Origin of the sequence: Streptosporangium sp. NPDC050855 (genome assembly GCF_044456585.1) — a bacterium.
In the GTDB taxonomy this organism is placed as follows: Bacteria; Actinomycetota; Actinomycetes; order Streptosporangiales; family Streptosporangiaceae; genus Streptosporangium; species Streptosporangium longisporum.
The window spans coordinates 1-56,025 of record NZ_JBITFY010000029.1 but is presented as its reverse complement, the minus strand read 5'-3'; the positions used below and the strand labels follow the sequence as shown (position 1 = coordinate 56,025).

Annotated in this window: 48 protein-coding genes; 16 read left to right on the top strand and 32 right to left on the bottom strand. The window is 73.6% G+C overall.

What is annotated here, in order from left to right; genetic code table 11:
- The first annotated feature begins 287 nt into the window (after positions 1–287).
- The 4 genes from ACIBCT_RS37190 to ACIBCT_RS37175 all read left to right on the top strand — a co-directional run bounded on the left by ACIBCT_RS37190 (position 288) and on the right by ACIBCT_RS37175 (position 3,777).
- A complete protein-coding gene (locus ACIBCT_RS37190) occupies positions 288–1,052 on the top strand; it encodes a thioesterase II family protein (protein WP_399196705.1) in 765 nt (254 codons plus the stop codon).
- Positions 1,053–1,322: 270 nt separating this feature from the next.
- Positions 1,323–1,925 carry an ECF RNA polymerase sigma factor SigK gene (gene sigK / locus ACIBCT_RS37185; protein WP_399196703.1) on the top strand — a complete coding sequence of 201 codons (603 nt, stop codon included), beginning with the start codon at positions 1,323–1,325 and terminating at the stop codon, positions 1,923–1,925.
- Entirely contained in the window at positions 1,922–2,755 is an 834-nt protein-coding gene (locus ACIBCT_RS37180; protein ID WP_399196702.1) for an anti-sigma factor domain-containing protein, read from the top strand. The genes sigK and ACIBCT_RS37180 overlap by 4 nt, the downstream gene beginning before the upstream one ends.
- Positions 2,756–3,144: 389 nt before the next feature.
- Positions 3,145–3,777 carry a fasciclin domain-containing protein gene (locus tag ACIBCT_RS37175; protein ID WP_399196701.1) on the top strand — a complete coding sequence of 211 codons (633 nt, stop codon included), beginning with the start codon at positions 3,145–3,147 and terminating at the stop codon, positions 3,775–3,777.
- A gap of 197 nt (positions 3,778–3,974) precedes the next feature.
- Here ACIBCT_RS37175 and ACIBCT_RS37170 read toward each other — a convergent pair whose 3' ends face one another.
- From ACIBCT_RS37170 to ACIBCT_RS37130, 9 genes are all read right to left on the bottom strand, one after another.
- Positions 3,975–4,280 (bottom strand): hypothetical protein, encoded by a 306-nt coding sequence (locus ACIBCT_RS37170; protein ID WP_399196699.1) that lies wholly within the window; start codon positions 4,278–4,280, stop codon positions 3,975–3,977.
- Between the two features lie 256 nt (positions 4,281–4,536).
- The gene (locus tag ACIBCT_RS37165; protein ID WP_399196698.1) at positions 4,537–10,023 is read right to left on the bottom strand and encodes a carboxyl transferase domain-containing protein; all 5,487 of its coding nucleotides are present in this window, start codon (positions 10,021–10,023) and stop codon (positions 4,537–4,539) included.
- Between the two features lie 269 nt (positions 10,024–10,292).
- Entirely contained in the window at positions 10,293–11,045 is a 753-nt protein-coding gene (locus ACIBCT_RS37160; RefSeq protein WP_399196697.1) for a DUF418 domain-containing protein, read from the bottom strand.
- A gap of 578 nt (positions 11,046–11,623) precedes the next feature.
- Complete coding sequence (locus ACIBCT_RS37155) at positions 11,624–12,514, bottom strand: hypothetical protein (protein WP_399196696.1); 891 nt, start codon at positions 12,512–12,514, stop codon at positions 11,624–11,626.
- A gap of 318 nt (positions 12,515–12,832) precedes the next feature.
- Entirely contained in the window at positions 12,833–15,082 is a 2,250-nt protein-coding gene (locus tag ACIBCT_RS37150) for a heavy metal translocating P-type ATPase (RefSeq protein WP_399196695.1), read from the bottom strand.
- A gap of 31 nt (positions 15,083–15,113) precedes the next feature.
- Positions 15,114–16,139 (bottom strand): hypothetical protein, encoded by a 1,026-nt coding sequence (locus ACIBCT_RS37145; RefSeq protein ID WP_399196694.1) that lies wholly within the window; start codon positions 16,137–16,139, stop codon positions 15,114–15,116.
- Complete coding sequence (locus ACIBCT_RS37140; protein WP_399196693.1) at positions 16,136–16,345, bottom strand: heavy-metal-associated domain-containing protein; 210 nt, start codon at positions 16,343–16,345, stop codon at positions 16,136–16,138. The genes ACIBCT_RS37145 and ACIBCT_RS37140 overlap by 4 nt, the downstream gene beginning before the upstream one ends.
- Before the next feature lie 33 nt (positions 16,346–16,378).
- The gene (locus tag ACIBCT_RS37135; RefSeq protein ID WP_399196692.1) at positions 16,379–16,660 is read right to left on the bottom strand and encodes a metal-sensitive transcriptional regulator; all 282 of its coding nucleotides are present in this window, start codon (positions 16,658–16,660) and stop codon (positions 16,379–16,381) included.
- A gap of 165 nt (positions 16,661–16,825) precedes the next feature.
- Entirely contained in the window at positions 16,826–17,107 is a 282-nt protein-coding gene (locus ACIBCT_RS37130; RefSeq protein ID WP_399196691.1) for a heavy-metal-associated domain-containing protein, read from the bottom strand.
- 339 nt (positions 17,108–17,446) lie between these two features.
- Here ACIBCT_RS37130 and ACIBCT_RS37125 point away from each other — a divergent pair, with 339 nt between their 5' ends.
- Positions 17,447–17,947, top strand: coding sequence for a hypothetical protein (locus ACIBCT_RS37125; protein ID WP_399196690.1), 501 nt, complete (start codon positions 17,447–17,449; stop codon positions 17,945–17,947).
- A 119-nt stretch (positions 17,948–18,066) separates the two neighbouring features.
- Here the strand turns inward: ACIBCT_RS37125 and ACIBCT_RS37120 are convergent, their stop codons facing one another.
- The 3 genes from ACIBCT_RS37120 to ACIBCT_RS37110 form a co-directional block, all read right to left on the bottom strand.
- Positions 18,067–18,411 (bottom strand): ArsR/SmtB family transcription factor, encoded by a 345-nt coding sequence (locus ACIBCT_RS37120; RefSeq protein WP_399196689.1) that lies wholly within the window; start codon positions 18,409–18,411, stop codon positions 18,067–18,069.
- 144 nt (positions 18,412–18,555) lie between these two features.
- On the bottom strand, positions 18,556–19,974 hold the full coding sequence (locus tag ACIBCT_RS37115; protein ID WP_399196688.1) for an FAD-dependent oxidoreductase: 1,419 nt from the start codon (positions 19,972–19,974) through the stop codon (positions 18,556–18,558).
- Positions 19,975–20,192: 218 nt separating this feature from the next.
- Entirely contained in the window at positions 20,193–20,528 is a 336-nt protein-coding gene (locus tag ACIBCT_RS37110; RefSeq protein ID WP_399196687.1) for an ArsR/SmtB family transcription factor, read from the bottom strand.
- A gap of 64 nt (positions 20,529–20,592) precedes the next feature.
- On the opposite strand from ACIBCT_RS37110, the gene ACIBCT_RS37105 reads away from it, so the two are divergent.
- Positions 20,593–21,720, top strand: a complete 1,128-nt coding sequence (locus ACIBCT_RS37105) for a flavin-containing monooxygenase (protein ID WP_399196686.1) — start codon at positions 20,593–20,595, stop codon at positions 21,718–21,720.
- A gap of 127 nt (positions 21,721–21,847) precedes the next feature.
- Here the strand turns inward: ACIBCT_RS37105 and ACIBCT_RS37100 are convergent, their stop codons facing one another.
- Entirely contained in the window at positions 21,848–22,879 is a 1,032-nt protein-coding gene (locus tag ACIBCT_RS37100; RefSeq protein ID WP_399196685.1) for a LacI family DNA-binding transcriptional regulator, read from the bottom strand.
- Between the two features lie 351 nt (positions 22,880–23,230).
- Here ACIBCT_RS37100 and ACIBCT_RS37095 point away from each other — a divergent pair, with 351 nt between their 5' ends.
- The gene (locus ACIBCT_RS37095; protein WP_399196684.1) at positions 23,231–24,811 is read left to right on the top strand and encodes a family 43 glycosylhydrolase; all 1,581 of its coding nucleotides are present in this window, start codon (positions 23,231–23,233) and stop codon (positions 24,809–24,811) included.
- A gap of 213 nt (positions 24,812–25,024) precedes the next feature.
- Here ACIBCT_RS37095 and ACIBCT_RS37090 read toward each other — a convergent pair whose 3' ends face one another.
- On the bottom strand, positions 25,025–26,476 hold the full coding sequence (locus ACIBCT_RS37090) for a family 43 glycosylhydrolase (protein WP_399196683.1): 1,452 nt from the start codon (positions 26,474–26,476) through the stop codon (positions 25,025–25,027).
- A 452-nt stretch (positions 26,477–26,928) separates the two neighbouring features.
- Here ACIBCT_RS37090 and ACIBCT_RS37085 point away from each other — a divergent pair, with 452 nt between their 5' ends.
- From ACIBCT_RS37085 to ACIBCT_RS37075, 3 genes are all read left to right on the top strand, one after another.
- Entirely contained in the window at positions 26,929–28,113 is a 1,185-nt protein-coding gene (locus tag ACIBCT_RS37085; RefSeq protein ID WP_399196682.1) for a serine hydrolase domain-containing protein, read from the top strand.
- Between the two features lie 20 nt (positions 28,114–28,133).
- Complete coding sequence (locus ACIBCT_RS37080) at positions 28,134–29,207, top strand: sigma-70 family RNA polymerase sigma factor (protein WP_399196681.1); 1,074 nt, start codon at positions 28,134–28,136, stop codon at positions 29,205–29,207.
- Between the two features lie 99 nt (positions 29,208–29,306).
- The gene (locus tag ACIBCT_RS37075) at positions 29,307–30,083 is read left to right on the top strand and encodes an alpha/beta fold hydrolase (RefSeq protein WP_399196680.1); all 777 of its coding nucleotides are present in this window, start codon (positions 29,307–29,309) and stop codon (positions 30,081–30,083) included.
- Positions 30,084–30,259: 176 nt separating this feature from the next.
- Here the strand turns inward: ACIBCT_RS37075 and ACIBCT_RS37070 are convergent, their stop codons facing one another.
- The gene (locus ACIBCT_RS37070) at positions 30,260–31,180 is read right to left on the bottom strand and encodes an NmrA family NAD(P)-binding protein (RefSeq protein ID WP_399196679.1); all 921 of its coding nucleotides are present in this window, start codon (positions 31,178–31,180) and stop codon (positions 30,260–30,262) included.
- 12 nt (positions 31,181–31,192) lie between these two features.
- Positions 31,193–32,437: an MFS transporter gene (locus tag ACIBCT_RS37065; RefSeq protein WP_399196678.1), complete on the bottom strand. Its 1,245-nt coding sequence runs from the start codon at positions 32,435–32,437 to the stop codon at positions 31,193–31,195.
- 79 nt (positions 32,438–32,516) lie between these two features.
- Between ACIBCT_RS37065 and ACIBCT_RS37060 the strand changes: the two genes are divergently transcribed.
- Together ACIBCT_RS37060 and ACIBCT_RS37055 are read left to right on the top strand one after the other, a co-directional pair.
- Positions 32,517–33,416 (top strand): LysR family transcriptional regulator, encoded by a 900-nt coding sequence (locus ACIBCT_RS37060; RefSeq protein ID WP_399196677.1) that lies wholly within the window; start codon positions 32,517–32,519, stop codon positions 33,414–33,416.
- Between the two features lie 44 nt (positions 33,417–33,460).
- Positions 33,461–34,171 carry a GAP family protein gene (locus ACIBCT_RS37055; RefSeq protein WP_399196676.1) on the top strand — a complete coding sequence of 237 codons (711 nt, stop codon included), beginning with the start codon at positions 33,461–33,463 and terminating at the stop codon, positions 34,169–34,171.
- A gap of 86 nt (positions 34,172–34,257) precedes the next feature.
- Here the strand turns inward: ACIBCT_RS37055 and ACIBCT_RS37050 are convergent, their stop codons facing one another.
- Positions 34,258–35,676, bottom strand: coding sequence for an MFS transporter (locus tag ACIBCT_RS37050; RefSeq protein WP_399196675.1), 1,419 nt, complete (start codon positions 35,674–35,676; stop codon positions 34,258–34,260).
- Positions 35,677–35,775: 99 nt separating this feature from the next.
- Here ACIBCT_RS37050 and ACIBCT_RS37045 point away from each other — a divergent pair, with 99 nt between their 5' ends.
- Entirely contained in the window at positions 35,776–36,282 is a 507-nt protein-coding gene (locus ACIBCT_RS37045; protein ID WP_399196674.1) for a MarR family winged helix-turn-helix transcriptional regulator, read from the top strand.
- A gap of 127 nt (positions 36,283–36,409) precedes the next feature.
- On the opposite strand, the gene ACIBCT_RS37040 is transcribed toward ACIBCT_RS37045, so the two are convergent.
- The 3 genes from ACIBCT_RS37040 to ACIBCT_RS37030 are packed head-to-tail and all read right to left on the bottom strand — an operon-like array spanning position 36,410 to position 40,882.
- Positions 36,410–38,122, bottom strand: coding sequence for an ABC transporter ATP-binding protein (locus ACIBCT_RS37040; RefSeq protein WP_399196673.1), 1,713 nt, complete (start codon positions 38,120–38,122; stop codon positions 36,410–36,412).
- Positions 38,119–39,957 (bottom strand): ABC transporter ATP-binding protein, encoded by a 1,839-nt coding sequence (locus ACIBCT_RS37035; RefSeq protein ID WP_399196672.1) that lies wholly within the window; start codon positions 39,955–39,957, stop codon positions 38,119–38,121. The genes ACIBCT_RS37040 and ACIBCT_RS37035 overlap by 4 nt, the downstream gene beginning before the upstream one ends.
- Before the next feature lie 28 nt (positions 39,958–39,985).
- Positions 39,986–40,882, bottom strand: a complete 897-nt coding sequence (locus tag ACIBCT_RS37030; RefSeq protein ID WP_399196670.1) for an alpha/beta hydrolase — start codon at positions 40,880–40,882, stop codon at positions 39,986–39,988.
- Between the two features lie 117 nt (positions 40,883–40,999).
- Here ACIBCT_RS37030 and ACIBCT_RS37025 point away from each other — a divergent pair, with 117 nt between their 5' ends.
- The gene (locus ACIBCT_RS37025) at positions 41,000–42,043 is read left to right on the top strand and encodes a PucR family transcriptional regulator (protein ID WP_399196669.1); all 1,044 of its coding nucleotides are present in this window, start codon (positions 41,000–41,002) and stop codon (positions 42,041–42,043) included.
- 120 nt (positions 42,044–42,163) lie between these two features.
- On the opposite strand, the gene ACIBCT_RS37020 is transcribed toward ACIBCT_RS37025, so the two are convergent.
- Positions 42,164–42,610, bottom strand: a complete 447-nt coding sequence (locus ACIBCT_RS37020) for a DUF6223 family protein (protein ID WP_399196668.1) — start codon at positions 42,608–42,610, stop codon at positions 42,164–42,166.
- A gap of 216 nt (positions 42,611–42,826) precedes the next feature.
- Between ACIBCT_RS37020 and ACIBCT_RS37015 the strand changes: the two genes are divergently transcribed.
- Together ACIBCT_RS37015 and ACIBCT_RS37010 are read left to right on the top strand one after the other, a co-directional pair.
- A complete protein-coding gene (locus ACIBCT_RS37015; RefSeq protein ID WP_399196667.1) occupies positions 42,827–43,954 on the top strand; it encodes a sensor histidine kinase in 1,128 nt (375 codons plus the stop codon).
- A complete protein-coding gene (locus tag ACIBCT_RS37010; RefSeq protein ID WP_399196666.1) occupies positions 43,951–44,613 on the top strand; it encodes a response regulator in 663 nt (220 codons plus the stop codon). The genes ACIBCT_RS37015 and ACIBCT_RS37010 overlap by 4 nt, the downstream gene beginning before the upstream one ends.
- A gap of 10 nt (positions 44,614–44,623) precedes the next feature.
- On the opposite strand, the gene ACIBCT_RS37005 is transcribed toward ACIBCT_RS37010, so the two are convergent.
- From ACIBCT_RS37005 to ACIBCT_RS36955, 11 genes are all read right to left on the bottom strand, one after another.
- Positions 44,624–46,003, bottom strand: a complete 1,380-nt coding sequence (locus ACIBCT_RS37005; RefSeq protein WP_399196665.1) for a sensor histidine kinase — start codon at positions 46,001–46,003, stop codon at positions 44,624–44,626.
- 91 nt (positions 46,004–46,094) lie between these two features.
- Positions 46,095–47,363, bottom strand: coding sequence for an NAD(P)/FAD-dependent oxidoreductase (locus ACIBCT_RS37000; protein WP_399196664.1), 1,269 nt, complete (start codon positions 47,361–47,363; stop codon positions 46,095–46,097).
- The gene (locus ACIBCT_RS36995; RefSeq protein WP_399196663.1) at positions 47,360–48,844 is read right to left on the bottom strand and encodes an NAD(P)/FAD-dependent oxidoreductase; all 1,485 of its coding nucleotides are present in this window, start codon (positions 48,842–48,844) and stop codon (positions 47,360–47,362) included. The genes ACIBCT_RS37000 and ACIBCT_RS36995 overlap by 4 nt, the downstream gene beginning before the upstream one ends.
- Positions 48,841–50,274, bottom strand: a complete 1,434-nt coding sequence (locus ACIBCT_RS36990) for an FGGY family carbohydrate kinase (RefSeq protein ID WP_399196662.1) — start codon at positions 50,272–50,274, stop codon at positions 48,841–48,843. Before ACIBCT_RS36990 ends, ACIBCT_RS36995 begins: the two co-directional genes overlap by 4 nt.
- Positions 50,271–51,860, bottom strand: coding sequence for an amino acid permease (locus ACIBCT_RS36985; RefSeq protein WP_399196661.1), 1,590 nt, complete (start codon positions 51,858–51,860; stop codon positions 50,271–50,273). The genes ACIBCT_RS36990 and ACIBCT_RS36985 overlap by 4 nt, the downstream gene beginning before the upstream one ends.
- Positions 51,861–51,986: 126 nt before the next feature.
- Entirely contained in the window at positions 51,987–52,808 is an 822-nt protein-coding gene (locus tag ACIBCT_RS36980) for a DeoR/GlpR family DNA-binding transcription regulator (protein ID WP_399196709.1), read from the bottom strand.
- Between the two features lie 115 nt (positions 52,809–52,923).
- Positions 52,924–53,481, bottom strand: coding sequence for a CGNR zinc finger domain-containing protein (locus tag ACIBCT_RS36975; protein ID WP_399196660.1), 558 nt, complete (start codon positions 53,479–53,481; stop codon positions 52,924–52,926).
- Positions 53,459–53,854: a nuclear transport factor 2 family protein gene (locus tag ACIBCT_RS36970; protein ID WP_399196659.1), complete on the bottom strand. Its 396-nt coding sequence runs from the start codon at positions 53,852–53,854 to the stop codon at positions 53,459–53,461. The genes ACIBCT_RS36975 and ACIBCT_RS36970 overlap by 23 nt, the downstream gene beginning before the upstream one ends.
- A 3-nt stretch (positions 53,855–53,857) precedes the next feature.
- Positions 53,858–54,319: a hypothetical protein gene (locus tag ACIBCT_RS36965; RefSeq protein ID WP_399196658.1), complete on the bottom strand. Its 462-nt coding sequence runs from the start codon at positions 54,317–54,319 to the stop codon at positions 53,858–53,860.
- 168 nt (positions 54,320–54,487) lie between these two features.
- A complete protein-coding gene (gene rpsR, locus ACIBCT_RS36960) occupies positions 54,488–54,715 on the bottom strand; it encodes a 30S ribosomal protein S18 (RefSeq protein WP_399196657.1) in 228 nt (75 codons plus the stop codon).
- Positions 54,712–55,863, bottom strand: coding sequence for a CobW family GTP-binding protein (locus tag ACIBCT_RS36955; RefSeq protein ID WP_399196656.1), 1,152 nt, complete (start codon positions 55,861–55,863; stop codon positions 54,712–54,714). The genes rpsR and ACIBCT_RS36955 overlap by 4 nt, the downstream gene beginning before the upstream one ends.
- Between the last annotated feature and the right edge of the window lie 162 nt (positions 55,864–56,025).

Here is a 56,025-nt window from a genome sequence, read left to right as displayed (position 1 = left end):
CCTCGAACCCCGGCCCCGGCCTCGAACCCCGGCCCCGGCCTCGAACCCCGGCCCCGGCCTCGAACCCCGGCCCCGGCCTCGAACCCCGGCCCCGGCCTCGAACCCCGGCCCCGGCTCGACCTCGGTCCCGGTCCCGGTCCCGGCCCCGGCCGAAGGCGGTCCCGGGAACGTCACGACCTCCCGCGAAGTTATGATTCCCCGGCGAGGCCGTGCCCCCTGCGGCCTCGTGACGCCTGCGACGTCGTGATCCCCGCGAAGGCGTGACCCCCGGCTAAGGAGAGACATCCGTGACGGCGACCGACCTGTGGCTCCGGCGTTATCACCCCTCACCGCGCGGTGCCGTGCAGGTGGTCTGCTTCCCGCACGCCGGAGGGTCGGCCAGCTACTACCACCCGCTCTCGGCGACCCTGGCCCCGTCCGCGGAGGTGCTCGCCGTGCAGTACCCGGGCAGGCAGGACCGGCGCGGCGAGCCGCTGTTCCGCGGCATCCACCCGCTCGCCGACCGCATCGCCGAGGTGCTGCTGCGGGAGGAGGAGCGGCCACGCGCCTTCTTCGGACACAGCATGGGGGCCATCATCGCCTTCGAGGTGGCCAGGCGCCTCGGTGACCGGGGACCCGGGCTGCTGTTCGCGTCCGGGCGGCGCGCCCCCTCCAGGGACCGCCTGGAGACCGTGCACCTGCTCGGCGAGAACGGCCTGATCGCCCACCTGCAGGAGGTGAACGGCGCGGAGGCGGCCTTCTTGGAGGACGAGGAGATCCGGGAACTGGTGCTCCCGGTGATCCGCAGCGACTACCGGGCCATCGAGACCTACCGGCCCGCGGACCTGACACCGCTGAGCTGCCCGATCGTCGCGCTCACCGGCGACGCCGACCCGCTGACGAGCGTCGACGACGCGCGGGCCTGGAGCGAGGTCACCACCGGTGACTTCGACCTCCGCGTCTTCTCCGGGGGCCACTTTTTCGTGGCCGACCACCGGCAGGCGGTGATCGAGACGATCCTCGACACCCTGGCGAAGGTCTTCGAGGGGACCGGGTCCGGAGACCGGCGGTAGCGGTCCCGCTCCCGTCCAGCCTCGCCCAGCCCCGGCCGGCCCCGTCCACCCTCGGCCCCACCGGTCACCGATCGGACTCTCGCCGACGCCCGCCGGGCACCGGCCGGACGCTCACCGGACGCTCACCGGACGCGGATCGAACGCCCACCGGACGTCCGCCGGTCACCGATCGGTCGCCGATCGGAAGAAAAGCGCCGCCGCCGACCCATCCGCCGGGCGTCCCGCTGCGAAGACCAGGGTGTGCGTGTCCGGGGCGAGCAGGAAGAGACCATGGGATCTGAACGCGTGCCCGGGCCGGGCCGGGACCATCGTGGTGATCACGACGATCAGGGAGGGCTGAAGGAGCTGCTCGGACGGGTCGCGCGCGGGGACCAGGCGGCGTTCGAGCGGGTCTACCACTTTGCGGCGGCCCCGGTGTACGGGCTGATCCTGCGGGTGCTGCGCGACCGGGCCCAGGCCGAGGAGGTCGCCCAGGAGGTGCTGGTGGAGGTGTGGCGCGGCGCGGCGCGCTTCGACCCGGCCCGGGGTACCGCGATGGCCTGGGTGATGACGATCGCCCATCGGCGCGCGATCGACCGGGTGCGCTCGGCCCAGGCCGGCACCGACCGCGAGGAACGCGCGGCCCGCCTTCAGGTGGACCGGCCCTACGACGAGGTGGCCGAGTCGGTGGAACGGAGCCTGGAGCAGGAACGGCTGCGCCGGTGCCTGGACGGGCTGACCGAGCTGCAACGCGAATCGGTGACATTCGCCTATTACGGCGGTTACTCCTATCGTGAGGTCGCCGAGTTCCTGAAGGTCCCGCTGGCGACGGTCAAGACACGCATGCGCGACGGGTTGATCCGGATGCGCGACTGCCTGGGGGTGGAGCGATGAACGACGCGCCCGGCGAGCACGACCCGCACACCCTGGCCGGGGCGTACGCGCTGAACGCCGTCGACGAGGGTGACCGGCTGCGGTTCGAGGAGCACCTGAGCCGATGCGCCGAATGCGCCGAGGAGGTACGCGGCCTGGCCGAGACGGCGGCCCGGATGGGGCGGGTGCTGGCGGCCGAGCCGCCCGAGGGCCTGCGCGCGCGGGTGATGGCCGAGATCGGCCAGGTCCGCCAGGTGCCCCCGCTCGTCCCCGCGGACACCGGCATCACCGGCATCGTCGGCAGGAAGGCCGGTGAGAGGCGCCGCCGTGCCGCGGAAGGGCCGCCGGGGACGCGCCCGGAGACACGTCCGGGGACACGTCCGGCGACGTGGTGGCCGCGGGCGGTCGCCGGGCTGGCGGCCGCGTGCCTGGTCGCCGCAGTGGCCCTGGGCGTCGTGAACGTCCGTACCCGGGACCTGCTGGAGCGGCAGGAGGCCGTCAACCGGCAGATCGCCACCGTGCTGGCAGCGCCGGACGCCCACTCGATCCGGGTCTCCGGCGGTCCGCAGGGCGCCGGCACCCTGGTGGTCGTCTCCCGGTCACAGGACCGGCTGGTGGTCGTCCCGTCCGGGCTGGCCGGCCTGCCCGAGGACAGGACGTACCAGATGTGGAGGATGGGGCCCGCGAGGACCACCTCCGCCGGGACCATGCGCCCTGGCGAGGGCGCGTCCGCGGTGGTCGTCGACGACATCGCGCAGACCGCTCAGGTGGGCGTCACGATCGAGCCCGCGGGCGGTTCCGCCCAGCCCACCTCCACGCCGCTGCTCGTGCTGAACCTCCCCCCGGCCTGACCGCGGCCTGATCCTGGTCCGGCCCCGGTCCGGTCCAGACCTGTCCGCGGTCCGGGCCCCGGCCTGACCGCGGTCCGATCCTGCCCGATCCTGGTCCGGGCCTCGGCTCGATCCCGGTCTGACCCCGGTTCGGGCCCCGCTCGCGACCGGCCGGGAAGTTTTCTCCGTCGCGACCCATCCACCTCGCCGTCGGCTCCGAAGCCCCGGTGTGAACATCACCACCGGGCGACCTCGTCACGACGCAGCGGCACCTTGCGGCCCACCGGCCGAAGCGGCCGCGCCGGGCCCGGACACCTGACATCGGTGCCACCCGGACCGGAACGCCGCTCCGGGTGACCACCACCCACACCTCCGTTCACCCGACGCACGACCATCGCGAAGGAATCCCCATGAAGACCCGATTCGCCGCAGCGTCCGTTCTCGCCGTCGCCCTGTCCCTGAGTGCCGCCTGCGGCGGCGACACCACCGCCGCCGGTGACCCCACCGCGGCGGCGACCGGCGCCGCCCCGGCCACCGAAACGCCGATGGAGTCGGCTCAGCCCACCATGGCCGCCGCGCCGTTCGGCGCCGCCTGCGCGACCCTGCCCACCTCCGGTGAGGGCAGCGTCACCGGTATGGCCGACGACGCCGTGGCCACCGCCGCCTCCAACAACCCCGCGCTGTCCACCCTGGTGGCCGCCGTCACGAAGGCCGACCTGGTCGACACGCTCAACTCCACCGACGACATCACCGTGTTCGCGCCCACCAACGACGCCTTCGCGAAGCTTCCCAAGAAGACGCTGGACAAGGTCCTGGCCGACAAGAAGATGTTGACCTCCATCCTCACCTACCACGTGGTGCCGGGCCGCAAGACCCCCGCCGACCTGGAGAAGGGCACCCTGACCACCCTGCAGGGCGGCACGCTCACCACCGGCGGCTCCGGCGAGGCCCTCACCGCGGGCGACGCCAAGGTCGTCTGCGGCAACGTGCCCACCCGCAACGCCACCGTCTACATCATCGACACCGTGCTGATGCCCGGCTGACCTCCGCGCCCGGCTCCACCGGGGTGAATCGTCACCCCGGGGGGGGGGGGGGGGGGGGGGGGGGGGGCGGGGGGGGGGGGGGGGGGGGGCGCGCGCCCGGGCCCCCCCCCCCCCCGCCCCCGCGCCCCCCCCCCCCCCCCCCCCCCCCCCCCCCCCCCCCCCCCCCCCCCCCCCCCCCCCCCCCCCCCCCCCCCCCGCTACCCCTCACACTGGATGCCCCGGAAGTTCCCGCCGGGCAGCTCCCACACCCTGCCGCAGCCGTAGGTGCCCGACGGGATGGTGATGGTCCCCGGATCGCCCGCGCCGGAGCCGGTACAGCCGGAGCCGCTGACCTCGTAGGGGCCGAGCACCGGGATGGGCGACGGGAACGCGTACCCGGCGGTGCAGGTGTACGAGGCGTCCGCGTGCGCCGCGGCCGGAGCGAGGAGCGGTGCGGCCAGGACGCCGAGGACGACGGCGGCGCGGGCGAGGGCGGTACGGGGGGAGACCATGGTGTTCCTCATCGGTTCCGGTGTTCCGTCATGGTTCGAAGGACGCCCACCGGTGTTTCCACGTCACCGCCCGGCAACCCCGCGTGTCCGGTAGTGGACACCTCACCCGGGCTCGCCCCACCTCACCCCGACCCGCCCCGTCTCACCCCGGCCCGGTCGGTTACGCCCCACCTCACCCCGCACCGGGCCGGTCCATCCCGGACCGGCCCTCGCGCGGCATCGACGCGGCCTCCTCGCGGCCACAGCGCGGCGCCGGCGCGTGTCCGGGTCAGTCCCGGCGGGCGAGGCCCTTCTCGACCGCCTCGATGATCCGCGGCCGCAGCTCGGCGCAGCTGATGATCGCGTCCACCGAGCCGACGTCGACCGCCCGCTGGATGCTGTGCACGCGGTCGAACTCCGTGGCCACCTCGGTGAGCTTCTCGGCCCGTACCGACGAGCGCAGCTCGGCCAGTTCGGCGGCCAGCGCGGTGCGCGCGGCGGCCGGCGCCTCGGCGACACGGGCGGCGAGCGCGAGCACGCGCGGGTCGTTCCCGGTCCGCTTGTCGACGTCGCGGGCGAAGACCACCGCGGCGGCCGGGGCGCCGCCGAGCACCGAGGCGAACGAGCCCTCGACCGCCAGCACGGTCATGTTCGGGTTGAGCGCCTTGGAGAACACCACGAACGCGCCACCGTGGTACCGCGAGATCACGCAGAACACGATGGGACCCCGGAAGTTCACCACCGCGCGGCCGATCTCCGCGCCGTACTCCAGCTGGAGCTTGCGCATCGACTCGGGCGAGCCGTCGAACCCCGACAGGTTGGCCAGCACGACCAGCGGCCGGTTCCCGCTCGCGGCGTTGATGGCCCGGGCGGCCTTCTTGGACGACTGCGGGAACAGGGTGCCCGCGGTGTAGGTGTCGGGGCCGTCGGTGGGGGGGAACCCGCGGCGCGGCACGGACCGCGACTCGATGCCCAGCAGGCACACGGGCAGGCCGCCGAGGTGCACGTCCTGGACCACGGCGGTGTCCGCGTCGGCCATGCCCGCCCACCGCTCCAGCACCGGGTGGTCCTGGTCGGACAGCGCGCGCATGACCGTGCGGATGTCGAAGGGCTTCTTGCGGTCCGGGTTGAACTCGGCGGAGAAGATCTGGCCCACCGTCGTGAAGTCGCTGCCCGCCACGGTGTGCGGGAACGTCGACACGTCGCGGTCGGCCGGGTCGCTGGTGACCGTCCTGCGCGGCCGGCTCTCTCCCGGGGCCACGTAGCTGTGGTCGTAGTGCGACATCAGGACCTCCCGCGCGGCGCGGATGTCCGGTGCCCAGTACTGCGCCTGGCCGTTGGGTCCCATGATCCGGTCGTACCCGCCGATGCCGTGGTTGTCCTCGGCCGACACGCCACCGGAGAAGTCGAGCGACTGCTTGCCCGTCAGCACCATCGCCGAGTCCGGCGTCATCACCAGGATGCCCTTGGTGTGCATGAGCATCGTGGCCTCGGCGTTCCAGTACGGCTGGGCGCCGACGTTGATGCCCGCGACCACGACGTTGATCTCACCGCCGTCCTGGGTGAAGGTCACGATCCGCTTCAGCGCCGCCGCCACCCAGTCCATGTTCTCGGTGCCGGACGACATCGAGATCCGGGCGCCCGCCGACAGCGCGAACCACTCCAGCGGCACCCGCATCCGCTCGGCCAGGTCGAGCGCGGCGATCACCCGCGCGCATTCGGGCTCGGACAGCGCGCCGAGCGCCTTGGTGGGGTCGCCCAGCAGCACGACGCGGGTCATGCCCTCCGGGTGGCGCGGCGTGGGCGTGCTGACGACACCCGCCACCAGCGCCGCGGTGTTGCGCCCCTTGGGACGGTTCACCGGCACCAGTGTGGAGTTCTCGTCCAGGTCGTACTCGGTGAACGAGCCGAGGGGACCGGCGAGCATACCGGTCAGCTCGTACGGGTGGTGCGTGCCGCGGCCGTGCGCGCGCAGCACCTCCTGGCGGTAGTCGTCCAGCGGCTCGATGGGCTCGGTCGGCGGCGGCACCACGGACACCCGCATGCCGGAGTTCACGTCGTAGCCCACCCGGACGGCGAAGTCGACGAGCTCACCGTTGGCGCCGTCGCGGCGCCTGCCGAGGAACAGCACCTCCTCCAGGCCCGCGCCCGCCGTCGTCGGCAGCACGCGCTTGGCCACGGTGTTCAGGTCGGTCGGCGACAGGTCGGTGGGCGGCCACACGTAGATGACGATGCGGTTCGTGGCCGACGCCTTGGCACCGGGCTTCTTGGCCCGGCGGATCGCGTCCAGGCAGGTGGCCACCGTGTCCTCGGCCGCGGGCAGCGCGACGAGCCTGCCCTCGTCGTCGCGCAGCGGGGTCAGGTCGCGGACCTGGCCCAGGGCGACCAGGCGCTCGTCGGACGGGTTCTGCCGTGCCACGGCCCGGAAGAGGTAGACCTCCTCGTCGGGCGAGGGCAGCCGGGTGAGGTCGAAGTCGCGCAGCCGCTCCAGCTGCATGCGCTCGGCGATGCGCGGGTGCAGGCCGCGCAGCAGCCGCTCCTCCACGAAGCCGCTCGCGGACGGCCGGAAGGTGAAGTGGTGGTGCATCGCGGCACCGCTGTGGCCCGCGACGGTCGTGGTGATACGGCCGACCCGGTTGGACGGCTGCTGGGCGGCCAGGACCTCGCGCAGCCGCGCGGCCATCTCGTCGGGGTCGGCCGGGCCGTCCGGCCAGGTCAGGTAGACGTCGGCCACCAGCTCGCCGTCACCGACGAACTCGCCGACCGCCTTGACCGCCTGGGCCAGCGCGGAGAAGTCGATCGCGGTGGTCACGACGCGGCCGTCGCCGTTCGCGGTGCGGTGGTCGGCGACGACGAACGTGCAGCCCGCCACCGTGCTCACCCGGATGTCGCCGAGCGCGCGGTTGCCGTAGTAGCGGCGGCTCAGCACCTCCAGCAGCGGTACGGGGTCCGCGCCCTCGCGGCCGATCCGCTGGCCGATCAGCCGGACGAGCGGCTGGGCGCTGGCGACCATCGCGGAGATCCGCTCGGCGCGGTCGGGCGCGTCCGGGTGCTGGTCGAGGTGGCGCAGGTGCCTGCGCACGGCCGTGTAGACCTTGGCGCGGGTACGGCGCAGCAGCGGCTGGGCGAACCAGGTGAACACGACGCCGCGCGCCAGGTCCGCGACGGCCGGGAACCGCACCTGGGTGGCGGCCACCAGGTGCTCCAGCGCCAGGCCGACGGTGACGCGGTCGGCCTGGGCGGGCGGGGCGTCCTTCATCCACAGGCGCAGTAGCGTCGTCACCACGGCGACGTCGGTGGACGCGCGCTGCTGGGCCAGGAAGATCCGGAAGACCGCGTCCTCCAGCTCGGGCGTGCGGTCCAGGCCCTCGACGCCGTAGCGGGACAGCACGTGCGTGAGCCGCTGCCGGAAGCCCTCCGACAGCCCGGCCCGGTCTGGGTCGAGGTAGCGCAGGTAGGTGTGGAAGTACTCGCGGGGGCTGTGCACCGCCGAGGCGGACTTGGTCTCCTCGCCGACGGGCCGGTTGCGGCTCAGCTCGCTCAGGTCGGCGAACAGGCGCAGCAGCTCGATCTCGCCGGACGGGTCGAGCTCGCCGCTCTCGACGAGCTCGGCGCGCGCGGCCAGGTAGCCGGCCAGCAGGCGCTTCTCGTCCTGCGAGTCGACGTCGAAGCCCAGCAGCAGGCCGCGCAGGTCCTGCAGGCCGCGCGCGGCCCGCTCGGCGGCGGGCACGTCCACCGGCTCGGAGGGCAGGTCCAGCTCGACGTCCGCCGTCGCGGCGGGAGCGGCCGTCTCCTCGCCCTCGCCCAGCGGCTCCAGGCTGAGCAGGCGCGCGCCCGCCTCCACCTGGCTGCCGATCGACACCGCGAGCTCCCGTACGCGGCCGCGGAACGGCGCGCGCAGCACGGTCTCCATCTTCATGCTCTCGACCACGAGCAGCGGGGCACCGGCCTCGACCTCGTCGCCCGGCTGCAGCGGCGTGGCCACCACGAGCGCGGGCACGGGAGAGCGCACGATGCCGCCCTCGTCGCGGCTGATCCGGTGCGCGACGCCGTCGACCTCGACCAGGTGGGTCGGGCCGTGGGTGCTCGCGACGACCTTGAAGCGGACGCCGTTCACGATGATCTGGCCGCTGTGCTCGTCGAAGCGCTCGATGTCGACGTCGGCCGCGTGCTCGGGCCCGCCCGCCGAGATGCCGATGCGGAACCGGTGGCCGCCGGTGCGGGCGATGCGGACGCGGTAGCCGACGTCGCGGAGCTTCAGCTCCAGCGCGCGGCCGCTCTCGTGCTGGGACTGCGGGCGGCCGCCGTGGGCGGTGGACAGGAAGCGCTGCCGCGTCACGGCCTCCTCGTCCTCGTAGGCCTCGATGGCGGCGACGATCAGCGCGATCGCCGAGTGCCGGTGCGACACCAGGGCGCCCTGGGCGCGTACGCGGTCGATCCAGCCGGTGTCGGCGGACCCGTCGATCACCGCGGGCTCGTCGAGCAGCGTGCGGACGAAGCCCTTGTTCGTCACGCCGCCCTCGATGATGACGGTCGTCTGCGTCATCGCGCGGCGCAGGCGGGCCAGCGCCTCGGCGCGGTCCCGGCCGTGCGCGATGATCTTCGCGATCATCGAGTCGAAGTCGGCGGGGATCGTGTCGCCCTCGCTGAAGCCGGTGTCCACCCGGACCCCCGGGCCGCTGGGCAGCGCCAGCCGCGCGATCCGGCCGGGGGAGGGGGCGAAGTCGCGGTCGGGGTCCTCGGCGTTGAGGCGGGCCTCGACGGCGTGACCCCACTCCGCGGGCACGTCCCCCTCGAGCCTGCCGCCCGCCGCGACGTGCAGCTGGGCCTTCACCAGGTCGACGCCGGTGGTGATCTCGGTGATCGGGTGCTCGACCTGCAGGCGCGTGTTGACCTCCAGGAACGCGAACAGCCGCTCGCCGGGGTGGTAGAGGAACTCGACGGTGCCCGCGCCCCGGTAGTCCACCGCGAGCACGAGCCGCTCGGCCGCCGCCTTCAGCTCGGCGACCTGCCCGGCGTCCAGGACCGGGGAGGCGGACTCCTCGATGATCTTCTGGTTGCGCCGCTGCACGGAGCAGTCGCGCACGCCCAGCGCCCAGGCGGTGCCCTGCCCGTCCGCGATGACCTGCACCTCGACGTGCCGGGCGCCGGTCACCAGGCGCTCCAGGAACACGACGCCGCTGCCGAACGCCCGCGCGGCCTCCTGGCGCGTCAGCTCGTAGGCCCGGGTCAGCTCGTCGGCGTTGGAGATCATCCGGATGCCGCGGCCACCGCCGCCCGCGGTCGCCTTCAGCATCAGCGGGTAGCCGATCCGCGCGGCCGCCGCCTTCGCCTCCTCCAGCGTCTCCACCGGGCCGCGGCTCCACGGCGCGACGGGCACGCCGACCTCCTCGGCGATCAGCTTCGAGCCGATCTTGTCACCCAGCCTGCGCATCGCCTCGGCGCCCGGGCCGACGAACGTCACGCCGATCTCGGCGCACAGCTCGGCGAACGCCGGATCCTCCGCCACGAAGCCCCAGCCGACCCAGGCGGCGTCCGCGCCGGTCTCGACCAGGGCCCTTCTCAGGACCGCGTGGTCGAGGTAGGGACGGTCGGCCGCGAGCCCCAGGTCGTAGGCGATGTCGGCCTCGCGGACGAACGTGGCCGTCCGGTCGGAGTCCGTGTAGAGGGCGACGGTCTCGATCCGTGTCCCTGTCTCTGCGGCTAGGTCCCGAACGGCGTGGATGAGCCGCATGGCGGCTTCGCCGCGGTTGACGATGGCGACACGACTGAACAACTGAAACGGCCTTTCATTCGAAGGCGATGAACACGGCGGTCGTCCCCGCCCTGACGGGGATACATTCTCCCGGTTGTCCCCCGCGGACCGGAATGGCGGGGACGAAGCGTGTTTCGCGGCCGGAGATGTTGAGATCGCACAAACGCGCCCGTCGACATGGCGCGATGTGCGACCGCGGTGATCCCGGTCGCGCAGCGGTTCGCGGACCCGCTGGGGATCCGGTGTCGAGACTACCGCCGCAGGTGCCTCACCGCCTTCACCGGCGACGGTCACCGGTAGGTGACGCGCCGTACCAGCACCTCGAACGGTCCCAGGTGCCCCGCCCGCCGCATCCGGTCGGCGAGCACCACGGTGATCAGCCACGTGGTGGCGGCCAGGAGCGCGGTGGCGGCGACCGTCAGGGTGCCGGAGAGATCGAGCAGGAACGGGGTGAAGACGAGGGCCCAGACGATCGACTGGGCCAGGTAGCAGGTCATCGACCGCTGACCGGCGGCGGTGATCGCCAGGAGCACCGGCCCGGGGACGCGCGCCCGGAGCCGGACGGCGACGAGCGCCAGCGCGGCGGCGTAACCGAGACCGCCCAGGGTCCCCGTCGCGTCGTGCAGGGAGCCCAGCGACTCCAGGAGCGGCCGGGCCGGGGACGCCAGCACGCCGGAGAGCACCAGCGCGATCGGCTGGGCGCCGAGCACCGCGGCCCCGATCCCGGCCGACGCCGCGACGCGCAGCGCCGTCAGGTGGAGCTCCGGCCGCTCCAGGACCCGCCGGCGTCCCGCCCACACTCCGACCAGGAACGGGCACACGAACCCGAGAGGGCCGAGGAGGGCGACGTAGAGGGACGTCTGGGCCCGGGCGACGATCATCGTGAGCACGTCCGGCGGGAGCATCGCGACGTCCGGCGGGTCGGTGCCCACGGTCGACGAGGTCCCGCCCGGCAGCGCCGTGAGCACGAAGAACAGCAGGGCCACGGCGAGCAGCCACCGGTCCCTCCAGCGCACCGCCCACGCCCCGGCCAGCAGCAGCACGCCGTACGCCGTACGCCGCCAGGATGTCGCCGGCGTAGAGCAGCACCGCGTGCGCGAACCCCACGACCACCAGCACGAGGCCGCGCCGCCACAGCAGCCGGCGCACCGCCCGCGGGCCGCGTTCCCGCTGGCGGTCGGCGATCCGGGCGATGCCGTACCCGAACAGGGCCCCGAACATCGGGAACGCCCGTCCGTCGACGAACGTCGAGATGAACCAGACGACGGCCGCGTCGACGCCCGAACCGCCCCGCGGGTAGCCGCCGAGCACCGACGGGCCCCGCAGGAAGTAGTGCGTGTTGGCCAGGGCGATGAACAGCAGCATGAGACCGCGCGCCAGGTCGGGTCCCGGGGCGCGCGCCGCCAGGGGCGTCGGCCGGGACGGGTCCGCCGTCGCCGCATCAGCCACGGGTGCCCCGCGGGCCCGGATGAAGGGATGCCGTCATGGCCGAAAGCCAACCACTCGCCCGTTCCGCTTCCATCGTGCTTCGGTAGGGGCCGAAGCCGACCGAAGTCGGTCCCTCGCGGATCGAAGAAGCCCCCTCCCGGCGCGGCCGGAAGGGGGCCTCGGGGGCCGGGGGTCAGCCCGGGGGGAGGTTTCCGTTCTTGGCGACCGGCAGCGCCAGCTGGCTCGCGCCGGACAGGACGGCCTGCTCGGCCGGGAGGCCGGCCAGGACGGGGTTGACGTGCCGCAGGCTCAGCGTGACCGTGGGCAGCGTCGTCGGGGCGACGATGTCGAACTTCTCCAGGTCGATCCACCGGACCAGGGCGAACACCTCGGGCGGGATGGCGTCACCGGCCTTCTGCACCGGGACGCACAGCTGGCGGGCGTGACGGACCTGCACGCCGTGCGTGGGGATCTTCCCGACCAGGACGGGGTTGAGCTGGCGCAGGCCCACCTGCTGGTTCAGCAGGGCGTTGGGGGTGATGGCGTAGCACTTGAGGTCGATGTGACGGACGATCGACAGCACCTCGGCGGGCGGGACCACGTTGTTCTTGATGACCGGGACGCACAGCTGCTGCGGGGTGTTCATGGAGATCTGCGTGCGCGGCAGGTTCTGGAACAGCGGGTTCAGGTGGCTGAGCACCAGGCCCGTGTTCACCGTGGTGCCGGAGATCCTGTAGCAGGCCAGGTCGATGTACTTGATGACGTCGAGCGCGGGCGACGGTGGCAGCTGGTTGTTCTTGGCCACCGGGACGCACAGCTGCTCACGCGGGCCGAGGGTGACGGTCTCGATCGGCAGGTTCGTGAGCGCGGGGTTGATGTGCCGCACCGTGAGCACGGTGGCGGGCGGCTGGTACGGGCTGGTCCTGAAGCATTCGAGGTCGAGGAAGGCCGTCAGGTCCTTCGGGGTCGGCGGCGCGAGGGCACCGGCGGGCGGGGCGCCCAGGAACGCCACGGCGAGCGCCGCGACGACGACGGCGACGAGACGCCGGGGCGTCGTTCCTCTACGACCGCGAATTCCGGTCACGGCTCGGTCCACTGCGGCTCCAAAGGCTCGGGACGGGACTGATACCGCCGAGTGTGTTCCGCCGTACCCGCTCTTTCAATATCACCCCGGATTTCGTTGTGCGTAAAAATACATAGAGGCGGGACGTGGGGTTTTCGTCGTGCGAGAACGCTTTTCCGGTTCGCCGGTAACAGGGCTTCGCCATTCTTTCCGGGGCCCTTCCGCTCTCATGACGCGGCCCCGGGGAAAGACGGGGAAACCGACGGCCTCCGGCGTGGTGCCGGAGGCCGTCACGGTGCCCGCGCGGGGCCCCGGGTGCCCTCGCGGTGGGGCCCGGTCCTACCTGAACCCGCGCAGGCGCAGGCTGTTACCGACCACGAAGACCGAGGAGAACGCCATGGCGGCCCCGGCGATCATCGGGTTGAGCAGGCCGAGCGCGGCCAGCGGGAGGGCGGCCACGTTGTAGGCGAAGGCCCAGAACAGGTTGCCCCTGATGGTGGCCAGCGTGCGGCGGGCCAACCGGATGGCGTCGGCGGCCACCCGCAGGTCCCCGCGGACCAGGGTCAGGTCGGAGGCCTCGATGGCCGCGTCGGTGCCGGTGCCCATGGCCAGCCCCAGATCGGCCTGGGCCAGGGCCGCGGCGTCGTTGACGCCGTCGCCGACCATCGCCACGGTACGGCCCTCGGACTGCAGGCGCTTGACCACGTCGACCTTGTCGGCGGGCAGCACGCCCGCGATGACCTCCTCGATGCCGACCTCGGCCGCGACCGAGCGTGCGACGCTCTCGTTGTCGCCGGTCAGCAGCACCGGCCGCAGACCCAGGGCGCGCAGTCTGCGGACCGCCTCGGCCGAGGTGGGCTTGACGACGTCGGCCACGGTCAGGACCGCGCGGGCCCGCCCGTCCCAGCCGACCGCGACGGCCGTGCGACCGGCCGCCTGTGCGGCGGCGAGGGCCACCTCCAGGTCGGCGGGCAGGTGCTGGGACCACTCGGCGAGCAGCGCCGGACGGCCCACCAGCACGGCGTGCCCGTCGACGACGCCTTGGACGCCGAGCCCCTCGAGGTTGGCGAAGTCCTCGACGGCGGGCAGTTCGCCCACGCGCTCGGCCGCCCCCCGGGCGACGGCCCGGGCGATGGGGTGCTCGGAGGCGTGCTCCAGGGCACCGGCCAGGCGCAGCACCTCGGTCTCGTCCTCGCCGTCGGCGAGGTGCACGCCGACCAGCGTCATCGTGCCCTCGGTGACGGTGCCGGTCTTGTCGAGCACGACGGTGTCGACCCTGCGGGTGGACTCCAGCACCTCCGGGCCCTTGATCAGGATGCCGAGCTGGGCGCCGCGCCCGGTGCCGACCATCAGGGCGGTCGGCGTGGCCAGGCCCAGGGCGCACGGGCAGGCGATGATCAGCACGGCCACCGCGGCGGTGAAGGCCGCCCCGGCCCCGCCGCCGGTGCCCAGCCAGTAACCGAGCGTGCCGACGGCCAGCGCGATCACGACCGGCACGAAGACCCCGGAGATGCGGTCGGCGAGCCGCTGGACCTGGGCCTTGCCGTTCTGGGCGTCCTCGACCAGCCTGGCCATCCGGGCGAGCCGGGTGTCGGACCCGACGCGGGTGGCGCGGACGAGCAGGCGGCCCCCGGCGTTGACGGTCGCGCCGGTCACCGCGTCCCCGACGCCCACCTCCACCGGGACCGACTCGCCGGTGAGCATCGAGGCGTCGACGGCGGAGGTGCCCTCCTCGACCACGCCGTCGGTGGCGATCTTCTCACCGGGCCGGACCACGAACCGGTCACCGATCGTGAGCTCCCCGGAGGGGACGCGGGTCTCGACGCCGTCGCGCAGGACGGCGACGTCCTTGGCCCCCAGCTCCATCAGCGCCCGCAGGGCGGCGCCGGCACGGCGCTTGGAGCGGGCCTCGAAGTAGCGTCCGGCCAGGATGAACGCGGTCACCCCGGCGGCGGCCTCCAGGTAGATGTTGCCCGAGCCGTCGGAGCGCTCGATGGTGAACGCGAACGGGTGGGTCATGCCGGGGGTGCCCGCGGTGCCGAGGAACAGCGCCCACAGCGACCAGCCGAGCGCGGCGATCGTGCCGAGCGAGACCAGGGTGTCCATGGTCGCGGCGCCGTGACGCAGGTTCGTCCAGGCGGCCCGGTGGAAGGGCGCGCCCCCGTAGACCACCACGGGTGCGGCCAGGGTCAGCGAGAGCCACTGCCAGTTGGTGAACTGCAGCGCCGGGATCATCGCCATCGCGATCACCGGCACCGCGAGCACCACGGAGGTGATCAGCCGCCGGCGCAGCGCCCCGAGGGCGTCGTCCGGCCCGCCCGCCGCCTCGTCCCGCGCGGCGTCGTCCTTCGGCTCGGCGGGGAGTACGGCGGTGTAGCCGGCCTTCTCCACCTCGGCGACGAGGTCCGCGGGGGCGACGTCCTCGGGGAAGGTGACCTTGGCCTTCTCGGTGGCGTAGTTGACGGTCGCGGTGACGCCGTCGAGCTTGTTGAGCCTGCGCTCGATCCGGTTGGCGCAGGACGCGCAGGTCATGCCGCCGATCGAGAGTTCGACCGTGCCCTGTGGTCCGTCGTCGGTGAGGGAGGACATCACCTGCTCCTTTCGCTCGTCATGCCGAGGGTCAGTGGTCGTGGTCGCCGTGCGAGTCCGAGGCGGACGGCGTCGGCTCCGGCTTCTGCTTCTGCTTCTGCTCCGAGGTGGGCGTCGGTGCCGGGGCCGGGAGCTCGCCGGCGCGGAGGGTGAAGTCGGCGGTGCGCACGGTTCCCTCGTGCTGGAAGTCCAGGAACAGACGGTAGTCGCCGCGGCTGGGCACCTCGGCGTGGAAGGTGATCTCCGGGCCGGGGGCGGTCCTGCCGTCGCCCGGTTCCCCGTCGGGGTGGACGTGCAGGTAGGCCAGGTCCCCGGCGCGCAGGGCGACCAGGTGCCCGTAGGCGCCCAGGTAGGGCTGCAGGTCGGTGACGGGACGGCCGTCCCTGGTGACCTTGAGGGTGAGCCTGCTGGAGGCGCCGGGGGTCAGGTCCCCCTCCAGGGTGACGGTGTAGCCGTCGACCGTGGACGTACGGCTCACCGCGGGCGGCGCCCCGGGGGCGTGGTCGCCGGGGGCCTGCAGGTCGGTGCCCAGGGTCATCGCCCCGCCCCCCTCGGGGACGAAGTCGGCGAACGCCCGGTAGGCGCCGGCCCCGGGAAGATCCAGCCTCACCGACCACACACCGTCACCGCTCAGCTCGGGGTGCAGGTGCCGGAAGTCGTCCAGGTCGCGAGAGACCACGATGAAGTGCAGCTTCTTGCCATGCTCCGTACGGTAGCCGGTGACCGGCCTCCCGTCGGGGCCGATCACGCGGAACCGGAAGTCCCTCGCCTCGCCCGGCTCGACCACGGTGGTCTCCGGGAGCAGGGTGTAACCGTCCTGGGAGACCTGGAGGCCTCCGGGGACGGGCTCGCCGCTCGCCGTCGCACCCGCCGTCGCACCGGGGGCCGGTTCCGCGTGGGTCCCGTGACCGTCCCCCGGGTCCGCGGAGGCGGCCGGGCGGGCGTCCGCCACGGGGGCGGGACCGGTCGAGCCCACCGCGCTGCCGGCCCCCAGCGCCCCACCGAAGATCACGGCGAGTCCGAGGGCGTAGACGCCCAGTCTGGCCGGTGTGTTCATGAGGTCACCACTTCGTATCCCGCCTCCTCGACCGCGGCCGTGATGCGCGCCGCGTCGATCGGGTCCTCGCTCCGTACGGTCACCAGGCCGCCGGCCAGGTCCACGTCGACGCCGGTGACGCCGGGCAGCCCGCCGATCTCCTCCTTGACGGAGGAGACGCAGTGGCCGCAGGTCATACCCTTGACGGTGTACGTGCTGGTGGTCATGACGATCACTCCTTTGTTCGTCGGTCTCGTCGATCAGGAACGGACGAGGCGGGCGATGGCGTCGGTGGCCTCCTTGACCTTCGCCTCGGCCTCGGCGCCGCCCTTGGCGGTGGCCTCGGCCACGCAGTGCGCCAGGTGCTCCTCCAGCAGGGACAGGGCGAAGGACTGCAGGGCCCGGTTCGCCGCCGAGACCTGGGTGAGGACGTCGATGCAGTACTTGTCCTCCTCGACCATCCGCTGCAGGCCGCGGACCTGACCCTCGACGCGGCGCAGCCGCCGCAGGTGGTCCTGCTTGTTGTGGGTGTAGCCGTGCATGTCCCCGCCCTTCGTCGTCGCCTTCCATAACAGGATACCCCCGTATGGTATTCCCGACGAGGCCGAGGTCGTCGGCGCGGCCCGGCGCGGTGCTCCGGGAGCGGTCCCGCGGGCGGGCGCGCCCGCCGGTGCGCGCCCGCCGTTCCTCCGCCCGGGCCGGCCGTCCTAGGAGGCGCCGGCCGAGAGGGGTCCGGCGAGCGCGTACCCCGCCCGGTCCACGGCCGCGCGGATCTCCTCGTCGGAGAACCCGCTTCCGCCGACGGTGACGGCTCCGGTGGCCAGGTCGACCCGGACGCCGGTCACGCCGCCGACCTCGCCGATCTCGGTGGAGACCGCCGAGACGCAGTGGCCGCAGGTCATCCCTTCGACCCGGTAGACGCTCTCACCGCCGGTCTCCACCCGCGTGGATCCGGTGCCCGCGGTGTCGCACGCGCATGCCGTGCACATGGGATCTCCTCTCGCATGTACCCCAGTGGGGTATCTCGTGATGCGACTCTAACATACCCCCAGGGGGTTAATGGAAGCCCGGGACGGGCCGGTCGTGCCGAAGGCCCCCGCGATCGGTGATCGCGGGGGCCTTCCGTCTCCCCGTCGGCCGTCGTCACCCGGGACGCGTCCGGCGTGATCCGCAGCGCCCGGGAATCCTCGCGAGACCAGCCCGACGGACACGGATGCCAAGTTCACGGACAGGATCGCGCCGATCATGGCCGATACCGCGGGCCGCCGGTTGAACTGGGGCGGTACCAGTCCGCATCCACATCCACGATCGGAACGGAGTACGTGCCCATGCTCAGGAAGCTCATCGCGACGACCACGTCGTTACTGGTCGGCGCGGCGCTGCTCGCGGGCCCGGCGGCGGCCGACGATCTCGGCGCCCCCGCCCTCGAGCCGAACCCGGCGGCCGACCTCGGTGCCGCCGCCTTCGACCCGAACCCGACGATGGCGGGAAACGGCAAAGCCGTCCCGGCACCGCACTACGCGACGGGGGCCCGTGGCCTCAGTGCACCCGGCTACCTGCCGGGCTGCCGCTCCGGACGCGTCTGCGTCGCGGTGCTCGACTACCAGGACTCCAGGATCAACACCTGGAAGATCTGGGACCTCTACCTGTGCGGTGACTACTCGCTGTACGACTGGCACGGGCGTGGCTGGATCCGTAACAACCAGACCGGTGGCGCCATAACGTACCGGATGAACTCGAACTGGCAGGTCGTGCTTCCGAACCATCCGGTCGACAACAGGTGGCTGGACGTCGACTGGGAGCCCGCGTGGCACCTCACCTCATGCTGATCCGGGCTCCGCGTCCCGCCCGGTGAGCGGCCGTGCGCGCCGGTTCCCGCGCGCACGGCCGTCGCGGGAACCGGCCGCGCGCCTTCCCCGGGCACACGTTCGAGCGGCCGGGGGCCGGATCAGACGTTCGCGGGCTCGGCCAGCGGGGTGAACAGGGCGCTCAGCCGGGCCACCGCCGAGGGGACGATCCGGTAATAGATCCAGGTGCCGCGGCGCTCGCTGTCGATCAGCCCGGCCACCCGCAGGGTCTTGAGGTGGTGGGAGATGGTGGGGGCGCTGAGGTCGAAGGCACCGGTCAGGTCGCACACGCAGGCCTCGCCACCGGGGTGGGAGCCGATCATCGACAGCAGCCGAAGCCGGACGGGGTCGGCGACCGCCTTGAGCGCCGCCGCGAGTTCGGCCGCGTCGGCCGGTGAGATGGGCTCGCGGACGATCGGCGCGCAGCAGGCGGTGGTGGCGTTCATGTCGGCGGCTCCACGGTTAGATACGTGTCTAAATCATAGACGATGCCGGGCGGCCGGGATGAACGCGCCGGTCGGCGCACGGCCGTGACGGCCGCCGTCGCCGCGCCGTACGTGACCGGCGGCGCGGCGACGACCCGCCGGGGCTCAGCCGCAGCAGCCGCCACCGGTCCCTGCGGTGACCTGCGGCAGGGGAGTGGCGAGCAGTCCGCCGCCGATGCCGGTGGCCAGGCCCACCCTCGCCTCCTGCGCCTCGGCCAGGCCGGAGGAGCACACGCCGGTCTCGGGCAGTTCCAGGCGCACCTCGCGGGCGGCGTCGAGATCCCCGGCCAGGGCGGCGACCACCGAGCGGACCTGCTCGTACCCGGTGGCCATCAGGAAGGTGGGGGCGCGGCCGTAGCTCTTGACGCCGACGGCGTAGTAGCCGGCCTCGGGGTGGGCCAGTTCGGCCTCGCCGTGGGCGGGGACGGTGCCGCAGGAGTGGTGGTTGGGGTCGATCAGCGGGGCCAGCGCGCGGGTGGAGCCGAGGACGGGGTCGAGGTCCAGGCGCAGCTCGCTCGCGATGGAGTGGTCGGGGCGGTAGCCGGTGGCGGCCACGACCCGGTCGGCGGTGACGCTCCGCTCGCCGCCGCCGGGGGAGCGGCCGGTCACCGTCACGCCCGCGTCCCCGGCCGTGACGGTGTGCGTGAAGAAACCGGTCAGCAGGGTGATGCGCCCCTCCTCGACCAGGGCGCGCAGGCGGGTGCCGAGGGCGCCGCGCTCGGGCAGGGCGTCGGCCGCGCCGCCACCGTAGGTGCGCTCCGCCCCGCCCGCGCGGATGGCCCAGGTGACGGGGGTGTCCTCCAGCCGCGCCAGGGCCAGCAGGGTGGTGGCGGCCGAGTGCCCGGCGCCGATCACGAGGGTGTGGCGGCCCTCGTAGGTGGCGCGGTCGGCGCCCAGCACGTCGGGCAGGGCGTGGTCGACGAACCGCGCGGCGTCGGCCTCGCCGTGGGCGGGAAGGCCGTTGGCGCCCAGCACGTTGGGGGTGTTCCAGGTGCCCGAGGCGTCGATGACCGCGCGGGCGCAGAGCTCGTCGCCGTCGCCCAGGCGGATCACGAAGGGTTCGTCCTGTCGGCCCGCGGAGCGGACGCGGTCATGGCTCAGGCGGCTGATCGCGCTCACCCTGGTTCCGAACCGCAGGTACGGCGCGATCGCGGGGTGCCCGGCCAGCGGGGTGAGGTAGTCGTCGATCAGTTCGGCGCCGGTGGGCAGCCATCCGGGATCCGGTTCCTTCCACCCCTCGGCGGTGAGCAGGCGGCGGGCGGCGGCGTCGACGTTGTAGCGCCACGGGCTGAAGGTGCGCACGTGTCCCCACCGGGCGATCGAGGCGCCGGCGTGCTGGCCGGCCTCCAGCACGAGGAAGTCCACGCCGCGTTCGGCCAGGTGGGCGGCCGCGGCCAGGCCCACCGGGCCCGCGCCGATCACCACCACGGGCGGCTCGGAGCGCTCAGCGCCGTTCCCCGTGGAGCTCGCGGACGTGAACGGCTCGATCTCGACGGCCGCCGGGCCGCAACATCCATCACTCATGGTCGTCTCCTGTGCGTCGTGCGCTGACCGTCAGGGGCGCCGGGGACGGTGAGCCCCGGCCCCTACTGTTTAGAAGATTGTCTAAGTAGGACCAGGGTGCCCACTGATTTGAGGGTTGTCAATATAGACGCATACCTAAATTGTGAGGTGCCGGGCCCGACGGGCCTCTCCCGCCGGGCCGGTCGTCGCGGCCTCGTCCCCGTCGCCGGTCGCGAGGGTCACCCGCAGGGGGCGTCCGGTGAGCGGTCGCCCGGAGGGCAGCACGCCCGCAGGCTCGCCTGCAGGTCGCTCAGGGCCCGGCCGATCCGTCCCGCGTCCGCCCGGTAGTAGACGGTCTTCCACTCCCGGCGGGAGGCCAGCACGCCGCCGTCGCGCAGGGTGGCCAGGTGGGTGGAGGTGGCCGACTGGGCCAGCGAGAGGCGCTCGGCCACCTCGGACACGGTCAGCTCCGCCCCGCCGGCGAACAGCGCCAGGATCTGCTGGCGGGTCTCGCTGGCCATCGCCTTGAGAAAGGCGCGTGCCGCATCGCTCAACTCGATCCCGTCGGTGCTCATGGTCATAGCATCACCCCGTCACGTCATATTGTCATTTCTGGATTCGAAGATATGATGCGGTGTCATGAGCACCGATCCCCCCGGCGTCACCGACGCCCTCGACGCCCTCGACGTCGTCGTCATCGGCGGCGGCCAGTCCGGGCTGGCCGCCGCCCGCGCCCTGCTGGACGCCGGCCTGACCCCCGTCGTCCTGGAGGCCGGCGAGCGGACGGCCGGTTCCTGGCCGTCCTACTACGACAGCCTCACCCTGTTCTCACCCGCCCGCCACAGCGCCCTGGGCGCCCTGCCGTTCCCCCACGGGGGTGACGACGACCGATATCCGCATCGTGACGAGGTGGTGGAGTACCTGCTCCACCACGCCGACCGGTTGCGGGCCGACGGGGCCGACATCCGCGTCAACACCCCGGTCGAGGCGGTGGAGCGCGACGGAAGCGGGGGCTTCGTCGTGCGCACCGGCGACGGGCGGCCGCTGCGCACCCGGGGCGTGGTGGCCGCCAGCGGCTCCTTCGCCAACCCGTACCTGCCCCGGCTTCCCGGCCAGGAGGACTTCACCGGACACCTGACGCACGTGGCCGACTACCGCGACCCCGCCCCGTACGCCGGATTGCGCGTCATCGTGGTGGGCGCCGGCAACTCCGCCGTCCAGGTCGGCCACGAGCTGGCGGGGGTCGCCACGGTCACCCTGGCCACCCGCGCCCCGGTGGCGTTCCTCGACCAGCGCGTACGCGGCCACGACATCCACCACTGGCTGGCCGCGACCGGGTTCGACGACCTGCCACCCGAATGGCTGGCCGCGATGGGCGGGCCCACCCTGGTGCTGGACCAGGGCCGCTACCGGGAGGCGCTCGGCTCGGGGAGGATGCGGCGCCGTCCCATGTTCACCGCCTTCACCCCCGAGGGCGTCGTCTGGGCCGACGGTACGCGCGAGCGCGCCGACGCGGTCGTCTTCGCCACCGGGTACCGGCCCGCCCTGGGCTACCTGCGTCCCCTGGGCGCCCTGGACTCCGAAGGCGCGCCCCGACACGCCGGGGGGATCTCCACCACCCATCCGGGCCTGGTGTACGTCGGGCTGGAGTTCCAGCGCTCGTTCGCCTCCAACACCCTGCGCGGCGTCACCCGCGACGCCGAACACGTCGCAGGACCGCTGGCCGCCCATGTGCGCGACGCGCCCGCCGCGCTGTTCCAGCCCTGACGGCGGCCCGGCCGAACGGCTGAACGGCCGAACCGGACGGTGGGTACGGAGGGGGCGAGTGGCCGATGCGGGGCCGGACGGCCGGTGCGGTGCGTGACCGGCCGTGCCGGCCCGGGACCGGCCAGCGTCAGCGCGGCGCGGTCGCGGTGCTCTCCCTGACGATGAGCTCGGGCTCCACCAGCCGGCGGATCTGGCTCGGCCTGCCCGCCAGCCGGTCGAGCAGCACGTGGAAGGCGTGCCTGCCGACCTCCTCGAAATCCTGCCGTACCGTCGTGAGCGGGGGCCAGAAGTAGGCGGACTCCGGAATGTCGTCGAAGCCCACCACGCTGACGTCCTCGGGAACGCGCCGCCCGGCCTCGCGCAGGGCCCGCAGCACGCCCAGCGCCATCTGGTCGTTGCCCGCGAAGATGGCCGTCACCTCGGGGTCCCGTGCCAGGTGACGGCCGAGCTGGTAACCGGATCGCGAGCTCCAGTCCCCGCGCAGCACCTCGGGGACCGGATGCCGCCCGGCCTCCAGCGTCTCGCGCCAGCCCTCGACCCGGCCGTTGGCGTCGATCCAGTCGGCCGGGCCCGCAAGGTGCCACACCGTCTCGTGGCCGAGGTCGAGCAGGTGCTTGGTCGCCCGCGCGGCTCCCGCCCTCTGGTCGACCATGACGACGGGAACGGGAAGGCCCGCGCCGGCGTCGACCGCGACCACGGGGATCTTCGACCGCAGGTGGCGCAGGCCGTCGGCCGCCGACTCGTGCGGCGCGACGATGATGACGCCGTCCACCAGCTGGGACTGCAGCTGGCGGAGGCTCTCCTCGATCGAGCGCCGGTTGAGCGTGCTCAGGCTGGCGATGCTCACGGAGTAGTCGTTGAGCCTGGCGGCGCGTTCGATGCTGTAGAGGGTCGAGACCGGACCGTACAGGGGGGTGTCGATGCTGACCACCCCCAGCACTCCGGACCGGCCCGTGACGAGCTGGCGGGCTGCGGCGTTGGGACGGTAGCCCAGCTCCCGCACCGCGGCCAGCACGCGCGCCCGGGTCTCGACCTGCACCCGCTCGGGCGCGTTCAGCGCTCGCGACACGGTCATCGCCGACACTCCGGCGAGCGCGGCGACGTCCTCCAGCACCGCAGGTCTGGAGGACGGCCGGTCATCGTTCGACTTCGCCCTCAAAGACGCTCACTCCCCATGCGACAACGCTAACAGGACCGCCGAGCGCGCTCGGCTCCGGTGGACCCCGTTCCCGCAGGGAAGAGGCCTCAAGACCGGCGCGACGGAGGCCCCGTCGCGCCCGCCCGCCCGTCCGGACGGGACGGATCCTGGCCGGACGATGTTGACACCTTCCGCCCACGCGGGTTAAGACTGCGTTACACGCGACGAACGGTCCTTTTCATGGGCCGCTCTTTGTTAACGCTAACACGTCTATCGCCTGCATTCACTCCCACCGTGCGCCGCTTTTATGTGTTAGCGCTAACAAAATCCGTCGCGTCTTTCCGGCCGATCGTCCACCGAGAGGTACCCCCCATGACCAGGCTCGTACGTCCCTCCCCACGGCCCGTGCGCCGTCGCCCCGGTGCCGCGTTCGCGGCGGCCGTCGTGGCGTTGCTCACGTTGTGCCAGTCGCTGGTGGCCGCAGGCCCGGCCGCAGCCGTGACCGCCACCGTGACCGGCACCGCCACCGCAGCCGCAGCCGTGACCGGCACCGCCACCACCACCGCGACCGCCGTCGGCCCCGCTCGCGCCGCGGCGGCGCCCGGCCCTTCGTTCACCAACCCCGTCGTCGGCGTGCCGAACAGCGCCGATCCGACGCTGGTCTTCCACAACGGGTTCTATTACTACGTCGCGACCACCTGGTCGGCCGACGTCGTGATGCGCCGCTCGCCCACGATCGCGGGTCTGCGCAGCGCTCCCGAGCAGGTCGTCGTGCGGACCGGCGGCAACACGATGTGGGCCCCGCACCTGGAGATGGTCGGCGACCGCTGGTACCTGTACTACTCGGTGGAGCAGGGCAGCCTGCCCCGGCGCACCCACGTCGCCGAGAGTGCCGGATCCGACCCGATGGGTCCCTACACCGTCCGCGGCATCGTCAACCTGATGCCGAACAACGGCTGGGCGATCGACGCCAGCCTGCTCAAGCTCAACGGCAACCTCTACATGACCTTCTCGGCGTTCGCGCCCGAGGACAACCTGCAGTCGCTGTTCATCGCGCCGATGTCGAACCCCTGGACGGCGAGCGCGTACGGGCGGCGGATCTCGGCCCCCACCCTGGCCTGGGAGCGCCAGAACGGCGCCGTCAACGAGGGCACCTTCGCGCTGCAGCGCGGCGGCCGCACCTTCCTGACCTACTCGGCCAGCCACTGCAACGGCCCCAACTACAAGATCGGCATGCTGGAGTACCGGGGCGGCGACCCACTGGCGGCCGCATCCTGGACCAAGTTCGCCAACCCCCTCTTCCAGCGCAACGACGCGGCGGGCGTCTACGGCCCCGGCCACCACTCGTTCTTCACCTCACCCGACGGCACCGAGACCTGGATCGCCTACCACGCCAACTCCTCCTCCAGCCAGGGCTGCGGCACCACCCGCACCACCCGGGTGCAGAAGATCTCGTGGAACGCCGACGGCACCCCTGACCTCGGTGTGCCGGTCTCGACCTCCACGGTCCTGCCCGGCCCCTCCGGTGAGGTCGCCCCTGCCTACGCGCGCATCCGCAACCGCCACAGCAACCTCTGCCTGGACGACTACAACGGGGTGACCACCCCCGGCGCCGAGGTGCGCCAGTGGACCTGCACCGGACAGGCGCTCCAGGACTGGCAGATCCTCCCGGCCGCCGACGGGTACTCCACGATCGTCAACCGCCACAGCGGCCTGTGCCTGGACAATCGTGACTGGGGCACCGCGGCCGGGGCGCCGGTCCAGCAGTGGACGTGCAACGGCCTGGCCGTCCAGCAGTGGCGCGTCACCTCGGTGGGAGGTGGTCATTCCACCCTGACCAACCGGCACAGCGGCCTGTGCCTGGACAACTACAACTGGGGAACGGCCGCAGGCTCCGAGGTGCGGCAGTGGACCTGCAGCGGCAACAACGCCCAGCAGTGGAGCATCTCCTGACAGGAGCCGTGATGCCGGCCCGGCAGGGTCCCGCCCGGTAGCGCAGAGCACCCTCCACGAGGAGGTCGTCCTCGTGGAGGGTGCGATGCCGTCCGGCCTTCCCACGGCCGGTGAGAACCGGACCGCGCTCCCATGCGGGGAAGACCGGACGGCGTTCCGGTACGCGCCGGGGCGTCCCGATCCGGCCGACGCGGGGGACGCCCCGTGCGCGTTCTACTCCAGGACGAAGCTCGCGTTGCCCCGGAAGGTGGCGGTGCCGTCGTTCTGCTCGACCCACACCTGGCCGGCGCGGTGACGCAGGAAGTAGCCGGGGAAGTTGGCCGACTCCAGCGACACCGTGCCGGAACCGGCGAGCCCAGTGCGGCGGGTGAAGCTCGCGTCGGCCCTGAACAGGGCGGTGCCGTCGCTCTTCTCCACCCAGGCCGCGTGGTCGCGGTGGCGCAGGTAGTAGCCGGGGAAGTTGGTGGACTCCAGGGACACGGTGCCCGACCCGGACAGGCCGGTGACGAGCCTGAACTGGGAGTCGGCCAGCGGGGAGACGTTCGCCTCCAGGCGGGCCCGGTACTCCCAGTGGCGTACCGCGGAGCCCGGGACGTCGTAGGACATCAGCCGCACCGGGGTCACGCCGTCGGGGACGGGGATGCCGAAGTCGGGGGTGCCGTCGGCCCGCCAGTGGACCTTCTGGACGCGGGTACGGCGGTTGGGGTCGTTGAGCGGGTCACCGGTGATGTCGCGGTAGTTGCGGTCGTGGTAGACGAGGATGTCGCTCTGGCCGTCCTCGGAGACGGTGAAGGAGTTGTGGCCGGGGCCGTACTGGCCGGTGGAGGCGTTGCTGGCGAAGACCGGGTTGGGGCTCTTGGTCCAGGACGAGGCGTTGAGCGGGTCGGCCGAGGCCGAGGCGGTCAGCATGCCCAGGCAGTAGTTGGCGTCGGTGGCGCTGGCCGAGTAGGTGAGGAAGAGCCGGCCGTTGCGCTGGATCACCGCGGGCCCCTCGGCCACCTTGTACCCGCGCGTCTCCCAGGCCAGGGTGGGCACGGTCAGCCGGGTGGTGGGGCCGGTGATCGTCCACGGGTTGGCGCCCATGCGGGCGATGTACAGGTTGGAGTTGGTGGAGATGCCCGGCTCCTGCTGGGCCCAGACGAGGTAGCGGACCCCGTTCGTGACGAACGTCGAGGCGTCCAGCGCGAAGGTGTCCCAGGGGGTGGTGATGCGGCCGCGTTCGGTCCAGGAGCCGGTCAGCGGGTTGGCGGCGCTGCTCTCCAGGACGTACATCCGGATCCGCCAGACGTCGTCGGCGCGGCCGGCGGCGAAGTAGACGTACCACTTGCCGTTGATGAAGTGGATCTCCGGCGCCCAGATGTGGGCGCCCATCTCGCCGCTGGTGTGCCTGCGCCAGATGACCGTCTCCGGCGCGGTGGACAGGCCCTGGACGGTGGTGGCGCGGCGCAGCACGATGCGGTCGTACTCGGGGACGGTGGCGGTGAAGTAGTAGTAGCCGTCGGTGTGGCGGAAGATGTGCGGGTCGGCGCGCTGGGCGGCCAGCGGGTTGGTGTACTGGACGGCCGGGGAGGCGTGGGCCGTCACCGGCAGGAGCAGGCCGCCGATCACGGCGAGCAGCGTGACCAGCGCGGTCACCAGTGTGCGGCGCACGGGGGTGGGGGGCATTCGATTCGTCCTTGTCTCGTCAGGCCGGCGGTGAGGTCACGGCGAGGTCACGGTGAGGGAGGCGCGAGCCGGTGGCGGGGCGAGGACCAGGGCCAGGAAGGCGGCGAGCAGAGCGGCCAGGCCCCTTCGGCGGGTGCGCATTCGACGGCCTCCACGCGTTGTTAACGTTAACATCTCACGGCGTTCGCAGGGGGTGGTGAAGCGGGCGTAGGCGTATTAGTAGCCCGGCGGCGGGCCCGCGTCAATGGGCGGCGCGCGATTCGAAGCCCTCGCCCCGCCCTCTCGCCGGCCCGCGGGCACGCGCGGCCCACCTCCCGCGCACCCCGCCCCCACGGTCGTACGCGGGTGCGACCACCGTCGCAGACGAAGATCGTCACCATGGGGGAGGAGGGCGGCCACCGGCGCTTCCAGGATGGAGACCGACCCACCCCTCCATCGGAAGGAAGACGCGCATGCCGTCAGCGAACGGCCGTCGCATCGCGGCCGCGGCCCTCGTCGTCGCGGGACTCCTGCCGGCCTCACCGGCCGTCGCGCACACCCGTCACGAAGATCCCGCCGGGGTACGCCGGGCACTGGACGCCGTCGTGGCCGCCGGCGCGCCCGGCGTGCTGGCCAGGATCGACGACGACCGCGGCACCTGGATCGGCACGGCCGGGACCGCCGACCTGCGGACGGGAGGGCCGGTGCCGCGCCAGGCGCGCTTCCGCGTCGCCAGCCTCACCAAGACCATGGTGTCGGCGGCCGTCCTGCAGCTCGTCCAGGAGGGGAGGGTGAGGCTGGAGGAACCGATCGGCGAGCGGCTGCCCGGCCACGTCGCCGACGGCGACCGGATCACCGTGCGGGAGCTGCTGAACCACACGGGCGGCCTGGCCGACTACGTCGCCGCCCCCGAGTTCGCCGATCCCGAGCGGTACGGCGAGCGCACCTACACCCCCGGGCGGCTCGTCGCCGAGGCCGAGCGGCTGCCGCGCCCCGAGCGGGGCCGCTTCGCCTACTCCAACACCGGCTACATCCTGCTCGGGCTGCTGGTGGAGAAGGTGACGGGCCGCGACCTGAGCGCGGAGCTCGACCGGAGGATCTTCCGCCCGGCCGGGATGACCCGCTCGTACCTGCCCGTCACCTCGGACGTCATCCGCGGCCCGCACGCCACCGGCTACCACCTGCCCCGGGGCGCCGACCCCGCCGCGCCCGGCGCGCTCAGGCCCGTCACCCGGCTGAACCCCTCCTTCGCCTGGGCGGCCTACGGCGTGGTGTCGGACGCCCGCGACGTCAACCGCTTCCACCGGGCGCTCTTCGGCGGCCGGCTCGTCGGCCCGGAGCTGCTGGCGCGGATGCGCACCGGCGTCGCCACGCCGCAGGCGCCGATCTTCCCCGAGTACGGCCTCGGGCTGGAGTCGGTGGCGCTCACCTGCGGCCCGATGTGGGGCGCGACCGGCTCGATCCCCGGCTACCAGACCTTCGGCTTCGCCGACGCCACCGGGACGCGCCGGATGACGGTGTCGGTCAACGTGCAGCGCAACGACCCCGGGGTCGTGCCGATGCTGCTGTCCGTCCTCGACGCGCTGAACCGCTACTTCTGCGGCGAGCCGTACCGGCTGCCGGGCGGGACCCGGGGGAGCGCGCGGCTCACCGGCTGAGGGGCGGTACCCTCGCGTGCGTGACCGGTCATGCGAGGGCCGACGGCGGGACGACCGTGCCGTCGCGCCCCAAGGACCCCCGGGCCGCCCCCGAGGGTGCGGGCCCGCCCCCTCCGCGCGGCGCGGACCTGCTGGAGCCGCACCGGATCGCCCTGGCCGGTCACTGCTACCGGATGCTCGGCTCGCCGTTCGAGGCGGAGGACGCCGTGCAGGAGACCCTGGTGCGCGCCTGGGCGAGCCTCGACCGGTTCGACGAGGGCCGCGCGCCGCTACGGTCCTGGCTCCACGCCATCGCCACCAACGTCTGCCTCGACATGCTGCGGGGCGCGCGGCGCCGAGCTTCGGCGATCGACCTCGGCCCGTCGGCGCAGGCCGGTCCCGGCCTCGGCGCGCCGCTGCCGGAGAGCGCCTTCGTCCAGCCGGTCCCGGACGGCCGCGTGCTGCCCGTCGGAGGTGACCCGGCGGAGCTGGCCGCGCAGCGCGACACGGTCCGCCTGGCGTTCGTCGCCGCGCTGCAGCACCTGCCGCCCCGCCAGCGGGCGGTGCTGATCCTGCGTGACGTACTGTGCTGGAAGGCCGACGAGGTCGCCGGGCTGCTGGAGTGCACGGTGGCGTCCGTCACCAGCGCGCTGCAGCGCGCCCGGACGACGCTGAGGGCCGTCCGTGCCGACCCGGGCGAGCCCTACCGGCCGATGGACCCGGCGCAGCGGCGGCTCCTGGCCCGGTACTGCGACGCCTTCGAGCGGTACGACGTCGAGGCCATGGTGGCGCTGCTGCACGAGGACGCCGTGATGTCCATGCCGCCGTTCGCGTGGTGGCTGCGGGGCAGGGCCGCGATCCGTGAGGTGCTGCTGGCGGCCGGGCGGCCCTGCGCGGGCGCGCGCCTGCTGGCGACCACGGCCAACGGCTCGCCCGCGTTCGCGCAGTACCGGCCGGACGGGCCGGGCGGCCGGCCGGAGCCGTTCGCGCTGATGGTCCTCACGCTCTCGCATGGGCTGGTCACCGAGGTGACGACCTACCTCGACGCCGGGCGGCTCTTCCCGCTGTTCGGCCTGCCGGACGTCCTGGAACCGGGGGCGGGGCGGACGTCCTGAAGATTTTCCCGCGCGGGCGATGAGTTCTCGGGCCCCGCTTCGTACTACCCGCGTACCCGGTGACGGTCACCGGGAGCGGAACGAGGGGACGGCGCCACGATGGCGGACTACGCGGATGTGAACGGTGTGCGCATGTGGTACGACGAGCGCGGCGAAGGGGAGCCGCTGGTGCTGCTGCACGGTGGCTTCTCCGACAGCAGGGACTTCGACGGCAACCTCGGCGCGCTGGCGGACCGGTTCCGGCTGCTGCTGCCCGAACGCCGCGGCCACGGCCACACGGCCGACGTGCCGGGGCCGATCACGGTCGAGGTGATGGCGCAGGACACGATCGCGTTCCTGGACGAGGTCGTCGGCGGGCCGGTACGGCTGGCCGGCTACAGCGCCGGTGCGGCCGTGGCGCTGTGGGTGGCCCTGCGCCGCCCGGACCTGGTCGACCGGCTCGTCCTGGTCAGCTGCGCCTTCGACATGGAGGCGATGCTCGTCCGGCCCTCCGCCGAGGGCGAGATGCCCCCGCCCGTGGTCGCGGCCTACGCGGAGGTGTCGCCCGACGGCGCCGGCCATCTCCCGGTCGTGGTGGCCAAGATCGTGCGGGCGGTGAACGAGGAGCCCGCCCTGGCGGCGGCCGAGCTTCGGGCCGTGACGTGCCCGGTGCTGGTCATGGCCGCCGACGACGACATCGTGACGCTGGAGCACACCCTGGAGCTGTACCGGGGTCTGCCCGACGCGCAGCTCGCCGTCGTCCCGGGGACGTCCCACGTCCTGCTGCACGAGAAGCCCGAGCTGTGCACCCGGCTGGCCGGCGACTTCCTGACCGGTGCCCCCGTGCCCACCTGGATGCCCGTCCGCCGCGCCGCCCAGGCCCCCTCACCGGGCTGACCCCTGCCGACGCCCGCGCCCCTGCCGACGCCGGCGCCCCTGCCGACGCCCGCGCCCCGGTCGGTGCCCGCGTCCTGACCGATGCCCGCGCCCCGACGGTGTCGCGTCCCGGCCGGTGCCGGGTCCCGGAAGGTGCCGGGTCCCCCGGAAGGCCGGCCGGGACGCGGCACGCGGGATCAGAGGGCGCCGGCCGGGGTGAACGCCGCGGCGTGGTCGCGGGCGAAGTCGGCGACGTCACGCGGGGGACGGCCGAGGAGGTCGGCGACCGTGCCGGTGGTCAGGTCGCCCCAGCCGGAGTCGTACGCCCGCGCGTACTCCTCCAGCATGTCGACGATCCACACGGGGACCCCGTACCCCAGCAGTGTCCCGCGCCTGGTCTCGTCGTCGACCGGCCGGTACGTGACGTACCTGCCCAGGGCGGACCCCAGCCGGGCGGCGACCTCGTCGAAGGTCAGCGAGCGCGGGCCGGTGAGGGTGTAGGTCCGGCCGTGGTGGCGGTCGGGGTCGTCGAGCAGCACGCGGGCGGCGCACTCGGCGATGTCGCGGACGTCGATCATGCCGATCCGCGCTGAGGACATGTTCAGCGAGAACGTACCGGTGGCGGAGATGTCACCCGCCTCGTTCAGCAGGTTCTGCATGAACCAGTGCGGGCGCAGGACGGTCCAGCGCATGCCGCACCGTTCGGTCTCCCCGTCCGACAGCGCGTGCAGCCTGCCGCTGCGGTTGGGCGCGTCGTGCGCCGCGCCGATCACGGACAGGCGCACGACGCGCTCCACCCCGGCCTGGCGCGCGGCCCAGAGGGCGTTCATGTTGTTCTCCGGGGCGCGCGGGCCGTTCGGGGTGAGCAGCCACAGGTCCTGCACGCCCTCGAAGGCGGGCGGCAGCGACCGGGCGTCGTCGAGGTCACCGGCGACGACCTCGGCGACCTCGGCGAGCCCGGCGAGCCCGGCGACCCTGGGGTCCTGCCCGCCCGGGCCGTCCGCCCCGGGCCGGTCGCGGACGAGGGCGCGGAGCTTCACGCCGGTCCCCCGCAGCGCGTTCGTCAGCGCGGTGGACACGGTCCCGGTGGCCCCGGTGATCAGTACGGTACGTGACACGCTCGTTCTCCTTCAGGAATCGGAGGAAGCAGAAGAATCAGGGGAGTGGGGGGAACGGGAGGAGCACCGGCGGCCGGTGACGCGCTCCAGGACCCAGAGCACGACGGTCCCGGCCGACAGGACGGCGCCCAGGACGCACACGCCGGTCCAGCCGCCGCTGACCCAGGCCAGCGACGTCAGCGCGGAACCCGCCGCGCCGCCGAGGAACAGGCAGGTCATGAAGGCCGAGTTGATCCGGTTGCGGGCCTCCGGCCGCAGCGCGTAGAGGACGTTCTGGCTGCTGTTGAGCACCGCCTGGTGCGCCAGGTCCAGCACGAGCACGCCGGCGAGCAGCCAGACCAGCCCGTGCGCCCCCGCGGCGATCGCCGGCCACGACGCCAGCAGCAGGACCGTCCCGGCGCCGGTCACGGTCTGGACGTGCCCGCGGTCGGCCAGCCGCCCCGCCACCGTGGCGGTCAGCGCGCCCACGACGCCGACCAGGCCGACCAGGCCGATGGCCGACTCCGGCCAGCCGTAGGGCGGGCCCGCCAGCAGGAAGGTCAGCGCCGTCCACAGCACGCTGAACGAGGCGAGGCTCAGCGCGCCGATCCCCGCCCGCCAGCGCAGCAGCGGCTCGTACCGGAACATCGCGACCGTCGAGCGCAGCAGCGCCGGGTAGGACAGGCGCCCGCCGTCCCCGCCGAGCCGGGGCAGGAAGACCCGCAGCAGCACGGCCATCAGCGCCATCAGGGCCGCGTGCACCCAGTAGACCGTCCGCCACCCGCCCAGCTCAGACAACGCGCCGGAGGCGGTACGCGCCAGCAGCAGGCCGAGCATCAGCCCGGTCATCACCGTGCCGACCACTCGGCCGCGCTCGGCCGGGGCCGCCAGCGTCGCCGCGAACGGCACCACCACCTGCGCCCCCACCGAGGTCAGCGCGGTCAGGGCGGTGGAGGCCAGGAGCACCGTGCCGTCGGCGGCGGTGGCCGACACCAGCAGGAACACCGCGGTCGCCGCGTAGAGCGACACCGCCAGCCGCCGTCGCTCCATCAGGTCACCGAGCGGCACGAGCAGGATCAGCCCCAGCGCGTACCCGCCCTGGGCGGCCGTCACCACCAGCGCCGCCCGGGAGGGGCCGATCCCCAGCTCCCGGCCGATCAGGTCGAGCAGCGGCTGCGCGAAGTAGTTCCCGGCGACCGCAGACCCGGTCGCCACCGACATGAGCAGGAGCAGCCCGCGCGACAGGCCGCTTCCGGTACGAGATGTCGTCGCCGTCATGCCCCCAGCCTGGGCCAGGGAAGATCGATGAGTCCAACGCATGTTTGTCATCGGACCGATCGCACGTCACGATTGATCCATGGAGCTTCAGCAGATGCGCTACGTCGTCGCCGTCGCGGAGACGAGCAACTTCACGCGCGCCGCCGAGCGGTGCCTGGTCGTCCAGTCCGCGCTGAGCCACCAGATCGCCCGCCTGGAACGCGAGCTGGGCGCCAAGCTGTTCGAGCGCACCAGCCGCCGCGTCCGGCTGACCCCCGCCGGCGCGGCGTTCCTGCCCGCGGCCCGCCAGGCCCTCGAGGCCGCCGAACGGGCCCGCGCCGAGGTGGCGGCCGCCACCGGGGAGATCCGGGGACGGCTCGCCGTCGGCGCCATCCCCACCGTCGCGGCGGTCGATCTCCCGACCGCGCTGAAGCGCTTCCACCTGCTGCACCGGCAGGTGCGGATCAGCCTCCGTTCGGGCGCCAGCGAGGAGCTGATCGAGGGGGTGCGGCAGGGCACCCTGGACGCCGCGTTCCTGGGGCTGCCGGTGGGCGTACGGCCCAGGGGCGTCAGCGGCCACGAGCTGGCGCGCGGCGAGCTCGTGGCCGCCGTGGCGCCCGGCCACCCGCTTGCGGGCAGGGCACGCGTGGACCTGCGCGAGCTGTCGGACGAGCCGTTCGTCGACTTCCCCCCGGGCACCGCCGCGCGGATCCAGACGGACGAGGCGTTCGCGGCGGCCGGGGTCCTGCGCGAGGTCGCCTTCGAGGTGACGAACATGGACTTCATGGCCCGCCTGATCCGTCAGGGACTGGGCATCGGGATGCTGCCCGCGGCCTTCGTCCCCGAACTCCCGGACCTGCCCGTCCTGCGGGTGCGCGACGCCCCCGCCCGCATGGAGCACCTCATCTGGAGCCGCTTTCCCCCCTCTCCCGCGGCCGCGGCGTTCCTGTCCCTCCTCGACGTCCCGGCGGCGGATCCCGCCGGATCACCGGAGCCGTGACGCCGGGTGCCCGGCGCGCGTACAGGACCTTCGTCGACACGGGCGTGTCGTCACGGCTTTCCGGCTCTCGTGAGGAGACGAGTTCGTCGATCGAGACGATCGGAGCGGTGCTCGGGCTCGCCGTGCTCGACACGCTCAGCCCCACCGTGATCGGGGTCACGCTCTACCTGCTGCTGTCCAGGCCACGCCGCCTGGTCGCGCTGCTCGGCGTGTACCTGGCGTCGGTGGCGGTCGCGTACTTCGTCCTGGGCGTCCTGCTCATGCTCGGCCTGGGCGCCGTCGTGCCGCTCGTCGACGACACCGTGTGGGCCTGGGTGCAGGGCGCCTTCGGTGTGGCGCTCGTCGTGGGAAGCTACTTCGTCCCCGACGAGGACCCCGAACGCGCGGCCGCCCGGCAGGAGCGGTCCTTCACCGTGCGCGCGATGCTGCTGCTGGGGCTGGGGACCTGGCTGTTCGAGTTCGCCACCGCCGTGCCGTACTTCGCCGCGATCGGCATCATGACCTCGGCCGGCCTGTCCGCCGCCCAGTGGGCACCGCTCCTCGGCGCGTACGTGACCATCATGGTGCTCCCGGGCCTCCTGCTCCTGCTCGTGTGGGCCGTCCTGGGCGAACGGATGCGTGAACGGTTCGAACGGTGGCGCGACAGGCTCTCCTCCGGGTCGCGCTCGACGGTGCGCTGGATGGTCGGGATAGCGGGGGTCCTGATCCTCCTGAGCGCCCTGCCGGGCCAGATCACCTTCACGACGGGGCCCTGACCCCCGCACCGGCACCCCGGTGAGGCTCCCGTACGCCGCGCCGCAGGTCGCCGCAGGTCGCCGCAGGTCGCCGCGGGCCGTCGTGGTCAGGGGCGGCGGTCCCGGGGCAGCAGCAGGCCTGCCAGCGCGACGGCCAGGCCGAACCCGGCGGCCAGGAGGAAGACCAGGTCGTAACCGGCGGCCAGGGCGGCCGGGGAACTGCCGTCGGCCTCCATCGCGGCCCTGGCACCGGCGGCCGTGGCGAGCACCGCCAGGCCCACCGCCCCGCCCACCTGGACGGAGGTGTTGGCCAGGCCGCCGGCGATCCCGGCGTCGCCCTCGGGAACGCCCGAGGTCGCCACGGCCATGAGGGTGGGGAAGGTCAGCCCGATACCGGCCGCGACGAGCAGCGTGGGCCCGAGCACGCCCGTGACGTATCCGGTGCCGACGTGGGCCTGGGCGAGCCAGCCGAAACCCGCCACGAAGCAGGCGCAGCCGGCCGCCACCAGGGGACGCGCGCCGGTCCTCGGCAGCAGCGAGGACGCCGACCGCGCGATCACCACGAACGCCACCGCCGCGGGCGTCTGGCCGAGGCCGGCCTGGAGCGCGGTGTAGCCGAGGACGTTCTGCATGAACAGCGACGTGAAGTACCACATCGCCATGGCGATCCCCCCGAACAGCAGCAGCATGCCGTTGCCGACGGCCACCCGGCGGATCGCGAACAGCCGCGGGGGCATCATCGGCCGGGCGGCGAAACGCGCCTCCACCACGACGAAGACGGCGAGCAGGAGCAGGCCCGCCACGGTCGGCACGACGACCGGCGGGGACGCCCAGCCGTGGTCGGCGCCCTGCATGACCCCGTAGATCAGCGCGGCCAGCCCGGCCGTCCCGGTGACCGCGCCGGCCAGGTCGAGCGGTTCGCGCCGGCCGGCCCGCGCGCCGGCCAGCGACGCCACGGCCACCGCGATCAGCACCGCGCCGATCGGCACGTTGATCAGGAAGACCCACCGCCACGACAGGCCGGTCGTGATGGCCCCGCCCGCGATCGCGCCGGCCATCCCGCCCACACCGCCCGAGGCGGACCACGCGCCGAACGCCCGGGCGCGCGCGCCCTCCCCGGTGAAACCGGTGTTGATCACGGCCAGGGTCGACGGGGCCAGCATCGCGGCCCCCACGCCCTGGGCGAGACGGGCCGCCACCAGGACCTCCGGCGTGCTCGCCAGGCCACCGGCCAGGCTCGCCGCGGAGAACACGGCCAGCCCCGCGACCAGCATCCGGCGATGGCCGAACAGGTCGGCGGCGCGGCCGCCGAGCAGCATGAAGCCGGCGAAGGTGAGCAGGTAGCCGTTCACCACCCAGGCCAGGCCGGTGGAGGTGAAGCCGAGGTCCCGGCGGACCGAGGGCAGGGCGACGTTCACGATGGACGCGTCCAGGATCACCATGAACTGGCAGGCGCACACCAGCGACAGGACCAGCCACGCGGGGCCCGCGTGGGCTCCGGCCCGCCGGGTCGCGGTACCGGTCATGACATCTTCTTCTTGGTCATATCAGACTCCTGACGGGTCCTGTAGAATTAGTTACGCGCATAATATTATGCGCGTAACTAATTCCGTCAAGGAGAGCCCATGGACTTCGAGCACGCAGACGCCATCAACCAGGCCGTCCGCCTGCTGAGCCTGCGCCACCGGGCCAGGGCCGCGACGATGCTGGCCCCGCTGGGCCTGCACCCCGGCCAGGAGGCGCTCCTGCTCGAACTCGACCGCAACGGCGCGATGATCCAGGCCCAGCTCAGCGAGGCGCTCGGCTGCGAGCCGCCCAGCGTCACGCTCATGACCCGCAAGCTGGAGGCGTCCGGTCACATCCGCCGCAGGCCCGCCCCCACCGACAGGCGCGCCAGCATCGTCGAGCTCACCGACAGCGGCAGGGCGCTGGCCGGGCAGGTCAAGCGGATGTGGTGCGTCCTGGCCGAGGAGACCGTGACCGGCCTGCCCGCCGGGACGGTGGCGGAGCTGCCCGGCATCCTCGCGGCCATGACCGCCAACGTGGACACCAGGCGCTCGGGCGACCCCCACGGCCGCAGGCCCGGCCTCGTCGCCGAACCGGGCGGGACCACGACGGACCGGGCACGCTGATCAGGGCCTGGACGCGCGCGTTCCGCCCGCCGGGGCCCTCACGACCTCCGGCCCCGCGACCGCGGGGGAGGACCGGAGACGGTGTCCCCGCCCTCGCCCGCGGCGCCCCCGCCCGCGGCGTGCCGGTTCATCCGCCCGCCGGTGTCATGGAGATGTCCCAGAAGTCGGCGTAACGGCCGCCGCGGCGCAGCAGCTCGTCGTGGCCGCCCTCCTCCACGATCCGGCCGCCGTCCAGGAAGACGACGCGATCGGCGCGCCGTACGGTCCGCATCCGATGCGCCACCATCACCACCGTCCGGCCCGCCATCAGGCGCTCGATCCCCGCGTGGACGGCCGCCTCGTTCACCGGGTCCAGGGCCGAGGTCACCTCGTCCAGCAGCACGACGGGCGCGTCCTTCAGCAGCGCCCGCGCGATCGAGACGCGCTGGCGCTCACCTCCCGACAGCAGCGCGCCGCCCTCGCCGACGTTCGCCGCCCATCCGCCGGGCAGCCGCTCGATCACCTCGTCCAGCCGTGCCGCGGTCGCCGCCGCCCGGACCTCGGCCTCACCGGCGCCGGGACGGCCCAGGCGGACGTTCTCCTCGATCGTGCCGTCGAAGAGGTAGACGTCCTGGAAGACGATGGCGATCCGCGCCATCAGCACCCGCGGGTCGATCTCGCGTACGTCCACGCCTCCCATACGCACCGCGCCCGCGTCCACGTCGTGGAACCGCGCGATCAACTGCAGCAACGTGGTCTTGCCGCTGCCCGACGGCCCGACGACGGCGAGCCGCCGCCCCTCGGGCACGGACAGCGACACGTCGTCGATCACCGTGCGGTCGCCGTGCCGGAAGACGACGGACGCGAACTCCAGGTCGTGGCGTGCCGGCCGGATCGGCTCGCGGGCCTCCGGCAGCGGCTCGGTGCTCAGCACCGCGTCCAGCCTGTCCAGCTCCGACCGCGCGGCGCGGAGCCTGCCGCCGATGTCCGACAGCGACAGCAGCGGGTCGGCGCAGCGGGCGGCGAGCACCAGGATCGTCAGGAGCTCGGCCGCGCCGATGCTCCCGCCGAGCGCGAGGTAGGCGCCCAGGGCCAGCAGCGCGGTGAAGACCGCCTGCACCGTGAGCGTCAGGCCCACCGCGCCGGGCAGCACCGCCAGCACGGTACGGCGCGACGCGCGCCGGACGTCCCGCAGCGAGTCGTCGAGCAGCGCGAAGCGCTCGCCGGTCCGGCCGCCGGCGCGCAGCACCGGCTGGGCCTGGAGGAACTCGACGACCCGCCCGGCGGCCTCCGTGTCGCGCTCGTGGCGCTCGGCGTCGGCGGCGGCCGTCGAGCGCGCCGTCCAGACCTGGATCACCGCCACGACGGGTACGGCGGCCAGCGCGGCCAGCCCCAGCCGCCGGTCGTAGGCGAGCATCACCGCGACGATCGTCAGCGGGGTCACCAGGGCGGAGACGAACGGTCCCAGCAGGTGCGCCGCCACGCCCATCGCCTGCAGGAGCCCGCGGCCGGCCATGACGGACACCTCGCCGACCCGGTCGGCGCCGTACCAGCCGATGGGCAGCCGGGCCAGGTGCTCGCCGAGCCGGTGGTACATGCCGCGCAACATCGTGGTCCCGACCCGCATCCCGGACACGTCGCTGACGTAGCGCAGCACCGCGTAGAGCGCGACCGCCGCCCCGAACGCGACCAGCCACGGCCGGGCGTCGCCGGGACGGTCCCCGAGCAGCGCCCGCAGCACCGGGACCAGCAAGGCGTACGACAGGCCCTCGACGACCGCGGTCACCGTCATCAGGACGATGGTGCGGCGCATCGCGCGGGCGTACTCCCGCCCCAGCACGCGCAGCAGCATTCGGATCATCGGGACCCGCCTCCTCGCGGTGCGCCGGCGTGGGCCTCGGCCTCGTCGCCGACCGCCGCCTGATGCGACCGCCAGAACGCGGCGAACCTTCCGTCCCGTTCCAGCAGTTCGGCGGGCCTGCCCTGCTCGACGATCGTCCCGTTCTCCAGCACCGCCACGACATCGGCGCCGGCGACCGTCTCCAGGCGGTGGGCGATGACCAGGACCGTCCGGTCGCCGCCCAGCGTCGTCAGGGCCCGGCGCACCGCCTGCTCGGTCCGCGGGTCGGCGAAGGCGGTCGCCTCGTCGAGCACCAGGACGGGCGCGTCGGCGAGCAGGGCGCGGGCGAGCGCGACGCGCTGCGCCTCGCCGCCCGACAGCCGGGCCTCCTCGCCGATCACCGTCTCGTACCCGCGCGGCAGCTCCAGGATCCGGTCGTGGACGTTCGCCAGCCGGGCGGCGCGGATCACGTCCTCGCGGCCGGCGTGCGGCACCGCCAGCGCGATGTTGTCCGCGACCGACGCGCGCAGCAGGCGGACGTCCTGGAAGACGAAGGAGACCGTCCGGTACAGCTCCCGCTCGTCGATCTCGCGCAGGTCGGCACCGCCCAGGACGACCGAGCCGCCGGTCGGGTCGAAGAAGCGCGGCAGCAGCCGGACCAGCGTGGACTTCCCGCTTCCCGACGGTCCCACGATCGCGGTGACCGTGCCCGGTTCGAGCACCAGGTCGACGCCGCGCAGCACCTCGTGGCCGTCCTGGTAGCCGAACCGGACGCCGCGCAGCTCCACCCGGTGTCCCCGTGGCACGGCCGGACGCCCGGGTTCGGGAAGCGGTGCCACTTCGAGCACCTCCCTGATCCGCCCGACCGCGCGCCGGGCGGCCTGCAGGTCGTCGAAGCCGTGCCCCAGGGCCGCCACCGGAGCGGTCAGGGCCGGCCCGAGCAGCAGGAAGGGCAGCAGGCCGGCCGGGGCCAGGCCGCCGGAGGTGATCAGGACCGTGCCGCCGGTCAGCACGACCAGCAGCACGAACGGCGGCGACAGGGCCAGCTGCATTCCCGCGGCGACCAGGGACATGCCGCGCACCCACCGGGAGAAGACGGCCACGAAGTCGTCGGTGGCCACCAGGAACCTGCGGTGGGCGCGCTCGGACCCGCCGAACGCCTTGACCACCGCGATGCCCTGCACGAACTCGATCACGGAGCCGGCGATCCGTCCCATGGCCGCGTCGAACTCCTCCTGCTCGCGCTGCCGGGCGGAGAGCATCAGCAGGGGGACCAGCGCCACCGCCGTCACCACCGGGACCAGCGTGATCAGTGTCAGCCGCACGTCGACGGTGAACAGGTAGACCAGCGACACCAGCGGCACCACGAACGCGGAGACGAGCTCGCCGGGGGCGTGGGCGATGAACGGGTGCACGGCGCCGACGTCCTCGCCCACCACCTTCGCCAGCTCGCCGGTCCGGCGCCGGGAGAACCAGCCGATCGGCACGCGCCCCAGCCGCGCCGCCAGCCTTCGGCGGAGCGCCAGCTGCACCCGGCCGTCGAGGAGGTGCCCGAGCCCGGAAGAGGCGGCCGTGAACAGCAGCCGGACGAACAGGCCGGCCGCGCCCGCGACGACGACCGTCCGGACATGACCGTGGTCGACGGGGCCGGGCGACAGCAGGACGCGGCCCAGCTCGACGACGGCCAGCAGCGGCGCCAGGCCCGCGAGGGCGCCGACGACCTGAAGGACCACGACGGTGGCGAAGCCCCGCAGGTGGGGGCGCAGCAGCCCCGCGGCGTCCCGTCCCGCCCCGGGGCCGGCGTCCGGTGGTGGTGCGGACCGCTCCCTCGCCTCGGCGAGGTCGGTGGTGGTCATGTCTCTCCCGTCCTCGTCGATCTCGCCGTCACCTCGCCAGGGCCCGGCGCAGGGCGGCGCCGAGCTCGGCGATCTGCCGCTGCGACACCTCGGCGGACAGGATCGCCTGCGACCCGTGGAAGGTTCCGGGCCACTGGTGCAGCTCGACCGACACGCCCGCCTGCAGCATGCGCAGCGCGTAGTCGATGTCCTCGTCGCGGTTCGGGCAGAACTCCGCGGAGGCGACGTAGGCGGGCGGCAGGCCGGACAGGTCGGTCGCCCGCGCCGGGGCGGCGTACGGCGAGGCGGGGGTGGAGCCCAGGTAGTGCCCCCACAGCTGGGTGGTCTTGTTCCTGTTCATCCAGGGCGTGTCGGTGAAGTTGCGCGCCGACCACGTCTGCTGGCGGTCGTCGAGACCGGGCTGGTTGAGCAGCTGGAAACAGATCGGCGGCCCCTGCAGGTCCCGCGCCCGCAACGCCACCGCGGCCGCGAGGCCCGCACCGGCGCTGTGGCCCCCGACCGCGATCCGCTCGGGGTCGACGCCGAGCTCGGCCGCGTGCCGGGCCGTCCAGGTCAGCACGGCGTGGACGTCGTCGAGGGCGGCCGGGAACGGGTTCTCGGGGGCCAGGCGGTAGTCCACCGAGATCACCACCGCGCCGGAGGCCTCCGCCAGCCGTGTGGCCCACGGGTGCTCGGTGTCCAGGTCGCCCATGACGAACCCGCCGCCGTGCATCCAGACGATCGCGCCCTGCGCCGGGTGCGGGCGGTAGATCCGCACGGCCACGTCCGGGTCCGCGGGTACCGTACGGTCCTCGATCTCCATGTTCGAGGTGTCCGGTACGGGCATCGCGGTGGCGAGCCGGGCGAAGTTCGCGCGGGCCGAGACCGGGTCGGACAGGTCGGTCGAAGGGAACAGCGGGACGAAGGCATCGAGTTCGGGATCCATGCCGACCATCCTCACGGCCGTCACCCCCCGGGGCACCCGCCATCCGTCGGGCATCCCGCCCCGCTCGCGCGCCGATCGGCGCTCACCCCGCCGCCCGCGCGGTCCTATGCTCCTGGCATGGAGGCACTGGCCGTACGGCTGTCGCACCTGGACTCGCAGGCCGGGGGAGCGATCCGGGTGATCATGTTCTACGACACCCTGATGCGCAGGCGGGTGGACCTGCCCGCGCTGACCCGCGCCTCGGCGGTGCTGGCCGAGTGCGTGGCCGGGATCCGGCTCCACGGCACGGGACGGGTGATCCGCGCCTCGTCCGACGGCGGGCAGGCCCCCGCCCCGGCGTCCCCCGCGTCCAGCGCGGCACCGGTCACGCTCGACGAGGAGGAGATCGGCACGGTGTGGCTGGAACGCCCCGGCCCGCCCAACCCGCTCGACGACCTGCTGCTGGACCGGCTCGCCATCGCCTCGGCGGCGGTCGTCGAGCGGTACGGCCCGGCCCGTACCACCATGGCCGATCCCGCCCTGATCGAGCTGGTGATCAGCTCCGGGGGGGACGAGGCCGCCAGGGCCCGCGCGTTGCGGCTGCTGGGATTCGCCGCCGATCTGCCGGTCCGCGTCGTCGCCGTACGGTCGCCGCTCCCGCTCGACCGGATCGGCGGCCTGGTCTGCCCGGCCCGCCTGGTGAAGGCGGCGTCGATCGCCGGCACGGGCGTGCTGCTGGCAACCACCGTGGACCCGGCCCGCTTCCCCGAGGGCGTACGCGCGGGCATCGGCGCCGCCGAGAGCCCCGACCGGTCGTGGCGGGAGGCCCGCACCGCCCTGCGCTTCACCACCCCGCGCAGACCGGTCGTCCCCTACGACGACCTGGGCGCGATGGCCCTGCTCGCGCAGGTGCCCCGGGAGGCCGCGCGGGGCAACGCCGACGTGGCCGCGATCGCCCGGATCGCCCGGACGGCCGCGAACCCGGAGGACCTGGAGACCCTGGAGGCCTACTGCGAGACCGGCTCCCTGCGCCGGGCCGCCGACCTTCTCCACCTGCACCACAGCAGCGTCGCCCGCCGCGTCGAGCAGCTCGGGAGGGAGCTGGGCCTCGACCTCACCGAGCCCACCGGGCTGGTGCGGGCCAGGCTCGCCCTCACCGCGTGGCGGCTGCTCGACGACTGAGCACGGCCCGTCCCGCTCCCGGCCCGTCCCGCTTCCGGCCCGTCCCGCCCGCGGCGTGACCGTGTCGGCGACGCGATCGTGCCGGCGACGCGGGAGCAGGGGCGGGACCGGGCGGCGCGGTCAGGCGCCGCGGCCGGAGGACGCGGACGAGCGACGGGAGCGGGCCAGGACCAGCCCGCCCAGGGCCGTGGCGACCAGCCCGACCACCAGCGATATGTAGCCCCCGACGATCCCGTAGCCGGTCCCGGGACCCCCTTCGGCGGCGGCCACGACCAGCCCGCCGACGACCACGCCGGCCGCCCCGGCCACCAGGGCCACGATCGCCCCCCTCCTGCCGTCGCCGTTGCCGATCCGGCCGGTGGAGCGGGCCAGGGCCAGCCCGCCGACGACCGCGCCGGCCAGCCCCAGTACCCCTCCCACCATGGACCAGGCCCGCCCGGCGGTCAGGGTGTACGACCCGACGGGCTCCGGCTGGACCAGGGCGTGCGCGGCCGCCGGCGCGGCGAGCGCGAGACCCGCGAGCAGGACGGCCGCGACGGCGGCGGCGAGCAGATGACGGACGGGCATGGGTACTCCTTCTCCCTGCGGATGGACGCCGTCCGATCATGTCCGCCGGACCGGCCCCGGGTCGTCCCCCGGGCGCGGACACCTCGCGCTGCCACCGGCGGCGGACCCCGGCCACCGCGGGCGCCGCAGGATCCGGGCGCCTACCACGGCCGCGGTAGGCGGGCCCTCGTCCGTGCGCGGGAGTCGCCCGGGCGCACATCCGGTTAGGGTGCGCCCATGAGCACAGGACGGCCCGGTCTCCGGGCGGGCGTCACGGACTGGGTGGTCGCCGTCGGCGTGGCGGCGACGCTGCTGTTCACCGGGCTGTCCGCACGGCACCCCGGAACCCACCCGGACCTGCTCGGCCACGCGCTGCTGACGGTCGGGGGCCTGGCGCTGGCCGCGCGCCGCCGGGCGCCGGTCGCCGTCCTGGCCGTCACCGGGCTGTGCGCGGCGGGGTACCAGGCGGCCGGTTTCGACGTGCCCGCGGTCGCGTACCTGTTCGCGGTGTACGCGGCCGTGCGGGCGGGACACCGCGCCGTCACGGTGGCGGCGAGCGTGGCCATGCTGGCCGTTCTGCCCCTCGCGGCCATGGCCTCGGGCCTGCACGACACCGGTGAGGCGTTCGCCCAGGCCCGGGGCGCCCTGGAGCTGGCCTGGCTGATCGCGGCCGGCGCCGCGGGGGAGGCGCTGCGCCAGGCCGAGCGGCGGGCGGACGAGGCCGAGCGCACCCGGGAGGAGACCGCGCGGCGCCGCGCCGACGAGGAGCGGCTGCACATCGCGCGGGAGCTGCACGACTCGCTCACCCACCAGATCTCGATCATCAAGGTGCAGGCCGAGGTCGCCGTCCACGTGGCCCGCAAGCGGGGGGAACAGGTGCCCGAGGCCCTGCTGGCGATCCGGGAGGCCGGTCGCGAGGCGGCCCGGGAGCTGCGGGCGACCCTGGAGGCGCTGCGCGACGACGACACGACCCCGCCGCGCGGCCTCGACCACGTCGCCGAGCTGGTGGAACGTGCCCGGACGACCGGCCTGGACGCGAAGCTGACGATCGAGGGACAGCGGCACGACGTACCGGCCGCGGTGGACCGCACCGTCTACCGGATCGTCCAGGAGTCGCTGACCAACGTCGCCCGTCACGCCGCCGCGGCCACGGCGTCGGTCCGCATCGACTACCGTCCCGACACCCTGGTCGTACGGGTCGACGACGACGGCGAGGCCGCGGCCGGCAGCGTGCCGGTGCCCGGCGTCGGGCTGCTCGGGATGCGCGAACGGGTCACCGCCCTGGGCGGACGGCTGCGCGCGGCACCGCGCAGCGAGGGCGGCTTCACCGTCCACGCCGAGCTTCCCGTGGACCGGACGTCGTGATCCGCGTCCTGCTGGTCGACGACCAGGCGCTCATCCGCAGCGGGTTCCGCGCGCTCCTCGACCTCGAGGACGACATAGAGGTGGTGGCCGAGGCCGCCGACGGCGGGGAGGGCGTGGAGCTGGCCGGGCGGTACCTGCCCGACATCGCGCTCATCGACATCTCGATGCCGGTCGTCGACGGCATCGAGGCGACCCGGCGCATCGCCGCGGACCCGGCCCTGGCCGGGGTGCACGTCGTCATCCTGACCAACTACGGCCTGGACGAGCACGTCTTCGACGCGCTGCGCGCCGGCGCGGCCGGGTTCCTCGTCAAGGACATCCTGCCGGAGGACTTCCTGCACGCCGTGCGCGTCGCCGCGCGCGGCGACGCGCTGCTCGCACCGTCGATCACCCGCAGGCTGATCGACCGGTACGTCAGCCGGCCGCTCCACACCGGCACCGGCACCGGGCTGAAGGAGCTGACCAACCGCGAACGCGAGGCCGTCGCCCTGGTCGCCCAGGGCCTGTCCAACGACCAGATCGCCGACCGCATGGTGATCAGCTCGCTGACCGCGAAGACCCACGTCAACCGGGCCATGACCAAGCTGCACGCCCGTGACCGCGCCCAGCTCGTGGTCCTCGCCTACGAGTCCGGCCTGGTGGTCCCGCGCACCTGTTGACCCCCTGGGCTCACGGAAGGGGACGCCGCCCCGCCTCCTCGGCGGCGCGGAGGGGGAGCCTCGCCACGAACCGCGCGCCCCGCTCGGAGTCCTCGACGGTCAGCGTCCCGCCGTGCTGCTCGGCGATCCCCCTGGCGATCGCCAGGCCCAGTCCCGTGCCGCCCTCGTCCTTGCTGCGGGCCGAGTCCAGCCGGGTGAAGCGCTGGAACACGACCTCCCGCTGGTCGGCGGGGATCCCGGGGCCGTCGTCGCTCACCTCCAGCAGGGCGTCGGAGCCCTCGCCGCGGACCGAGACCGTCACCGCGTGGGCGGCGTGCCGCTCGGCGTTGTCCAGCAGGTTGCCGAGCAGCCGGGTGAGCTGGAGCCGGTCCCCGGTGACCGTCAGGCCGGGCGCGAGGTCCGCCGTGATCCGCGTCCGGTGGCCGCGGTGGGTGAGCTCGGAGGCGACCAGCTCGCCCAGGTCCGTGCCGTCCCCGGTGCCGTCGGCACCACCGAGGTCCGCGTCGAGGCGGGCGAGCGTGAGCAGGTCGGTGACGATGGCCTGCAGCCGGTGGAGATCGGCGAGCAGGGCCGCCGAGACCGCGGGCCAGTCGGTCTCCCGCGGGTGCAGCAGCGCCTCCTCCACCTGGACGCGCATGGCGGTGATGGGGCTGCGCAGGTCGTGCGAGGCGTCGGCGGCGAAGCGCCGCTCCCGCTCCACGGCGGCCTCCAGCCGGTCCAGGGTCTGGTTCACGGTCCGCGCCAGCTTCTGGATCTCGTCGGGGGACGCGGGAACGGGGACCCGGCGGCCCAGGTCGGTCGCGGTGATCTCGGCCAGTTCCGCGCAGATCGCCTCCACCGGGTCGAGGGAGCTCGCGACGGCGCGGTAGGCGCCGGACGCGCTGAGCCCGGTCAGGAGGGCGGAACCGGCCAGCAGGGCGGCCAGCAGCCTGAGGTCGGTGTACCAGGGGACGGCGTGGTCGGCGCCGTAGACGATCCATTCCCCTCCGGCCTCGGGCACCCGCAGGGCCACCAGGATCATGCACGTCCCGGCCAGGCCCGGCGCGTCGCAGACGGTCCGGTCCGCGTACCTGCTGTCCTCCGGCGGCAGGAAGGAGGCGATGCGCGCCCTGCCGGCCAGTTCCCTGCTCGCCGAGACGACCCGTCCCCGGGGATCCACCACCTGCAGGATCGGCATCCCCGCGCCGGGGAGCACGGCCGGCAGCCGCCGGTCGGCCGGGATGAGGGGGGCCACCCTCAGCTGCGTCGCCAGGATCCGGCCGGTCCGGTCCTCGGTGACGTGGTGATGGGCGTTCGTCAGGGTGAGCGCGCAGAAGCCCCCGCACACCAGCGCCATCACGGCACCGCACCACACGGCCATCCGAGTCCGCAGCGACCAGTACCGTCGCACGCCCACCTCCCCGCCCCTGGTGATCACGCTAAACGGGTGTGGTGCGAGAAGGGCCCGCCGAACGTTCAAGGCGGCATAAATACCGGGAGCGTCAGGAGTCCACGCCGATGTGCACGGGACCGTCGCCGGGGTCGACCGCGGCCAGGATGCCCGCCGGGACGCGGAACACCCGGCCGGGGGCCGCGGGCCACCACACCCGCCTGCGGGCGACGACCCTTCCCTCCTGCCGCAGGACGATCCGCGGGAAGGGGATGTAGCGGTCGCTCCACAGCAGGAGCCGGTCGCGGGCCGGGGCGGGGTCCCGGGGGCGGAAGACCTCCGGCGACACCCAGCGGAAGGGCGCGTCGGCGAGGAGCCGCACCTGCTCGGCCGGTGGGGTCACGCCGTCCAGCCAGGCCACGACCGAGCGGGCCACGTGGGCACCGTCGATCGCCGCGATGTCGGCCGTGTCGACCGGGTGGAGCAGGTTGCCCGCGGCGAACACCCCGGGCCGTTCGGTCCGCATGGCGCCGTCGACCAGAGGGCCGTTCGTGCCGGGGTCCAGGGTGATCCCCGCGGCGCGCACCAGCTCGTGGTCGGGGATCCAGCCGCCGGTGAGGACGAGCGTGTCGCACGCGACGACCCGTCTCGCGCCGGTGTCGATGTTCTCGATCTCGACCGCTTCGAGCTCCGGCCGGCCGATGACCCTCGTCACGCGGGTGCGGGTGGCGACCCGGGTCCGGAACAGGATCCTGCCGGGGACGCTGAACAGGGCGTAGGAGTCGGCCCGCGGGTACTCGGTGGTCATCAGGACGGTCCGGCAACCGGCCTCGCGCAGCGTCAGCGCGGCCGACCAGCTGACGAGCTCCGCCCCGACGACGACGGCCCTGCGGCCGACCCTGCCGTGCCGCAGGTGGACGAGGTTCTGCAGGTGGCCGGTGGTGTAGACGCCGTGGGCGCGGTCCCCGGGGATGAGGCGGGCCGGGCGCGGGCGCTCGCGGGCGCCGGTGGCCAGGACGACGGCCCGCGCCTCGACCCGGATGCGGCCCTGCGGGGTGGTGGCCTCGATCGTGCGGTCACCGGCCCAGTTCGTCACGGTGGCCTCCGTCAGGATCGTCGCCCCGGCGGCCTCGGCCTCCCGCACGAGCCTCCTGGCGTAGGCGGGCCCGCTCATGAAGCGCCGCATGTCCCTGATCCCGTAGCCGGGGTGGTCACTGTGGCGGGGGATGCCCCCGGCCGTGTTCTCCCGGTCCAGGACGAGCACGTCGCCGTCGACCCTCGGCGCGAGCTCGCGGGCGGCGCTCAGCCCGGCCGGTCCGCCGCCGACGATGACGACGGAGGGGGTCAGGACGGTGACGCCGGTCAGGTCGGTGGACGTCATCGCCGGGCCTCCAGCGGTACGCGGGGGTGTCCGCCGGTACTCTCGTCCCCGCCGTCGCGGATCTCGCCCCGGCGTTCCAGCAGCCCGCCGATCTCGGCGCCGCAGTAGAACCCCTGGCAGCGCCCGTTCATCGCCCGGGTGCGGCGGCGAAGCCCCTCCAGGCCGGTCGGCGGGATCGGGGAGCGGAAGGCGTCGCGGATCTCGCCCGCGGTCACCCGCTCGCAGAAGCAGACCACCTTGCCGTACGCGGGGTCGGCGGCGATCCGGGCGGCGTCCTGGTACGGGCGCGGGTACGCCTCCCCGAGGTTGGGCATGCGGGGCGGCTCCGGCAGGTCCTCGCGGGGCACGAGCGCCAGCCCGGCGTCGCGGGCCAGGTCGGCGACGTACTCGGCGATGGCGATCCCGGCGGTCAGGCCGGTCGAGCGGATCCCGCCGACCAGGACGTAGCGCCGCTCGGAGTCGGCCTCGATGAGGTAGTCCGGGTGGTCGCTCGCTGCGCGCAGCCCGGCGTAGGTCGCGGTGACCTCCTCCCGCAACAGGTCGGGCATCAGCTTCTCGCCCTTGGCCATCAGGAACTCCAGCCCCTTCTCCGAGGTCCCGGTGTCGGTGCGGTCGGTGAGGTCCTCGGCGGTGGGGCCGAGCAGCACGTTGCCGTAGACGGTGGGGCTGATCAGCACGCCCTTGCCCCGGGAGCTGGGCACCGGAAGAATGATCTTGCTGACCAGCGGCCGGGCGAGCTTGTCGTACACCACCAGCTCGCCGCGCCGCGGCGTGACGGTGAAGCGGTCGTGGCCGAACAGCCGGTCGACGACGTCGGCGCCGAGCCCGGCCGCGTTGACGACCCAGCGGGTGCTCACGTCCCCGCCGGAGGTGCGCAGCACGGTCGTGCCGCCGAGGTCGTCGGCCGAGCGGACCGCCCGGTTCAGCAGCAGCGTCACCCCGCGGCCGACGGCGTCCGTGGCCAGGGCGAGGTTGGTGGTCCAGGTGCAGACGATGGACTCGTCGGGGACGGTGAGGCCCCCCAGGACCCCCTCGCCGAGGTGGGGGAGCTGCCGGTACACCTCGGCGGAGTCGATGATCTCCGTCCTGTCGTAGCCGTTCCGCTCCGCCTTCTCCCGCAGGCCCGGCAGCGCGCCGAGCTCCTCGTCGGTCCAGGCCACCAGCACGGCCCCGGTGCGCTCCACGGGGATGCCGGTCCGCTCCGCGTAGTCCGACAGCAGGTGGTACCCCTCGCGGACCAGCCGGGACTCGAGCGTGCCGGGCGTGGCGTCGAAGCCGGTGTGCAGGATGGCGGTGTTCGCCTTGCTCGTGCCGTCACCGACGTCGTCCCGCGCGTCCAGCAGCGCGACGCTCAGCTCGTAGGACGCCAGCTTCCTGGCGACGGCCGAGCCGACGATGCCGGCGCCGATCACCACCACGTCGAACACGGTGGTGTCCGTGGCGGTGGGCGTACCTGTGATCTTGCCCGTGGTGTCGTTCACTGGCTTGCCTCCTGGGTCAGGGCGGTGGCGACGGCGTCCCTCCAGCGGGAGCGGAAATCCGCCGCCCGGTCCGCGGACCATCGGGGTTCGTAGGTCGTGCTGGGCTCCCACGCGTTCACCGCGTCCCGCAGGGAGAGCGACGGGTCGAGCGCGGTGCGGGCCAGTGCCACCGCGCCCATCGGGGTGGCGTGCTGGGAGGGGTAGACGTCGATCCGGATCCGCATCAGGTCGGCGACCGCCTGCATGAGGACCCGGCTCCGGGTGAGCCCGCCGTCCACCCGCAGCCGGGTCAGCGGCCGTCCGAGGTCGGCGGCGACCAGGTCGCCCAGCTCGGCGACCTGGGCCGCGATCCCCTGCAGGACGGCCAGCACGAGATGTCCCGGGCCGGTGGAGAGGGTCATCCCGGAGAAGGAGGCCCTGGCGTCGGGACGCCACCACGGGGCGGCCAGGCCCGCCAGCGCCGGGACGCACAGCACCCCCTCGGCGTCGCCGGCCGCGACCGTGTCCAGGTCCGCGGCGGCGGTGACGAAGCCGAGGTCCTGCAGCCACCGCACGGCCGAGGCGGCCGTGTAGACCTGGCCGTCGAAGCAGTACGAGGTCTCGCCCCGGACCCGCCAGGCGATCGAGGCGGCCAGCCCGGCGGTGGAGCGCGCGGCCGAGGCGCCGGTGTTGGCCAGCAGGAACGCGCCGGTGCCGAAGGTGCACTTGGCCTCGCCGGCCCGCAGGCAGTTCTCGGCGAGCAGCGCCGCCTGCTGGTCGACCACCAGCCCGGCGACGGGGACGTGCCCGCCGAACGCGGAGGTGTGGCCGGCCACCTCGTCGGAGGAGACGATCCGCGGCAGGCGCTCGGTGCCGAGGCCGAACAGCTCCAGCAGCCCGGGGTCCCACTCGCCGTCGTCGAGCCGGGTGACCAGCGACCGGCTCGCCGTGGCGACGTCGGTGACGAACTCCCCGGTCAGGTGGTGGAGGATCCAGGAGTCGGAGGTGGTCACCACCCCCTCCCGGGTCACGTTCCGGCGCAGCCAGGCCATCTTCGGCGCGGAGAAGTACGGGTCGAGGACCAGGCCCGTGGTGGCGGCGACGTGCTCCGCGGACCCGCCCAGCTCTGCGCAGATGCCCTCCGACCTGCGGTCCTGCCAGACGACGGCGGGGGACAGGGGGGTGCCCGTCGCCGGGTCCCAGGCCAGCACGGTCTCGCCCTGGTTGGCCAGCGTGACGGCGTCGACCGGCACCCCGGCCCGCGCGACGGCCTGGCGGCCGGCGTCGAGGACCGAGCCGAGCAGTTCCCGCGGGTCCTGCTCGACCCCGCCCCCCGGCAGGTAGGCGGGGCGGACCGGCAGCTCGGCGAGGCCCAGCACCTCGCCGCCGGCGTCGACGACGATCGCCTTGGTGGCGGAGGTGCCCTGGTCTATCGCCAGTACGGTGGTCACCGCTGGTGTCTCCCCTCTGCGCGCCCGTCCCGGACGCCCCCGGTCCCGTTCGCGGCCGCGGTGCCGGTCCCGTTCGCGGTGCCGGTCGTGTCGGCGGTCAGCGCCGCGTCGATGGAGTGCATGTCCGGCATCGCCAGGCCCCTGACGCCCTTGGTGGCGAGCAGGTAGGCCAGGTACGCGGCCCCCAGGGCGAGCATGATGAGGACGTAGATCCACGGTTCCACGAACGAGGCGTCACGGAACAGCAGCAGCTCGAACACGAGCCAGACCAGGGCGACGACGATCACCGGGATCTCCCAGCGTCCCAGGTCGAAGCCCTTGCTCGGCGGCAGCGTCCTGCGCTTGACCACGTACATGACGACGGTCCCGGTGTAGATGATCGCCGGCAGCAGGGTGGCGGCGGCGAACAGCCCGAAGAGGGCGTCGGTCCGGGTGGAGAAGACCGCCAGGATCAGCTCGCCGACGACGAACATGAACACGGTGGCCTTCAGCGGCGTGCCGAAGCGCGGCGAGACCTGGCTCAGGGCCTGCCAGCCGGGGAACCGCCGGTCGCGGGACATCGCCCAGACCAGGCGCACCCCGGTCATCAGGATCACCATCCCGCAGGCGAAGATCGCGATCACCACGAGCACGAGCAGGGCCGTGCCCACGACGGGGCCGAGCACCCGGCTGATCACGTCCGCCACCGGCGTCCCGGACTTCGCCAGCTCGACCGGGTCACCGGCGAGCAGGGTGACCGCGACCAGGAACAGGAAGCCGAGCACCCCGGAGGCGAGCACCGCCTGCCACATGGCGCGGGGGACGACGCGGGCGGGGTCCTTGGTCTCCTCGGCGAGGTTGGCCGCCGACTCGAAGCCGACGATCGTGAACGCGCCGAGCAGGAACCCCAGCATCCACGGCCCGGCCGAGGTGAGCGTGCCGAAGCCGAGGTAGTTCTCGGAGGGGACGGCACCGGTGCTGAACAGGTTCGCGAAGTCGACCTCCTTGGCGACGAAGCCGACGCCCAGCAGCAGCAGGACGAGGGCGATCATGCCGATGAGCTCGGCCGTCACGGCGAAGTTGTTGACCCGCTCGGTCCACTTCGTGGAGAAGGCCACCAGGACGGCCTGGGACAGGATGACCACGCTGGTGATCACCCAGGCGTTCAGCGGCGTTCCCTCGTACCCCAGGAGCACGGGCATGACGGTGGAGGCGATCGTGTAGTCCACGGCCACGACCACGATCGCCAGGAACGTGAACGAGATCCAGCCGATGATCCAGCCGAGGACGGGGTTCGCCAGCCGGGACATCCACTGGTAGGAGTACCCGGTCACCGGGATGCGCGCGGCCAGCGAGCCGAAGATGAACGCGACGGCGAGCTGCCCGATGATCACGATCGGCCAGGTCCAGATACCGGCCGGCCCCGAGCTGTTCAGCACCGCGCCGTACGTGGTGAAGATGCCGGTGGCGATCGAGACGAAGGCGAACGCCACCGCGAACGAGGCGAAACGCCCGGTGCCGCGCTGCATCGCCTGCCGGTAGCCGAACTCCTCGACGTTCCCGCCGGTTTCGCGATCTCCCCCGGCGGGGGGTGAATAATGGGTCATGGATTACCAGCTCCTGTGTTTCCTGTCAGATGGCGCATCGGTGTGGTGATCCGAGCCGGGTGGCGTTGCCGCGCCGCCCGGCTCGCTTGATCGCTGCCGGAGAGCTTCATGGTCGACGGGGGGCGGTCACGGCAGGACGATCACCCCTCCCTCGCGGGTGACGGCGTCCCGGACGGCGGACGGCGGTTCGGCCTCGGTGACGAGCCCGGCGAACTCTGCCAGGCCGGCGACCCGGTGCCGGGCGACCAGCCCGAACTTGCTCGAATCGGCGAGCACGTACGAGCGCGTCGCGTTCCTGAGGATGATCCTCCGCGTCGCGATCTCGTCCAGGTAGTAGTCGGTCAGCCCGGCCACCGCGTCGACGCCGCCGGAGCCGAGGAAGGCGACGTCCGGGTTCAGGTCGGCGAAGAACGCCTGGGCGAGCGAGTTCGAGAGCGCGAGATCCCCGGCCCTGAGCCTGCCCCCGCAGACCAGGACCTCGACGCCCGGCCGCTCGGACAGCTCCGCGGCGACCAGCAGGGAGCACGTGGCGACGATCCCGGAGAAGTCCAGCGGCAGGGCCCGGGCGACCTGCACGGCGGTGGTCCCCACGTCGATCACGACCGTCTGGCCGGGACGCGCCAGCCCCGCCGCGGCACGCCCGATGCGGCTCTTGGCCTCCGCGGCGGTCCCGGTGCGCTCGGCGAACGGAGCCTCCTCGCCCGCGGCCTGCCCGAGCGCGATCGTCGCCCCTCCGTGGACGCGCGCCAGCATGCCCCGGCGTTCGAGCAGCACGAGGTCGCGGCGGATCGTCTCCGCCGACACGCCCAGCTCGCGCGCGAGATCGTCCGTGCTGACGACCCGAGAGGCCCGGAGCGCCTCACCGATCCGCGCGTGCCGCTCAGTGGGCAGCACTGCTGACCGCTTTTGTGGACTTCTGTGGCTCCATGAGGAAAAGTATGCGCTGATGTTGTGACAGGGTCAATGCACCCGTGTCACAACTGGATTTTTTACCTGACCGAATGCAACCGCCACCGGCCTGGGACTCCATGACCCGATCATGAGCGCCGCGGGCGGGCCCGGGTCAGGTCTCCTCCGGGGTCCGGCGGCGGTAGGCCTGCGTCTTCATGCGGTTGCCGCACAGGTGCGGTGAGCACCACCGGGCCCGGCCGGGACGGGACCGGTCGTAGAAGACCCACTGGCAGTCGGGGGCCGGGCAGATGCCGAGCCGCCGCCAGGTGCCGTCCGCCGTGGCGGTGACCGCCGCCGCGACGATCCGGCCGAGCGCGACGGTCACCGGGTCGCCGAGGGCCACCGGCTCGGCGCCGCGCGCGGTCAGCCTGACCCGCACCGGGAGGTCGAGCAGGACCTCGCCCTCCTCGCCGAGGGCCCGGCGAAGGGCCGCGCGCAGGTCGCGGGCACGGGCGAGGTGGGTGTGGTCGGTCGCGCCGCCCGGATCCGGCAGGTCGTGCTCGCGCAACCAGCGTTCCAGGCCGGCGGGTGTGGCCAGGCGGTCGTTCGCCTCGAGGCGCCGGCCGTGGACGACGAAGGTGCGCCGGTCGTCGGTGTTGGTGAAACGGTGGATCAGCGCGACGGCGTCGGGCAGGCCGGTGACCTCCTCAGGAGTGGCCGGTGGCAGCATCGCCGATGTCCCCGCGCACCCTTCGGTAGGCGTCCTTCACCCGGATGCGGTCACCGTCGAACTCGAAGAGGTCGCAGCCGTGCACCTCGTGCACCCGTCCGTCCTCGTCCGTACGCGTGTAGGACCACTTCGAGGCGCCGCGGTCACCGGCGACGAACGCCTCGCCGCCCCGTGACTCGTATCCCTCGTCGTAGGCGAGCATCAGCGCGAAGCCGCGCCGTACCTCCTCCCGCCCGCGGAAGGTGGTTCCGGGCTCGGCACCGACGGAGGCCACGAAGACGCAGTCGTCCGTCATGAAGTCCATGAGGAGGTCGAGGTCCTTCCTCCTCCACGCCGCGCCGAATCCGGCCAGCCTCTCCGTCGTCATCCCCATCGCTCAGATCCTTCCTTCGAAGTGGTCCGCCATGTAGGCGTCCAGATCCGGTCCCTCGGGGTTGGCCAGCACGTGCCGCAGCCAGGCCCGCCGCTCGAAGTCGGTGGCCTCCAGCTCCCAGACGCACCCGATGGCCCGGCCCGGATGGGGGCGCAGCTCCGAGGGCCGATCCAGCGGTGACGAGAACAGTCGCTGATGCAGCTCGTTGTCGCCGGACCACCAGTCGATCAGCGCGAAGCAGAGGTCGGCCGCGTCGTGCGCGATGACGAAGCCGACGCCGTGCCGTCCGCCGCCGTGCGCCCGCCGAGGCAGCGCCGAGGCCGCGATCTTCGCGGTCGCGGTCAGCAGGGCGGTACGCGGGGCCTCGGCGTGCGCGGCGATGCCGTACATCTTCACCGCCCACCCGCCGCCGACCGGCTCGACGCCGTGAAAGCCGATCGTGCGGGGTCGATATCGAACGCTCATCGCGGCCCTCCCATGGCGACACCTGTTAAATAAATAACAGGTGTCGGATGTCTCCGGCAAGGCCGCCGGGAGCGCGAGTCCGTGACCGGCCGCAGGGCGGTGGAGTCTCGGGAAGGTGCGCCGGGTCCGCCCTCGCGCGCGCGGCCGGTGGCGGGGAGCGGAGGGCGGTCAGCCGCGGGGGCGGGTGGCGTAGGGCAGCAGGGCCATCTCCCGGGCGTTCTTGACGGCCCGGGCGAGCTGTCGTTGCTGCTGGACGGTGACGCCGGTGACGCGGCGGCTGCGGATCTTGCCGCGGTCGGAGATGAACCTGCGCAGCAGGTCGGTGTCCTTGTAGTCGACGTAGGTCATCCCGCGCAGCGGGTTGCTCTTCTTACGGGGGGTGCGGTGGGGCTTCATGCGATCTCCTTCAGGTCGAGGAGGTGGGCGAACGGGTCGTCGTAGCCGGCCCAGACGTCGGAGCCGGCCAGGATCTCCTCCTGGGTGAGCAGGCAGGAGTCGAGCAGGGCGTGCAGGCGCTCGCGGTCGAGGTCGGGGCCGGTGAAGACCAGGTGCTGCACCCGGTCGCCGGTGATGTCGTTCCAGTCGAGGGTGGCGGCGCTGCGGCGGGCGGGGGAGACCATCTCCCAGGCGGCCTCGGGAAGGGCGGCCAGCCACGGCCCGGCGTCCTCGACCGAGACGACGCCGGCCACCGCGTCCCAGGCCAGCAGGCGCTCGTGGCGGGTGGCCAGCCAGAACCGGCCGCGGGAGCGGACCGACTCGGTGACCAGCTCGTCGACGGCGTCGAACAGGCGCTCGGGGTGCAGCGGGCGCAGCCGGTGCCAGACCACGGTGGTGATCTCGTCGGTACGGGCGTCGACGGGCAGCTGGGCGGTGGCCGGGTCGACGCGCTCGGCCAGCGTGACGGTGCACAGGGCGGCGCCGGTCACGGCGGGAGGTGCGCCGACGTCGAAGACCGGGGTGACGGGCGCGAGGTGGCCGAGCACGGCGCGGGTCAGCTCGTCGTCCTCGGGGTCCTCGGCGTCGCCGCCGTGCAGGACCAGGCCGGTGGCGTACTCGATCTGGCGGGCCAGCACCTCGGCCAGGTGGCGCTCGTCGCCGTGGGCGGCGATCTGGCCGGTCTCGGCCAGGCGGTCGCCGCGGGTGATGTCGACCGGCATGTGCTCGGCGTCCAGCGCGGTGAGCACGGCGGTCAGGCGCAGGATGTCGCGGGCCTCGTCGCAGTCGATCGCCTCGGCCACCGGCCGGGGCTCGACCGAGTCCCACAGGTCCACGACCAGCAGGGAGGCGGCCGGGGCGCGCCGGACGAGCTCGGGGAGCAGGTCCTCGCGGACGGTGCAGGTGACGCAGCCGTGCGCGAGCCGTACCTCGGACAGGTCCAGGACGCCGGAGCGGTCGCGGACGAGGCGCTCGACGCGGCCGCCGGCCACCGAGCGCAGGTCGTGGTGGACGGCGACGGCGCCGGGATGGTCGTGCAGCAGCCGGTCGACGGTGGCGGTGCGGGCGGGCGCGTGCAGGCCGGCGACGAGGACGACAGGGGTGGACACGGGTCTCCTTCCGGATGCGGGCACGGTCTCGTGCCCGGTCTCGCGGCACCGGGCTCCGATGTGCGAAATGAAAATCGTTCCCGTTATCATTGCATGCCTCGGCCGCCAGAGAGGAGCCCCATGGCCAGAAACGAGCTCCGCCCCGTGATCAAACTCAGATCC

Excerpts from the sequence above, each read along its gene's own strand:
- sigK (WP_399196703.1), top strand. The coding sequence starts at position 1,323 with ATGGGATCTGAACGCGTGCCCGGGCCGGGCCGGGACCATCGTGGTGAT.
- ACIBCT_RS37180 (WP_399196702.1), top strand. The coding sequence starts at position 1,922 with ATGAACGACGCGCCCGGCGAGCACGACCCGCACACCCTGGCCGGGGCG.
- ACIBCT_RS37175 (WP_399196701.1), top strand. The coding sequence starts at position 3,145 with ATGAAGACCCGATTCGCCGCAGCGTCCGTTCTCGCCGTCGCCCTGTCC.
- ACIBCT_RS37170 (WP_399196699.1), bottom strand. The coding sequence starts at position 4,280 with ATGAGGAACACCATGGTCTCCCCCCGTACCGCCCTCGCCCGCGCCGCC.
- ACIBCT_RS37150 (WP_399196695.1), bottom strand. The coding sequence starts at position 15,082 with ATGTCCTCCCTCACCGACGACGGACCACAGGGCACGGTCGAACTCTCG.
- ACIBCT_RS37145 (WP_399196694.1), bottom strand. The coding sequence starts at position 16,139 with ATGAACACACCGGCCAGACTGGGCGTCTACGCCCTCGGACTCGCCGTG.
- ACIBCT_RS37140 (WP_399196693.1), bottom strand. The coding sequence starts at position 16,345 with ATGACCACCAGCACGTACACCGTCAAGGGTATGACCTGCGGCCACTGC.
- ACIBCT_RS37135 (WP_399196692.1), bottom strand. The coding sequence starts at position 16,660 with ATGCACGGCTACACCCACAACAAGCAGGACCACCTGCGGCGGCTGCGC.
- ACIBCT_RS37130 (WP_399196691.1), bottom strand. The coding sequence starts at position 17,107 with ATGTGCACGGCATGCGCGTGCGACACCGCGGGCACCGGATCCACGCGG.
- ACIBCT_RS37125 (WP_399196690.1), top strand. The coding sequence starts at position 17,447 with ATGCTCAGGAAGCTCATCGCGACGACCACGTCGTTACTGGTCGGCGCG.
- ACIBCT_RS37120 (WP_399196689.1), bottom strand. The coding sequence starts at position 18,411 with ATGAACGCCACCACCGCCTGCTGCGCGCCGATCGTCCGCGAGCCCATC.
- ACIBCT_RS37115 (WP_399196688.1), bottom strand. The coding sequence starts at position 19,974 with ATGAGTGATGGATGTTGCGGCCCGGCGGCCGTCGAGATCGAGCCGTTC.
- ACIBCT_RS37110 (WP_399196687.1), bottom strand. The coding sequence starts at position 20,528 with ATGAGCACCGACGGGATCGAGTTGAGCGATGCGGCACGCGCCTTTCTC.
- ACIBCT_RS37105 (WP_399196686.1), top strand. The coding sequence starts at position 20,593 with ATGAGCACCGATCCCCCCGGCGTCACCGACGCCCTCGACGCCCTCGAC.
- ACIBCT_RS37095 (WP_399196684.1), top strand. The coding sequence starts at position 23,231 with ATGACCAGGCTCGTACGTCCCTCCCCACGGCCCGTGCGCCGTCGCCCC.
- ACIBCT_RS37090 (WP_399196683.1), bottom strand. The coding sequence starts at position 26,476 with ATGCCCCCCACCCCCGTGCGCCGCACACTGGTGACCGCGCTGGTCACG.
- ACIBCT_RS37085 (WP_399196682.1), top strand. The coding sequence starts at position 26,929 with ATGCCGTCAGCGAACGGCCGTCGCATCGCGGCCGCGGCCCTCGTCGTC.
- ACIBCT_RS37075 (WP_399196680.1), top strand. The coding sequence starts at position 29,307 with ATGGCGGACTACGCGGATGTGAACGGTGTGCGCATGTGGTACGACGAG.
- ACIBCT_RS37065 (WP_399196678.1), bottom strand. The coding sequence starts at position 32,437 with ATGACGGCGACGACATCTCGTACCGGAAGCGGCCTGTCGCGCGGGCTG.
- ACIBCT_RS37060 (WP_399196677.1), top strand. The coding sequence starts at position 32,517 with ATGGAGCTTCAGCAGATGCGCTACGTCGTCGCCGTCGCGGAGACGAGC.
- ACIBCT_RS37050 (WP_399196675.1), bottom strand. The coding sequence starts at position 35,676 with ATGACCGGTACCGCGACCCGGCGGGCCGGAGCCCACGCGGGCCCCGCG.
- ACIBCT_RS37045 (WP_399196674.1), top strand. The coding sequence starts at position 35,776 with ATGGACTTCGAGCACGCAGACGCCATCAACCAGGCCGTCCGCCTGCTG.
- ACIBCT_RS37040 (WP_399196673.1), bottom strand. The coding sequence starts at position 38,122 with ATGATCCGAATGCTGCTGCGCGTGCTGGGGCGGGAGTACGCCCGCGCG.
- ACIBCT_RS37035 (WP_399196672.1), bottom strand. The coding sequence starts at position 39,957 with ATGACCACCACCGACCTCGCCGAGGCGAGGGAGCGGTCCGCACCACCA.
- ACIBCT_RS37030 (WP_399196670.1), bottom strand. The coding sequence starts at position 40,882 with ATGGATCCCGAACTCGATGCCTTCGTCCCGCTGTTCCCTTCGACCGAC.
- ACIBCT_RS37025 (WP_399196669.1), top strand. The coding sequence starts at position 41,000 with ATGGAGGCACTGGCCGTACGGCTGTCGCACCTGGACTCGCAGGCCGGG.
- ACIBCT_RS37020 (WP_399196668.1), bottom strand. The coding sequence starts at position 42,610 with ATGCCCGTCCGTCATCTGCTCGCCGCCGCCGTCGCGGCCGTCCTGCTC.
- ACIBCT_RS37015 (WP_399196667.1), top strand. The coding sequence starts at position 42,827 with ATGAGCACAGGACGGCCCGGTCTCCGGGCGGGCGTCACGGACTGGGTG.
- ACIBCT_RS37000 (WP_399196664.1), bottom strand. The coding sequence starts at position 47,363 with ATGACGTCCACCGACCTGACCGGCGTCACCGTCCTGACCCCCTCCGTC.
- ACIBCT_RS36985 (WP_399196661.1), bottom strand. The coding sequence starts at position 51,860 with ATGACCCATTATTCACCCCCCGCCGGGGGAGATCGCGAAACCGGCGGG.
- ACIBCT_RS36975 (WP_399196660.1), bottom strand. The coding sequence starts at position 53,481 with ATGCTGCCACCGGCCACTCCTGAGGAGGTCACCGGCCTGCCCGACGCC.
- ACIBCT_RS36970 (WP_399196659.1), bottom strand. The coding sequence starts at position 53,854 with ATGGGGATGACGACGGAGAGGCTGGCCGGATTCGGCGCGGCGTGGAGG.
- ACIBCT_RS36965 (WP_399196658.1), bottom strand. The coding sequence starts at position 54,319 with ATGAGCGTTCGATATCGACCCCGCACGATCGGCTTTCACGGCGTCGAG.
- rpsR (WP_399196657.1), bottom strand. The coding sequence starts at position 54,715 with ATGAAGCCCCACCGCACCCCCCGTAAGAAGAGCAACCCGCTGCGCGGG.